Origin of the sequence: Paraburkholderia sp. SIMBA_054 (genome assembly GCF_046534875.1) — a bacterium.
In the GTDB taxonomy this organism is placed as follows: Bacteria; Pseudomonadota; Gammaproteobacteria; order Burkholderiales; family Burkholderiaceae; genus Paraburkholderia; species Paraburkholderia hospita.
The window spans coordinates 169,079-226,749 of sequence record NZ_JAWRXV010000008.1 but is presented as its reverse complement, the minus strand read 5'-3'; the positions used below and the strand labels follow the sequence as shown (position 1 = coordinate 226,749).

Below are 57,671 nucleotides of genomic sequence, written 5' to 3'. Positions count from 1 at the left end.
GGAATCATTATTCATCTGCGTGGAAGGAGAGAATATGAAGCGATTTCCAGACAGGCGCCAATCTAGGTGACGCGATTTTTGAAGTCAACGCGTGAGGATCAATGACGCGTTTCCTAATCTTTCTTTCTTGCTGCGGATAAGCGAATCGATATCGCTGATGCGTGATGTTGACCGCACACGAAACGACGTTTTGGCTGCTGCAGCGTGAGGGACGTTCACGCGATGTCGCCCGTAGCATTCGCGGTTGCGTTGCGATGTCCGACAAGCCAGTCCGACGCATCTCGTTAATTCGCTCGACGCGAGCACACAAGCGCTTTGCAGCCGCCACGACTCGTAAGCCAAACCCGGCCGTTCGTTGTAGGACAACGTATAATGCAGATAAGTCTCGAAAATCCCCAGGAGCGTTACATGGCCGCGTCTGCAGCACCAGGTTCGACCCCACGGCGGGCACGCGGGAGCCTTGCTGATCAGGTCGTCGCCTATGTCAACGAGCAGGTTACTTCGCACGCGCTAAAACCGGGCGATCAACTGCCGACCGAAACAACGCTGATGTCCTTGCTTGGCGTCAGCCGCACCGTCGTACGCGAAGCCATTTCGCGTCTGCAGGCCAATCGCGTGATCGAAACGCGCCACGGGATCGGCAGTTTCGTACTGGAGCCGCGCCGCGAGCCACTCGGTCTGGACATGGTGCCCGCCACCACGTTGAACGATGTGCTGTCGGTGCTGGAATTGCGCATCAGCCTCGAGACGGAATGCGCGGGGCTCGCCGCGCAGCGCGCAAGCGAACGCGATATCGCGAAGATTCGCGCGGCGCTCGACGCCATCGAAGAAACGAGCCGCGTCGGCGGTGACAGCACGGCCGCCGATCTGCGCTTTCATATTTCAATTGCGAGCTCGACGGGCAACCGCTATTTCGTCGACATTCTCACGCAGTTGGGCACGGCGCTGATTCCGCGGCATCGCGTGGATTCGGCTGGGCTCGCGCAAAGCGATCCCAACGCCTATATGGCGCGTGTGAATCTCGAACACGAAAATATTCTCGATGCGATCGCGCGCAAAGACCCTGATGGTGCACGCGCGGCGATGCGCATGCATCTGTCGAGCAGCCGCGAACGCCTGCGCCGCGCAAGCGCCCAAGCGGAAGAAGCGGCGGCGACACGCGCGGTGTAAAGCACTACGTCGATCAAACGAAGAAGCGGCCTGAATACATGGCCGCTTTTTCGTTACAAAGCCAATCGCGTCAGATGATCACGCGTTGACGATCTGCCCATCGCGACGACGCCAGAGTCCGAGCGGATTATCGTCGGCCAGCGCCTGCGGCAATAGTTCAGCCGGAAAATCCTGATAACACACAGGACGCAGAAAGCGCTCGATCGACGTCGAGCCGACGGACGTCACGCGGCTGTCCGCCGTTGCCGGGAACGGCCCGCCGTGCACCATCGCGTGACACACTTCGACGCCCGTCGGGAAACCGTTGACGAGCAGACGCCCCGCCTTGCGCTCCAGAATCGGCACCAGCTTCTTCGCGAGTTGCACGTCGTCGCGATCCATTGCAATCGTCGCTGTCAGTTGTCCCGCGAAGTGCTCCGCCACCGCGAGAAGTTCCTGCTCGTCCTTGCACCGCACAATGGTCGATGCGGGACCGAACACCTCGTCTTCCAGTTCGGGCTTCTTCAGAAAGACGGCTGCATCGGTGACGAACAGTGCCGCGCACGCCTGCGTCGGCCCCGTTGCTTCGAGACCCTGCGCAACGGGCTCGACGCCTTGGATGGCAGCGAGCCTCGCCTCGCCCTCCTGATACGCGGCATGAATGCCCGACGTGAGCATCGTCTGCGCGGGCTTCTGATCGAGCGCCTGCGCCGCGGCTTGCGTGAACGCGCGCAGTTCGGGACCGTCGATACCGATCACCAGCCCCGGATTCGTACAGAACTGCCCCGCGCCGAGCGCGAGCGAATCCACGAAACCACGCGCGATCGCGTCGCCACGCGCAGCCAGTGCAACGGGTAACAGAAACACGGGATTGATGCTGCTCATTTCCGCGTACACAGGAATGGGCTCGGGACGATTCGCCGCGACCTTCATCAGCGACGTGCCGCCCGCGCGCGAGCCCGTGAAGCCGACCGCCCTGATGGCCGGATGCGCGACGAGCGCCTCGCCGACCGTGCTGCCCGCGCCGACGATCATCGAGAACACGCCTTCGGGCAAGTTCATTTCGGCCGCCACGCGCTGAATGACGCGCCCGACCATCTCCGACGTACCGAGGTGAGCACGATGCGCCTTGACGACGACCGGGCATCCGGCGGCCAGCGCCGCCGCCGTGTCGCCGCCCGCCACCGAGAACGCGAGCGGAAAGTTGCTCGCGCCGAACACGGCCACCGGCCCAACGGCAATCTTCTGCATGCGCAGATCCGAGCGCGGCAACGGCTTGCGCTCGGGCAACGGCGAATCGAGCGTCGCTGTGAGCCATTGGCCCGCGCGCACTTCATTGGCGAACAGCTTCAACTGCCCCGTGGTACGTGCGCGCTCGCCTTCCAGCCGCGCCTTCGGCAGCCCGGATTCGACGTGCGCGCGTTCGATCAATGCATCGCCGAGCGCCGTGATGCCATCCGCGATCCGCTCCAGAAACTCGGCCCGCTGTGAAAGCGGAAGATGCCGGTAGGTGTCGAAAGCGTGCGCGGCCAGCTCGCAGGCGCGCGAGACGTCCTCTACCGTGCCGCTGCCGAAAACGGGCGTGTCGATCTCCTCGCCCGTCGATGGATTGAATGCGCGCAGCGCCCTGTCTGCGCCATGAACCGCCTGCCGCCCGATCAGCATGTCACCTGTCAATTGCACGATGTCTCTTCTCCATTTGGCTGATTTAACATCGGTCATCGTACAACATACATCGATCATGACGCAATGCGCGCTTCAAGCGGCGCGGCGTTTGCCATAAGCCTTCAGGGTTTACCATTCTTTCTCGCAGTCAACTGACAACGTATCTTGTGTTCGGACGTCCTATGACATACCATATTTCGCAAGACGCACTTCGCCGGGCAGGCAGCGCCCACCCCAGGAGAAAGAGATGGCTTTGTCGTCACCGCATCAACCGTATCAACCCTATCAACCACTACCGAATAGCTTTCGCGCCGCCGTCAAAAACGGCGAGCGCCTGATCGGCTGCTGGGCATCACTGGCCAGCCCGATCACGACCGAACTGCTCGGCACCGTGGGCTTCGACTGGATCCTGCTCGACGCCGAGCACGCGCCCAATGACGAACTCACGCTGATACCACAGCTAATGGCGCTGAAAGACAGCCGCTCCGCGCCCATCGTGCGCCCGCCGTCCAACGACAACGTCATCATCAAGCGCATGCTCGATGCGGGCTTTTTCAACTTCCTGATCCCGTTCGTCGACAGCGCCGACGACGCGCGCCGCGCCGTTGCCGCGACCCGCTACCCGCCGCACGGCATTCGCGGCGTGTCGGTGGGTCAGCGCGGTAATCGGTACGGCGCGGTGACGGACTACCTGCAAGTGGTCAACGACAACATCTGCGTCATCGTGCAGATCGAGAGCCGCGCGGCCGTCGCTGCAATCGACGAGATTCTCGCGGTCGATGGCGTCGATGGCGTCTTCATCGGCCCTTCGGACCTCGCCGCCGCGCATGGCCAACTGGGCAACGCCGGTCACCCCGACGTTCAGCAGGCCATCGCGCATGTCTTCGAACGCGCGAAGGCAGCGGGCAAGCCGTCCGGCATCCTCGCGCACGTGCAGCAGGACGCCGAGCGCTATCTCGGCATGGGCGCCACACTGGTGTCCGTCTGCGCCGACATGGGCGTGTTGCGCAGCGGCGCGCTCAACGTCCGCCAGCACTTCATGCCGGCTTGATCGGCCTTAGCGGCCTGAACGCACGGACGTCACCTCACATCACACTATCGGGAGTAGCGAATGCAAACAGCAGGCTTCATCGGACTCGGCATCATGGGCAAGCCCATGGCGGCCAATCTTCGCAAGAACGGCATCGAGCTCACCGCCTTCACGCGCAGCGGCGTGCCCGACGAACTGACGCAGGCGGGCGTGACGGCATCCGCGAGCCCTGCGGATGTCGCCGCAAAAGCGGACGTGATCTTCATCATGGTGCCGGACACGCCCGACGTCGAGCGCGTGCTGTTCGGCGAGAACGGCGTCGCGAGCAAGCTGCGCCAGGGGCAGATCGTGGTCGACATGAGTTCGATCTCGCCCATCGCCACGCGCGACTTCGCGGCACGCGTGCGTGAGAAAGGTGCGGACTATCTCGATGCGCCCGTATCGGGTGGCGAAGTCGGCGCGAAGGCCGCGTCGCTGACCATCATGGTAGGCGGCGCGCAAGCCACGTTCGACAAGGTCAAGCCGATGTTCGACATGTTGGGGAAGAATGTGTCGCTGATCGGCGAAGTGGGCGCTGGCCAGATCTGCAAGGTCGCGAACCAGGTGATCGTCGCCGCTACGATCGAGGCCGTGGGCGAAGCGCTGCTGCTCGCGTCGAAGGCCGGCGTCGATGCGGAGAAAGTGCGCAAGGCATTGATGGGCGGCTTCGCCTCGTCGCGCATTCTCGAAGTACACGGCGAGCGCATGACGAAGCGCACGTTCGACCCGGGCTTCCGGATCGAACTGCATCAGAAAGATTTGAACCTCGCGCTATCCACCGCGCAAGCGCTCGGCGTTTCGCTGCCGAACACGTCAACCTGCCAGGCGCTGTTCAACGCCTGCGCGGCGCACGGCGGCAAGGCATGGGACCACTCGGGCATGGTTCGCGCGCTCGAATATCTCGCCGACCACGAAATCGGACAGCAGCCGAAATGACGTTTTTCGCAATCGTCTCGAACGCGGTGGATGGCGATCTCGCCGTCTTCCGCGTCGATGGTTCGACGGGCGGCATCGAACGCATCGCACGCCATCCGGCCGGCGACACCGTGATGCCACTCGCCCTCTCCGCCGATGGCCGCGTGCTGCACGCTGCCACGCGCGGCGCGCAGCGGAGCATCGTCACGTATTCGGTCGATCCGCACACGGGCAGTCTCGCGCATCTGCGAACCGCGTCGATCGAGCCGAGTCTCGCGTATCTGTCGCTGACGCCATCGGACGACTGGCTGCTCGGCGCATCGTACGGCGAGTCTTCCGTGAGCCTGTATCGAGCAAGCCCATTGGACAGTGCTGAAATCAGGCCGCGCCAGGTGGTCGAAGGCTTCGTGCATGCGCACGCGGTGATCGCGTCGGCGGATGGACGCTTCGCGTACGCGACGTCGCTTGGTTCCGACACGGTGTTCTGTTTTTTGATCGTCCGCGACGCGAACGACGCAACGCTCGAACTCGTGCAGAAGGTGCCCGTGGAAGCGGGCTTCGGCCCGCGTCATCTGCGCTTGTCGCCCGATGAAAAAACGCTGTATGTGTCGAGCGAATTTCGTGCGACGGTCGCCGTGTTCTCACGCGATGGCGAAACAGGCGCGCTGTCGGCGCGCAGCGTATCGCCGCGCGCACCGTCGCTCGCGCATCTGAACGATGGCTGCCTGCGCACTTCGCAAATCGATGCGGCGACAGCGGCGACGCTCGTCTGGGCCGCCGATTTGCAGGTAACACCCGATGGCCGCTACGTCTACGTCGCTGAGCGCACGTCGAGCCGTCTGATCGCCTACCGCGCGACCCGCGAAGGCTCGCTCGAATACGCTGGCTTCACCGACACGGAAGCGCAACCGCGCGGCTTCATGATCGACCCGTCGGGCCGCTTTCTCGTCGCTTGCGGCGAGAAGTCCGCGCAGGTCGTCGTATATGCGATCGACGCCGACTCGGGCGCCCTCTCTGCCGTTTCGCGCTGCGAGGGCGGACGCGGCGCGAACTGGGTCGAGATCGTCGCGCAGACGTAGCGTTTCACGCCGGACGCGGCAGCGCGAACCTCTTTCATTGAATTTCACAGGCCCATCACAGGCCACTTTTGGGACCCAACCCAGGACCGACTCTCATGTCTACGATTACCCAAGGCGCCCCAACCGTCACCGAATTGCGCGTCGTCCCCGTCGCCGGCCGCGACAGCATGCTGATGAACCTGAGCGGCGCACATGGCCCGTTCTTCACGCGCAACATCGTGATTCTGCGCGACAGCGCGGGCAACACCGGTGTCGGCGAAGTGCCGGGCGGCGAGAACATCCGCAAGACGATCGACGATGCGCGTCCGTTCGTGGTCGGCCAGTCGATCGGCAATCTGCAGGCTGTGCTCAACAAGGTGCGCAAGCAGTTCGCGGATCGCGACGCGGGCGGCCGCGGCTTGCAGACCTTCGATCTGCGCACGACGATCCATGCCGTGACGGCGCTCGAAGCCGCCTTCCTCGACCTGCTCGGCCAGCACCTGGGCGTGCCTGTCGCAGCGCTGCTCGGCGAAGGCCAGCAACGCGACGAAGTCGAAATGCTCGGCTATCTGTTCTACATCGGCGATCGGAAGAAGACGGACCTGCCGTACGCGAGCGGCGCCGAAGGACGCGACGACTGGGAACGCCTGCGCACGGAAGAAGCGCTGACGCCTGAAACCGTCGTGCGTCTCGCCGAAGCCGCACAGGCGCGTTATGGCTTCAACGACTTCAAGCTCAAGGGCGGCGTGCTCGCGGGCGACGCCGAGATCGAAGCGGTGACGGCACTGGCCGAACGCTTCCCTGAAGCACGCGTGACGCTCGATCCGAACGGTGCGTGGTCGCTGGCCGAAGCGATACGCCTGTGCCGCGACCAGCACGACGTGCTTGCGTATGCGGAAGATCCGTGCGGCGCGGAGAACGGCTACTCGGGCCGCGAAGTGATGGCGGAATTCCGCCGTGCGACGGGCCTGCCGACAGCGACCAACATGATCGCCACCGACTGGCGCCAGATGGGCCACGCCATCCAGCTGCAATCGGTCGATATCCCGCTCGCCGACCCGCACTTCTGGACGATGCAGGGCTCGGTGCGCGTCGCGCAGATGTGCAACGACTGGGGCCTCACGTGGGGCTCGCATTCGAACAATCACTTCGACGTTTCGCTCGCGATGTTCACGCATGTCGCGGCGGCTGCGCCGGGCAAGATCACCGCGATCGACACGCACTGGATCTGGCAGGACGGCCAGTATCTGACGCGCGATCCGCTGCAGATCGTCGGCGGCAAGGTGAAGGTGCCGGCGAAGCCGGGCCTTGGCGTCGAACTCGACATGGACGCGCTCGAAAAAGCGCATGCGCTGTATCAGCAGCACGGACTCGGCGCGCGTGACGATGGTGTAGCGATGCAATACCTGATTCCCAACTGGAAGTTCGACAACAAGCGCCCTTGCCTCGTGCGTTGATTCTTCTGGCGCCGGGAACCATTCCGGGATGACGCGGCCTGCGTGGCCGCCAATACTTCAACACTGACTGACACACCCAAGCGAACTCACTCATGACCACGCCACAAGAACTCAAAGCGATCGTATCCGAAGGCCTTCTGTCGTTCCCCGTCACCGACTTCGACAGCAACGGCGACTTCCGTCCCGACACGTATGCCGCGCGCCTGGAATGGCTTGCACCGTATGGCGCGACTGCGCTATTCGCTGCGGGCGGCACGGGTGAGTTCTTCTCGCTGACGAAGTCAGAATATTCGAATGTGATCCGCACCGCGACGGAAACCTGCAAGGGCAAGGTGCCGATTCTCGCGGGCGCGGGCGGCCCGACGCGTGTCGCGATCGAATACGCGCAGGAAGCCGAGCGCAATGGCGCGCAGGGCGTGCTGCTGATGCCGCACTATCTGACGGAAGCGTCGCAGGACGGCATTGCCGCGCACGTCGAGCAGGTGTGCAAGGCGGTGAAGAACATGGGCGTGATCGTTTATAACCGCGCGAATTCGAAGCTCGGGGCGGATTCGTTGGAGCGTCTTGCCGACAAGTGCCCGAACCTGATCGGGTTCAAGGATGGTGTGGGTGATATCGAGAGCATGGTGACCATTCGCCGACGCATGGGCGATCGGTTCTCTTATCTTGGTGGTCTGCCGACTGCTGAAGTTTACGCCGCGGCGTATAAGGCGCTTGGCGTGCCCGTTTATTCTTCTGCTGTGTTCAATTTCATTCCTAAGACGGCGATGGAGTTCTATCGCGCGATTGCTGCGGATGATCATGTCACTACTGGTAAGTTGCTCGATGAGTTCTTTTTGCCTTATCTGGCGATTCGGAATCGTCGTCAAGGTTATGCTGTGAGTATCGTTAAGGCTGGGGCCAAGCTTGTAGGCCATGACGCTGGGCCTGTGCGGGCGCCCCTCACCGATCTGAGCGAAGACGAGGTCGCGCAGCTTGATGTGCTTATCAAGAAGCTTGGAGCGCAGTAAGGGTTTTTTGTCTGCGACGCTGGTGGGGTTTTTGCCTTTGCGGCGATGGCAGTGCTGGTTGGTTTGCCTGTTCTTTGCGCTGGCATCCGCGTTTTGCCTTCGTGCTTCAAGCGTCGCCTGTGCGGGGCGGCACCTACTTTTCTTTGCCGCCGCAAAGAAAAGTAGGCAAAAGAAAGCGGCTCACACCGCCAGCTCTAGTTTCTGCCTGAGGGCCCCCAAAGGGTCTTACGCTTCACACGGCAATCACGTGACCCACGTTCGTTGCCAGCGCTCTAAATGAGCGCCTCACCCGCTTCACTTATCCGCGTCGCAGCATGCCGTGCCAGATATCCCACCGCCGCCCAGGTGGCAAACTGTGTGTAGGCCGTAGAGCCTCGCGCGCCTCACTCTGGATCGATAGCGCACGCGTCCCACCATGTAAGAGCGCTAACGTGTACGTCGCGACAACCTACACACAGTTTGCCACCTGGGCGGCGCAACCATTCGCTGCCGCTCGCCCGTGTATGGGACTTCGAAGCGGGTGAGGCGTTTATTCGAAGCGTTGGCAACGCGCGTCAATAGAGATGTTGCCGTGTGAAGCATAAGACCGGTTGGGGTCCCTCAGGCAAACACAAGGACTGGCGGTGTGAGCCGCTTTCTTTTGCCTACTTTTCTTTGCGGCGGCAAAGAAAAGTAGGTGCCGCCCCGCACAGGGGCAACGCTTGAAGCACGAAGGCATAACGCGGATGCCAGCGCAAAGGCCAAAACACCAAACGGCGACGCATGAAGCACGAAGGCAATACGCGGACGCCAGCGCAAAGGCAAAAAAACCAAACCGCTTATGCAGCAAACATGCCAGCGAAAAACAAAAAAACCAAACCGCCCACACCGCGAAGGTGCCACGCGACCTCTGACGAACCGCGAGCGCGCGGCTTGCAAAACCCACGACAACTGCTTACATCCAACACAAGCCGCGCATGGGCACCCCATGCTGTTGCATCAACCGCACGCGCCCGGCATCAGCCGCGAATCAGCCAAACAAGGCTGGCAGAAGGAAAGCGTCGCAGACAGCCAGCCCATCCCCCCGAACGTCAAAACCTGACATCTGTTTCCCCCGCGACAAGCGGTAACGCCCAGCAACACCCCAGTAACCCGCCCTCAGGCGGACACCCGTAGCATCGTTGTCACCCCGCCCGCCGCATGCCCTCGCGCACGGGCCGTCTCTGACAACCGCTGATGAACCTTTCGCGTCCCTTTATCGAACGCCCGGTGGCGACGACGCTGCTTTCGCTTGGCATCGCGCTCGCAGGCATATTCGCTTTCGTCCGGCTTCCCGTCGCGCCGCTACCGCAAGTCGACTTCCCGACCATCTCCGTGCAGGCCAGTCTGCCCGGCGCAAGTCCGGACACCGTTGCGAACAGCGTCGCGAGTCCGCTCGAACGTCATCTCGGACAGATCGCCGACGTCACCGAAATGACCTCGCAAAGCTCCGTAGGCATGACGCGCATCACGCTGCAATTCGGCCTCGACCGCAACATCGACGGCGCGGCGCGCGACGTGCAGGCCGCGATCAACGCCGCGCGGGCCGATCTGCCTTCGAGCCTCAAGAGCAATCCGACCTATCGCAAGGTCAATCCCGCCGACGCGCCCGTCCTCATTCTCTCGCTCACGTCGCACACGTTGACGCAGGCGAAGCTCTACGATCTCGCGTCGACGATACTCGTGCAGTCGCTATCGCAATTGCCCGGTGTCGGCGAAGTGGATGTGAACGGCTCGGCCAATCCCGCCGTTCGCGTCGAGTTGAATCCGACCGCGCTCTATCACTACGGCATAGGCCTCGAAGACGTTCGCGCGGCGCTCGCATCGGCGAATGCCAACAGTCCCAAAGGAATCATCGAAAGCGAAGGCAGGCGCTTCCAGCTCTATGCGAACGATCAGGCGCGCACCGCCGCGCAATACAAGAACCTCGTGATCGCATATCGCAACGGCGCAGCCGTGCGCCTGTCGGACGTCGCCGAAGTCGTCGATTCCGTCGAGGATCTGCGCAACCTCGGCCTCGCCGGCGACAATCAGCCGTCGGTGCTGGTGATGCTTTACCGGCAGCCCGGCGCGAACATCATCAGTACCGTCGATGGCATCCGCGCGACCGTCGCGCAACTCAAGTCCGCGCTGCCCGCCGATGTCGACATCCTCGAAGCCTCCGACCGCTCGACGACGATCCGCGCCTCGCTGCGCGACACGGAAGCCACACTGCTGATCGCCGTCGCGCTGGTGATACTCGTCGTGTTCTTCTTTCTCGGCAGCGCGCGGGCCGCGTTGATTCCGAGCGCGGCCGTGCCCGTGTCGATCGTCGGCACGTTCGCGGTCATGTATCTGCTCGGCTATTCGATCGACAATCTGTCGCTGATGGCTTTGACCGTCGCAACGGGCTTCGTCGTCGACGATGCGATCGTCGTGCTCGAAAACACCGCGCGGCATCTCGAAGCGGGCAAGTCGCGCATGCAGGCGGCACTGCTCGGCGCGCGCGAAGTCGGCTTTACCGTGCTGTCGATTTCGATCTCGCTGATTGCCGTGTTCATTCCGATCCTGCTGATGGGCGGCATCATCGGGCGGTTGTTTCGAGAGTTTGCGGTGACGCTGTCGGTTGCGATACTCGTCTCGCTCGCCGTATCGCTCACGACGACACCCATGATGTGTTCACGGCTGCTCGCGAGCACAAAGCGCGATAACGGCGGCAACGCATCGCGTATGCAACGTCTCTCGCATTTGCTTACGCAGCCGCTGCAACGCATGCGTGAAGGTTACGCGCGCACGCTCGACTGGTCGCTGCGCCATCCGTTGCTGATGATGTCGTTGCTGCTCGTCACCATCGCGTTGAACGTGTTTCTCTACATCGAGATTCCCAAGGGCTTTTTCCCGCAGGAAGACACGGGCCGGTTGATCGGCGGCATTCAGGGCGATCAGAGCGTGTCGTTTCAGGCGATGGAAACGAAGCTCAAGCAACTGATGCAAATCGTCCGCTCGGACCCTGCGGTGGCGAGCGTGGTCGGCTTCACAGGCGGACGTCAGACCAATACGGGTTTCGTGTTCGTGTCGCTGAAACCGCTGTCGCAACGTAACCAGACTGCCGATGAAGTGATCGCGCGGCTGCGTCCCGAGTTGAACGAAGTGGCGGGCGCGCGTCTCTATTTGCAACCCGTGCAGGACATTCGCGTCGGCGGCAGGCAGAGTAACGCGCAGTATCAGTTGACCTTGCTAGGCGACACGAGCGGCGACGTGTACAAATGGGCGCCGCGCCTGACTCAGGCGTTGCAGGCGCTGCCGGAACTCGAAGACGTCAGCTCGGACCAGCAACAAAGCGGACTCGAAGCCGATGTCGATATCGACCGTGAGACGGCCGCGCGCCTCGGCATCACGCCCGCGCAGATCGACAACACGCTGTACGACGCGTTCGGTCAACGGCTCGTCTCGACGATCTACAACCCGATGAACCAATACTATGTCGTGATGGAAGTCGCGCCGCGTTACTGGCAGCATCCGGAGACGCTGAACGATCTGTACGTCAGCACATCGGGCGGCACGCCGAGCGGCACGCAGTCGACGAATTTTGTCGCGGGTACAGTCAGCGGTCCAAGCGCCCCGAGCACGTCGCAAAGCAGTTCGAATGCCGCGCAAACATCGGGGGTCGCGCAAGCCGTCACGACACCGGGCGGCACCGCGACTCCCACGCAACCCATAGCCGCGTCCGCGACGAGCGCCGATGCAGCCAGCAGCACGAGCGCGGCATCCGACGTCGTCGTCACGCTTCCCACAGCGGGCGCAACGCCGTTCGCGCTAGCCGTTCCCGCACTAAACAGCACGAGTACGAGCGGTACGACCTCGACTACAACGAGCAGCGCCGCCACCGTCGCCGCCGACTCGGCCCGCAACCTCGCGATCAATTCGCTCGCGGCGAGCGGCCATTCCAGCGCATCGGCGGGCACGTCCGTCAGCACCGCGCAGGAAACGATGATTCCATTCAGCGCCTTCGCGCGCTTCAAACCGGGCCACACAGCGCTCGGCGTGAACCATCAGGGCAGTTTCGTCGCCACCACGATCTCCTTCAACCTGCCGCCGCATGAATCGCTCTCGACAGCGATGACAGCCATCAACCGTACGATGATCGACATCGGCATGCCCGCATCCCTTCACGCTAGCTTTGAAGGCACGGCGCGTACCTTCCAGCAGTCGCTGTCGGACGAACCTTTGCTCGTGGCCGCCGCGCTGCTGTCCGTGTATATCGTGCTCGGCGTGCTGTACGAAAGCTACGCGCATCCGCTGACCATTCTGTCGACGCTGCCTTCGGCGGGAGTCGGCGCGCTGCTCGCGCTGATGCTGTTTCACGTCGAGTTCACGGTGATGTCGCTGATCGGCGTCATTTTGCTGATCGGCATCGTCAAGAAGAACGCGATCATGATGGTCGACTTCGCGATCGACGCGTCGCGCTCGGGCATGTCGCCGCGCGACGCGATCTACCACGCCAGCCTGATGCGCTTCCGCCCCATCATGATGACGACCTGCGCCGCGCTGCTCGGCGCGCTGCCGCTCGCGCTGGGCAATAGCGAAGGCGCCGATCTGCGGCGGCCGCTGGGCATTTCGATTGTCGGCGGATTGATCGTGAGCCAGATACTGACGCTGTATACGACGCCCGTGGTGTATCTGTATGTCGACCGCATCGGCGTCTGGCTGCGCTCGCGTTTTGCACGCCGGGCGCTTCAGTAAATACCCGCATGGCGCGATCCATTCCCGCCGTTTGCTCAAATAGATAGCAGAAATAGTTGGTTTGGCCGCCAGATAGCGTTCACTAGACTGCAACTCATCTTGTCATAACAAGTTGAGCCATGTCGAAACCGGCCAGCCCCCTCGCCCCCGTCGCCTCCGTTCCGCTCTACGCGCAGATCAAAGATGCGCTGCGCGTGCAGATTCTCGACGGCACCTACGCACCGCATTCGCAGATGCCGTCCGAGCACGAACTCTGCGCGATGTACGGCGTGAGCCGCATCACCGTGCGCCAGGCGCTCGGCGACCTGCAAAAAGAAGGCCTGTTGTTCAAGCTGCACGGTAAAGGCACGTTTGTATCGAAACCAAAGGCGTTTCAGAACGTGAGTTCGCTGCAGGGCTTCGCGGAAGCGATGTCGTCGATGGGCTATGAGATCGTCAACCAGCTGCGCAGCTTTCGCGTCGTCGAGGCCGATCGCAACGTAGCCGCGCGCCTTGGGCTCGAAGAAGGCGCACCCGTCACGGAAATTCATCGCGTGCGGCTGCTGAACCGCGAGCCCGTATCGCTCGAACTGACGTGGCTTCCCGAAGCGCTCGGCACGCGTCTGGCGAATGCCGATCTCGTCACGCGCGACATCTTCCTGATCCTCGAAAACGACTGCGGCGTGCCGCTCGGCCATGCGGATGTCGCGATCGACGCGATCCTCGCCGACGACGAAATCGTCGACGCTCTGCGGGTCGAGGAAGGCAGCCCGGTGCTGCGCATCGACCGTCTCACGCACGACGCGGCAGGCACGCCGATCGACTACGAACATCTGTACTTTCGCGGCGATGCGTTTCAGTACCGCTTCCGCATCGACCGGGAAAAAGCGGGCAAAAGCGCGAAGCACAACGCAACGAGGAAAGCACGATGAACACCCATGTACTCGAATACGACATCGTCGTGGTCGGCGGCGGAACAGCGGGACCGATGGCCGCTGTCAAGGCGAAGGAAGCCAATCCGAATCTGAAGGTATTGCTGCTCGAAAAAGCCAACGTCAAGCGTAGCGGCGCGATATCGATGGGCATGGACGGCCTGAACAATGCCGTCATTCCCGGCCACGCGACACCCGAGCAATACACGCGCGAAATCACCATCGCCAACGACGGCATCGTCGATCAGGCCGCCGTCTACGCATACGCGAAGCACAGCTTCAAGACGATCGAAGAACTGGATCGTTGGGGCGTGAAGTTCGAAAGAGACGGCACGGGTGACTACGCGGTCAAGAAAGTGCACCACATGGGCTCGTATGTGCTGCCGATGCCCGAAGGACACGACATCAAGAAAGTGCTGTATCGGCAACTGAAACGCGCGCGCATCGCGATCACGAATCGCATCGTCGCGACGCGCCTGTTGACCGACGCGCAGGGCAATGTGAACGGCGTGATGGGCTTCGATTGTCGCACGGCCGAGTTCTACGTGGTTCGTGCGAAAGCGGTGATTCTGTCGTGCGGCGCGGCGGGCCGGCTCGGCTTGCCCGCCTCCGGCTACCTGATGGGCACGTACGAGAACCCGACCAACGCGGGCGACGGCTACGCGATGGCCTATCACGCGGGCGCGGCGCTGGCGAATCTCGAATGCTTCCAGATCAATCCGTTGATCAAGGACTATAACGGTCCCGCCTGCGCGTATGTGACGGGTCCGCTGGGCGGCTTCACGGCGAACGGCAAGGGTGAACGCTTCATCGAATGCGATTACTGGAGCGGCCAGATGATGTGGGAGTTCTATCAGGAACTCCAGAGCGGCAACGGCCCTGTGTTTCTCAAGCTCGATCACCTCGCCGAAGAAACCATCCAGACCATCGAGCAGATCCTGCACACGAACGAACGTCCGAGCCGTGGGCGCTTTCATGCGGGACGCGGCACCGATTACCGGCAGCAGATGGTCGAGATGCATATCTCCGAGATCGGCTTTTGCAGCGGGCACAGCGCGTCGGGCGTGTACGTCAACGAGCGCGCAGAGACGACAGTAGGTGGCCTTTACGCTGCCGGCGACATGGCCGCCGTGCCGCACAACTACATGCTCGGCGCGTTCACGTATGGCTGGTTTGCAGGTCAGAGCGCAGCCGCCTTCGTTGCGGGCCGCGAACATGCGCCGCTCGATCACGAACAGATCGATGCCGAACGCGCGCGCGTCTATGCGCCGCTCGAACTCGAGCATGGGCTTGCACCTGCGCAAGTCGAGTACAAGCTGCGCCGCATGGTCAACGACTATCTTCAGCCGCCCAAGGTGACGCGCAAGATGGAAATCGGCCTGCAACGCTTCGAGGAAATCGCCGACGACATCGCGTCGATCAAGGCCACGCATCCGCATGAACTGATGCGCGCCGCCGAAGTGCGTGCGATCCGCGATTGCGCCGAAATGGCCGCGCGCGCGTCGCTGTATCGCACCGAAAGCCGCTGGGGTCTGTATCACCACCGCGTCGATTATCCGCAGCGCAACGACGCCGACTGGTTCTGCCATACGCATCTGCGCAAGGATGCATCGGACCGCATGACCAGCGAGAAGCGCGCTATCGAACCGTACATCGTGCCGCTCGATGAACGCGAACGCGGCTCGTACAGCAACCTGCGCATTCACGACGACAAACCCGATCCGCGCGCGAACGCCCAGGCGCTCGCCGATGTGACCGCCTGACAGGAGCACCGCGATGTCCTTCACCCCACACGACATTCTTCATCGAAGCGCGGCACCCGTCACGATCGACGAAAGCAAATGCATCGCCGACAAAGGCTGCACGGTATGCGTCGACGTTTGCCCGCTCGATCTGCTCGCGATCGACGTCAGCAAAGGCAAGGCCTATATGCAGTTCGACGAATGCTGGTACTGCATGCCATGCGAACAGGATTGCCCGACGGGCGCCGTGAAAGTCGATATTCCCTATCTGCTGCGCTAGCGAGACGACGCGAGCACACAGCACTCACTGTCCTTGCATTGACACCAACGAAAGAGCCGACATCATGACCATCCGCTACGCTCTACCGCACTTCATCTCTGTTGCTTCCCTCGCCCTCGCATTCACTGCGGGCTCGGCGCATGCCGAAACGATCCGCGTCGCCATCGGCACGCAGGACACGACGATCAACTGCGCGACAGGCGGCTTGCTGATCCGCGAACTGAATCTGCTCGACAAGTATCTGCCGCATACGGGCAAATACAAGGACGTGACCTACGACGTGCAATGGAAAGACTTCACGTCCGGCGCGCCGATCACGAACGAGATGGTCGCGGGCAAGCTCGACTTCGGCGTGATGGCGGATTTTCCGGGCTCGCTGAATGGCGCGGCGTTCCAGAAGGCGGGCCGCAAGAGCGAGTTCATTACGGTGTTGTCGGGCAGCGTAGAGGGCAGCGGCAACGGCATCGTCGTGCCTGAGAATTCGCCGATCCGTTCGATTGCCGACCTCAAGGGAAAAACGATTTCCGTCCCCTTCGCATCGACGTCGCACGGCATGCTGCTGCGCGCGATCAAGGCGCAAGGCTGGAACCCCGAAACCGACGTGAACATCATCACGCAGGCGCCGGAAGTGGCGGGCAGCGCGCTGAAGGCGAACAAGATCGACGCGCATGCGGACTTCGTGCCGTTCGCGGATCTGTTTCCTTATCGCGGCATCGCGCGCAAGATTTACGACGGCGCGCAAAGCCATGTGCCCACCTATCACGGTGCGCTCGTCGATGCGGCCTATGCGCAGAAGTACCCCGAAGTGGTCGTCGCGTACCTGCGCGCCGCCATCGAGGCGAACCGTCTGATCGCGCAAGACCCCGAGAGATACAGCCTGCTGATCCAGAAGACGACGGGCATCGAAGCACCCGTCGACTATCTGTATCACGGTCCGCTCGGCCTGCAGACACGCGACCTTACATGGAAGCCGGAGTACCGGCAGGCCACGGCGACCGCAATCGAAACGCTGAAGCTGCTGAAGAAAACGGACGTCGATCTGGACGTGAACACGTTCATCGACGACCGGTATATCCGCCAGGCGTTCAAGGAATCCGGACTCGACTACGACGCCGCGCTGAAGAACTACGCGAAGCAACCGCTCGTCGCCAACGACGCCGTGACAGGCAAGCCAATTCGCGACTTCAACGACGTCGCCCAGGTGTGGCTCGACAACGAAGCGAAGGTCCGCAATTACGCATCGGCGGATGAAGCGTTCGCGGCACTCGGCAAGATCGAGCAGTCGGGCGTCAAGGCGCGTGCCGTGTTCGTTCACGATCACGCAAGCGGCCTCAAGCTGTTCGCGAATCAGGCGTGGTATGTGAAGGACGCACACGGCGCGATCACCGCGTTCCTGCTGAAAGCCGGCGCTGACCAGTACGCGCAACAGGTTTCGGGCTCCGTCGTTGATTATGCCGCCGCGAAAACGGGCGCGGCGCAAGCCGTCGCGTCGCGCTGAACGCGTTTCATCGTCACGCCACATCGGGAAAACGTCTATGGCCGCCACCTTTGAACTCCGCGACAGACGCGAATCGACACGCCGACGCGCGCCCTTCTTCACGCCAACGACCAAACGTCGTGCGTGGCGCGCGGCATCGCTCGCGGTATGCGTCGCGCTCTGGCAACTGGCCGTGCACTTCAGGCTGTCGGCGGGCTTCATCACGTTCGCGAACGTGCCCGCGCCTTCCGATGCCCTGCCCGCCCTGTGGTCGCTGCTGCATTCGCCGAAGCTGCCGATGCATCTGGCCGCGAGCATCTGGCGCGTGCTGGCGGGCTTCTGTGCCGCGACGGTGGTCGGCGTCGGCCTGGGTCTCGCGATTGGCCGCTACCGCGCCATAGAAGATACCGCGCTGCCCGCGCTCGAAGTGCTGCGCCCCATTCCCGCCGTCGCATGGATACCGCTCGCGATCCTGATGTTTCCGTCATCGGAACTCAGCATGATGTTCATCACGTTCATCGGCGCGCTGTTCCCGATCCTGCTCAATACCGTGCATGGCGTGGAAGGCATCGATCCACGGCTCGTTGCGACGGCCCGCAGTCTCGGCACGAAGCCGCTTGCGCTCTATACGGAAGTGATACTGCCTGGCGCCGCGCCCGCGATATTCACGGGCCTCGCGATCGGCATGGGGACCGCGTGGTTCTGTCTCGTCACCGCAGAGATGATCGCGGGTCAATACGGAATCGGCTACTTCACGTGGGAGTCTTACACGTTGCAGAACTACCCGGATATCGTCGTCGGCATGGCGCTGATCGGCGCGCTCGGGATGGGCAGCAGCGTGCTCGTCAAACGTCTCGGCGTCGCGCTAACGCCGTGGTACAGACTGCAGGAGACCCGCCGATGAGCAGCGTCGCCATTGAAGCCGCCACCACGGCGGCAAGCATCAGCGTGCGCGGCCTTGCGGTAGAAGTCGGTCCGCCGCATGCACGCATCGCCACGCTCGACGGTCTCGACGTCGATATCGCGCCCGGTCAGTTCGTCTGCGTGCTCGGCCCTTCGGGCTGCGGCAAGTCGACCTTGCTCGGCGCGATAGCGGGCCACATCGCCGCGACGCAAGGCATGATCGCCGTCGACGATGAAGCCGTCGACCGTCCGCATCCCGAACGCGGCCTCGTGTTTCAGCAGCACACGCTGTTTCCGTGGAAGCGCGTGATCGACAACGTCGCGTTCGGCCTCAAGATGAAGGGACTCGGCGCGAGCGAGCGCCGCAGGCAGGCGGCCGAACTGCTGGAACTCGTCGGGCTCGGCGGCTTCGACTCGCATTATCCGGCGCAGCTATCGGGCGGCATGCAGCAGCGCGTCGAGATCGCGCGCGTGCTGATCAACCGGCCGCGCGTGCTGCTGATGGACGAGCCGTTCGGCGCGCTCGACGCGCAAACGCGCCGCATGATGCAGACCTTGCTGCTCGATATCTGGGCGAAGGTGCGCACCACCATCGTGTTCGTCACACACGACATCGAAGAAGCGCTGTTTCTCGCCGACCGCATCCTGATGCTGTCGCAGCGCCCGGCGCGGGTGGTCGCGGATATTCCCGTGCCGCTGCCGCGCCCGCGCCGCGACGATACGACGCTCGACCTCGCCTTCATCGATATCAAGCGCCAATGCCTTGCACTGCTGCGCGAGATGGCATGACGCCGCGCAACTTCACACTTTGATCGTCCATGACCGACCCGACCATTCTGACCTACGATCCGCAAACACTCGCGCCGGAAGCGGCGGCGTTACTGCCGCGTCTCGCGGATGCCGATGCCGTCGTGCGACGCATCGCGCTGCTCGAACTCGCCGACCTCGAAGACCCCGATGCGCTGCAACCCATCGTCGCCGCGCTGAAGCACGATGAGTCCGCCGACGTGCGCAGCGAAGCGGCGCGCGTGCTCGGCGCATGGGAGCAACGGGAGATCGTCGCGGCGTTGTGCGAGGCGTTGACCGATGCGGAACGGGATGTGCGCGAAGCGGCTGCGTCGAGTCTGTCGGCGTTGAAGGACGCGTCTTCCGGCGAAGTGTTGTGCGCGTGGGTCGATCATCCCGAGCCGTTCGTGAAAGCGGCCATACTGCGCGCATTGCGCGAACTGCGTTATGCCGACGCGTTTTCAGCCGCAGTACGCGCGCTCGATCACGACGATCCAGGCGTACGCATCGAAGCTGTCGGCGTGCTCGGTTGGCTCAAGGATGCGCGCGCGCTCGTGCCGCTCGCGCGTGTCGCGACGCGTGACACCAGTGCGGAGATTCGCCGCGTGGCCGTCGGCGCATTGGGTTTCGCGCCAGCGGACGATGCCGCGATAGCCGACGCGCTGCTACACACACTCGCCGATTCGGCGTGGCAAGTCCGCGAAGAAGCCGCAACGACGCTCGGCAAGCTGCGTGCACAATCCGCTCGCGACGCACTGATTGCCGCGCTCGATGACGCCTACTGGCAAGTGCGCCTGCGCGCGGCGCGGGCTTTGGGTCAACTGGGCGACCGCGCCGCCGCGCAGCCGCTAGTCGCGCTGCTGTCGCATCCAATCAGCAACTTGCGCAAGGAAGCGGCGCTCGCGCTCGGCGAACTGCGCGATCCATCTACACTAGCCGCGCTGGAACACGCACTCAACGACGCCGATCCCGAAGTCCGCAAGGCTGTGCGGATCGCGTTGCAGCAGATCGGGCAAAGCGCTCGATGAAAACCCCTCGGCACATCGAGATCGACCACACAGCGCACACGCTGACGCTGCATTGGCCCGACGGCGCGACGCAGTGTGTCGCGCATCGCGTGTTGCGGCAGCTTTGCCCTTGCGCCGAATGCAAGCGTCTACGCCTGCGTGGCGGTGAGCCCGTCGTCCCGGACGACATCGCCGTGCTGGACGTTCGCCCCGCCGGATACGGCGTCCAACTGCTGTTCAGCGATAGCCACGAACGTGGCATTTTCCCGTGGGAGTTTCTGGAACGCCTGCCAGCCACGCTCTGATTCACGCATGTCGAGCCATGTCTAACATGCGCACTCGATATCTTTATCTGAATTTACTATTTAAATTCTGCATAACGCAGTGATAGCCTGATTTCGACCTGCAGACGCTTAACGCGTCTGCTTTCACATCCAATCGTCCGTCGAAGCGGAACATACGGCAAGGAGCCAACGTGAGCGTCGAATTCATCGGCATGATCCAGCAGCGCAAGGTATCGGAAACGCATCTGCCCCAAGGCCCCGCGATCGATACCGACTATGTGCGCGCCTTTGCGCAGGCCCACGAGGACGCGGGCTTCGATCGCATACTCGTGCCGCACAGTTCGACGAGCCCCGATGCGACGATCACGATTGCGTATGCCGCGAGCGTCACGTCGCGCGTGCACTTCATGCTCGCGCACCGTCCCGGCTTCGTCGCGCCGACGCTGGCCGCGCGGCAACTGGCTACGCTCGATCATTTCTCTGGCGGACGTCTCGCCGTGCACTTCATCTCTGGTGGCAGCGACGAGGATCAACGCCGCGACGGCGACTATCTCGCGCACGACGAACGCTATGCGCGCACCGACGAATATCTGCAGATCCTGCGACGTGTCTGGACTGAGAACGAACCGTTCGATCATGAAGGCCGCTTCTATCGCTTTGAAAAGGCTTTCTCCGATGTGAAGCCGAAGCAGACGCCGCATGTGCCGATCTATTTCGGTGGCGCTTCGGAGGCTGCGCTCGCCGTCGCGGGCAAGCACGCCGATGTCTACGCGCTGTGGGGCGAATCGAAACAACAGGTCGCGGAACTGATCGCGCGCGTGCGCGCCGAAGCGGCAAAGCATGGCCGCAACGTGCGCTTCTCGGTGTCGTTCCGTCCGATTCTCGCGTCGACGGAAAAGGCGGCGTGGGAACGCGCCGAGCACATCCTCGAAGAAACACGGCGTCTGCGCGTCGAACAGGGCTTTTCGCGCGGCGGCCCGCAACAGAGCGAAGGCGCGAAGCGCCTGCTGGCCGCGTCGGGCGACGGCGTCCGCGCCGACGACCGGCTGTGGACGGCCGTCGCCAAGGAAATCGGCGGACGCTCGAATTCGACGGCGCTCGTCGGGACGCCGGCGCAGGTCGCGCAAACGCTCTCCGAGTATTACGAACTCGGCGTGACGACCTTCCTGGTTCGCGGCTTCGATCCGCTCGAAGATGCAATCGACTACGGGCGCGAACTGATCCCCACGACGCGCGAGTTGACGGCCCGCGTCCGCCGTGCCGCGTGACGACGGGAGCATATAAAAACATGAGCACTGCACTCCACGATACGCCCTCGCTCGCGCTTCGCCAGACGCCCGTGCGCAAGTTCTGGTTCGACGACGACGCCGCGCCGCAGCGCACGCTTGCGCAGGAACGCCGCCATCGGCAAGAGCGCCTTGCGGGCGCATTCCGTCTGTTCGCGCGCTATGGTTTCGCGCAAGGTCTCGCGGGTCACATCACCGCGCGCGATCCCGAATGGACCGATCACTTCTGGGTCAATCCGCTCGGCAAGCATTTCGGCCGCATTCGCGTGTCGGACCTGTTGCTCGTCAACCGTCATGGCGAGATCGTCGTCGGCGAGGGTCCCGTGAATCAGGCGGCATTCGCGATTCACGCGGCTATTCATGAAGCGCGGGCCGACGTCGTCGCCGCTGCGCACACGCATTCGCTGTATGGCAAAGCGTGGTCCACATTGGGACGCAAGCTCGATCCGTTGACACAGGACTCATGCTCGTTCTACGAAGACCACGCGCTGTTCGACGACTTCAGGGGCGTGGTACTCGATACGGACGAAGGCGCGCGCATCGCCGACGCACTTGGCCAGCACAAGGCGGTAATCCTGAAGAATCACGGCATTCTGACGGCCGGGCCGAGCGTCGAATCGGCTGCATGGTGGTACATCGCGCTCGACAACGCCTGCCACGCGCAACTGCTCGCCGAAGCAGCGGGCACGCCGCAACCGATTCCGCACGACATGGCCGCGTTGACGCATCAGCAGGTCGGCCGTCCGGGCGGCGCGCTGCACTCGTTCGAGAGCCTGTATGAAGGGCTCGTCGAAGAGGAACGGGAGCTGCTCGACTGATGGCGATTCACAAACTGCGTCATTTTGTTGGCGAGATCGCGGCGCTCGTCGATGCTGATACCGCTGAACCCGAATTGCTCGAACGTGGCGGGCATGCGTTGCGCGAACTGATCCACGCCGACGACTGGCTGCCCGATGCTTTTGCGCAACCGTCCACCGAGCGTTATCAGCAATACCTGCTGTATGCCGACGTGCAGCAACGCTTCTCCGTGGTCAGCTTCGTCTGGGGCCCTGGACAACAGACGCCGATCCACGACCATACGGTGTGGGGTTTGATCGGCGTGCTGCGCGGCGCGGAACTCGCCGCCCCTTTTACGCGCGACAGCGACGGCACACTGCGCCATGCCGGCGACGAAATACGCCTCGAAAAAGGCGCTGTCGAGGCGGTCTCGCCACAAATCGGCGATATTCACCGCGTGCGCAATGCGTATGATGATCGCGTGTCCGTCAGCATTCACGTCTATGGCGCGAACATCGGCGCAGTGCTACGTTCGACGTACGCGCCCGACGGCCTCAACAAGCCTTTCATCTCCGGCTACTCGAACGAAACCATCCCGAACCTGTGGGACCTCAGCAAGGAACGTCGTCATTCATGAAGTCATATCCTCAGCGCACTTATGAAGACGTACGCGAAGCGCTGCTCGCCAGGCGTGAAATCGCCCTGCTCGATGTGCGCGAAGAAGATCCGCATGCGCAGTGTCACCCGCTCTTCGCAGCGAATCTATCGCTGTCGCGCATCGAACTCGACGCATGGACGCGACTGCCGCGCCGCGACGTGTCCATCGTGCTGTTCGATGCAGGCGAAGGCTTCGCGGAGCGCGCCGCCGACAAGTTGACCTCGCTTGGATACACGAACGTCGCGTTGCTCGCGGGCGGGCTGGACGGATGGATAAGCGCAGGCGGTGAAGTGTTTCGCGACGTGAACGTACCGAGCAAGGCGTTCGGCGAGTTCGTCGAAGCGCACCGGCACACGCCTTCGCTTTCGGCGGAAGCCGTCGATGCGTTGCTGAAGAACGGCGACGATATCGTCGTACTCGACGCGCGCCGCTTCGACGAATATCAGACGATGAACATTCCGGGCAGTATCAGCGTGCCCGGCGCAGAACTCGTGCTGCGCGCGCGTGCGCTCGCGCCGAAGCCGACCACACGTGTGATCGTCAATTGCGCGGGGCGTACGCGCAGCATCATCGGTACGCAATCGCTCGTCAACGCGGGGCTGCCGAATCCCGTTGCTGCGCTGCGCAACGGCACGATTGGCTGGACGCTCGCGGGCCAGCAACTCGAACATGGCAGCGACCGGCGCTTTGATTCGCAAGCGGGACTCGACGCGGCGGACATCGACGCATCGCAGCGTGCAGCACTCGCGCTCGCGCAACGCGCCGGCGTGAGCCGCACCACGCTCGACGAAGCCACGCGCTGGGCCGCCGACTCGTCGCGCACCACCTATCGATTCGACGTGCGCACGCCCGCCGAATACGAACGCGCGCACGCACCCGGCTTTCAGGGCGCGCCGGGCGGACAGCTCGTGCAGGAGACGGACATGTTCGCGCCTGTGCGCGGCGCGCGTGTCGTGCTGTTCGACGACGACGGCGTGCGCGCGAACATGACGGCTTCGTGGCTCGCGCAGATGAACATCGACACCTACGTGGTGGACGCCGCATCGCCGGACGACCTGACGGCAAGCGGCCCGTGGCAAGCTGCGAAGCCGCAGCCTGCTTCGACGCAAACGCTCTCGCCCCAACAACTCGCAGCGCTGCTCGCGGATGAAGCGAGCGGCACAGTCGTACTCGATGTGACGTCGAGCGCCAATCATGTGAAGGCGCATATACCGGGCGCTCACTGGATCGTGCGCTCGCATCTGTCGAATGCCTTCGACGATCTGCGCGCGTTGCCCGATGCGAAACGCTATGTGGTGACGTGTGGAACGAACGCGCTCGCGCCATACATCGCGCCGGAAGTCGCGGCGTTGACGGGCAAGCCGGTGCATGTACTCGATGGCGGAACGTCGGCCTGGGTACGCGCGGGGTTGCCTGTCGAGAGCGGCGATGCGAGCCTGGTTTCGCCGCGCATCGACCGTTACCGGCGCCCCTATGAAGGCACCGACAATGCGCGCGAAGCAATGAACGCGTATCTGGAATGGGAGTACGGTTTAGTCGCGCAACTGGATCGCGACGGCACGCATGGGTTCTTCGTGATCTGATCTGCGCTCGTCGGGCGTTGCCAAAAAGCTCAAGCCGCGCGCGACAAACGCGCGGCCTTGAAGCTCTTTTCGATGCTTTCCGACAGCACCGTCAACGCCGACTGCATCTTGCCGAGCGCGCGCGAGCGCACCATCCACACGGCGATTTCAGGCTTGAAATCACTAAGCTGAATCACGTCGAGTTGCGCCGCGTGCACGCTTGCATCCAGCAGCGGCAACGGCACGAGACCCAGCCCGACGCCATCCGCGACGAGACCGAGTTGAAGCTCGGTGCCGAGCGTTTCCAGATTCAGCTTCAATGCGTATCCCTGCGCGGCAAGCGCATGCTGTAGCCCCGCGCGAAAGCCGCAGCCATCGGGATTCAGCACCCAGCCATACGCCTGGCATTCGGCCAGCGTATGCACGCGCTTTTTCATGCTGCCCTTGCGCGCGACGACCGCCAGCTTCAACGGACCGAGCACCTCGCCTACCAGCGCTTCCGGCAGTGCACGATTGGTGGGCAGCAGCACGACAGCCGCATCCAGTTCACCGTCTTCGACCTTTTGCAGCAGCGGATTGCCCCAACCCGTCGACACACGCGCCTGCAATTCCGGGTGCGCTTCACGTAACGCATGCAAGGCCTTGAGCATCGCGACGTCGGCGACCGTCTGCGCGACGCCGAGACGCAGCACGCCTGCAAGCGGCGCATCATCGGTGACGAGATGCCTGAGGGCTTCGACTTCGCGCACGATCGCGCGGCATTGCTCGTAGACGGCGCGCCCCATCGGCGTCGTCTTCAACGGCTTTGTGTTGCGGTCGAGCAAGGCCACGCCGAGCGCTTCCTCGAAGTTCTGGATGCGGCGCGTCACGGCGGGTTGCGTGAGCGCCAGCGCATTGGCCGCCTGATTCAGCGATTGGCTGCGCACGACAGCGACAAAGGCCTCGATCTCATCGAGTTTCATTGAGTACTTTCCGCTTGATGAAGTATTGACGAATGATGTGTCGAGCTTAGCGTGATTGACGTATCGCATTCAAGGCCGAACACGCATTTCGATCTCGCATATTAGCAAAGCAGAACAATGCGTTTGCCTTATAAAAACCGCCTGCGTATCGTAGGCTTTTCATACTCTCTCGCATCCATCACGATCCATCATGCACCGTCTGCTCGCCCGTCTTCTTCTCATTGCGTTATACGCCGCGCCGTTCGCCACTCATGCCGACACGACCCTCAAGGTTGGCGATCAGCAATTGCAGACGCGCGGCATTCTCGAAGCATCCGGGCAGTTGAAAGACGTGCCGTACAAGATCGAATGGTTCAACTTCCCCGCTGCGCAGCCGCTTGGCGAAGCGTTGAATGCGGGCGCGATCGATGTCGGCGGACTCGGCGACGCGCCGTTGATCTTCGCCTACGCCGCTGGCGCGAAAGTGCGTGCCGTCGCAGTAACGCGCTCGCAGCCCGTCGACCTCGCGATCATCGTCCCGGATCAATCGCCCATCAAAAGCGCCGCCGATCTGAAGGGCAAGCGCATCGCGACGACGCGCGGCTCGATTGGCCATTACCTCGCTATCGCGACGCTGGAGCGTGCGGGCATCAAGCTCTCCGATGTGTCGCTGCGCTTCATGCAGCCCGCCGATGCAAAGGCCGCGCTCGCGTCGGGCAACGTCGATGCGTGGTCCACATGGGACCCGTACGTCGCGCTCGCCGAACAGCGTGATCACGACCGCAGCATCGCAAATGGCGTGAATCTCTCGTCGGGACTGAGCTTCCAGGCCGCAACCGAAGACTCGATCAAGGCCAAGCGCGCGGAAATCGCCGACTTTCTGAAGCGCGTCGCGGCCGGGCAGCGCTGGGCGCTGTCGCATCCCGATGAAGTCGCCGCGATGCAATCGCGCGTCACCGGCTTGCCGCCCGAAGTGTTGAAGACCGTCTATCAGCGCGCGCAACTGCATCCCATCGCCATCGACGACCATGTGGTCGCCGAACAGCAAAAGACCGCCGATCTCTATCACCGCGCCGACGTCATCAAAACGCGGCTCGACGTCGCGCCGAGTTTCGACCGCCAGTTTCCGCTCGATGCGCAGTGATCTCGCGCCGCGCATTGTCTAGCTCCATCGACACACAGAGTCCGATATGACACGCCGCCATCCCGACAGTGCACTCATCGATACCGAGCGCGACGCCGATGCCCTCGAGGCGCTCGCGGATCTCGATAGTCCGCACGCCGATGCCTGGCTCGCTGCATTGACCGATGATTTCGCCGCAAGCGCCGCCGCGCTCGACGCAGGGCCGCATTTTCCACACGACAACCTCGCGAAGCTGCGCCGCGCCGGACTGCTTTCGTTGACGGTGCCGCGCGCGCTCGGCGGCCGCGAAGCGACGCTCGCGCAGACGTTGAAGGTGATACGTGCAATCGCGCGCGGCGAGCCTTCGACGGCGCTGATCGTCGTGATGCAATGTCTCTACCATCTGCGTTTGCAGGCGAATCCCAACTGGCCGATCGCGCTCAAGGAACGCATTGCGCGCGACGCCGTCGAGCGCGGCGCGCTCATCAACTCGCTGCGCGTCGAGCCGGAACTCGGTTCGCCGTCGCGCGGCGGGCTGCCGGGCACCGTCGGCAAACAGGAAAATGACCACTGGATATTGAACGGCCGCAAGCTCTACTCGACGGGCAGCCCGGGGCTGACATGGTTTGCTGTATGGGGCCGCACGGATGAAGCGTCGCCGCGCGTCGGCACATGGCTCGTTCATCGCGACACGCCCGGCATCCGTTTCGGCGAACCGTGGAATCATCTCGGCATGCGCGCGACGGGCAGTCACGAAGTCATCTTCGACAATGTGCGCGTGCCGCTCGATCAAGCGGTCGATCTGCAAATACCCGTTCCAGCCAACGGCATGGACCCTGTCACCAGCCTCTGGATGAACGTGCTGTTACCTTCGATCTACGACGGCGTCGCGCGCGCGGCCCGCGACTGGTTCGTGCATTGGACAGCGCAACGCGTGCCGTCGAGCCTGAATGCGCCGCTGTCGAGCCTCGACAGTTTTCAGCAGACGGTAGGACGTATCGACGCATTGCTCTTCAACAACCGCGTGTTGCTCGACGCGGGCGCGGCCGGCCACGTGAGCGCAACGGAAGCGCCGACGATCAAATACCTCGTGAGCCAGCACGCAATCGAAGCCGTCGAGTTCGCGCTCGAAGCGAGCAGCAACCCGGGTTTGAGCCGCAACAACGCGCTCGAACGCCATTATCGCGATGTACTGTGCGCGCGCATTCACACGCCACAGAACGACACGGTGCTCGGCAATCTCGGCCGCGCGGCATTCGCGTCGCTCCAATAGCGCGACCGTGCAAACCGCTTGAACGTCGTGCCAATTCGACATTTGCGAGCTTCCATTCACCTGACAATGCATTCACACACCGCCGTGCGAGATCGATGCGGCGCCATGCGAATCAGACGATCAGGAGACGGTCGTGAACGATCGAAGCAAACGGTTGACCCTCGTGTCGACGCGGCGCCCAACGGGCACACGCTTGAATGCATTGGAAGAATCGCCTGTTCCTGAACAGTCTGCATGCCCGTTCGATTTGCGAGCCGTATACGATTCCGCACGAACACGCGTCAAGTACTGGAGCGCAACGGGCGCGTTCTGGGGCGGCGCATGGGGCCTGCTATGCGGCCCTACACTCTTTTATTCCGCAACGGGCACGGGACTCGGAGCCGATATCAAACAGGCACTCGCTTCGCTGATTTGCGGCGCCGCAGGTACGATGGTCGGCGCGGCATTCGCTGGCGTCGCAGCGATGCTGACGCGGCGGCGTGCGCACTCCATGCAAGCACGTGCGTTCACTTCGAGTGGATTGCGTATCGTCGACATCAACGAAGCTCGCGCCTACGGCTTGTATAGCGATCATCGCCCGACGCATACAACCAGCGAAGAGCAGGAGCAATAACGCCGTTACCCGTGGCGCAATGGTTTGCGTCACGGGTAACGGCCAGATCCTGTCGGTGCCCGGATAACCGACAGGACTTGCAGGCGTCTGCTGTTATTCCTGAATGAACTGCAGCAGGTCGGCGTTGACGAGATACGCATGCGTCGTGCACATGCCATGCGGCGCGCCTTCGTAGATCTTCAGCTTGCCGTTCGGAACGAGCTTCGACGAAAGCTTGCCGGAATCGTCCAGCGGCACGATCTGATCCGCGTCGCCTTGCAGCACCAGCGTCGGCACGGTCATGTTCTTCAGGTCTTCCGTGAAGTCCGTTTCCGAGAATGCCTTGATACAGTCGTACGCGCTCTTGATCGAGCATTGCATGCCGGCATACCAGAACGCATCGATCGTGCCCTGCGACGGCTTCGCGCCTTCGCGATTGAAGCCATAGAACGGCAAAGCCAGATCCTTGAAGAACTGCGAGCGGTTTTCGATCACGCCCTTGCGGATGTCGTCGAACACCGAGATCGGCAGGCCGCCCGGATTGGCGGGCGTTTTCAGCATCAGCGGCGGCACCGCGGAAATCAGCACGGCCTTGCGCACGCGTTGCGTGCCGTGGCGGCCAATGTAGCGCGCGACTTCGCCGCCGCCCGTCGAGTGGCCGACCAGCACCGCATCCTTCAGGTCGAGATGCTCGATCAGTTCCGCGAGATCGTCCGCGTAGCGGCTCATGTCGTTGCCGTCCCACGGCTGGCTCGAACGGCCATGCCCGCGCCGGTCATGGGCGATCACGCGATAACCCTTTTCCGCGAGATACATCATCTGCGCGTCCCACGCGTCGGCATTCAGCGGCCAGCCATGCGAGAACACGACGGGTTGACCCGAACCCCAATCCTTATAGAAAAGCTGGGTGCCATCTTTCAATACAAACGTAGCCATTACCTGAACTCCTGGATTGATGCCAATTCAGCCGTCGCTCTTCTCGTCGATCCGACGAACGCGACACGGCGAAATACGCACTTCGCGCTGTGCGATCTTTATCGCGGCCAGTGCATCGCGTACCAATCCAGTATCCAGGCTATCGGGAGACGGGCGTTGTGTATCGCCCCGACACTTTGGTATCTGCACGACCATTCGCGTTCGATGCATTTGCGCGCGGCTCGCGCACAGGCCGTGCGGACGTGAACTGCGGCGTGCATTTGCATAACCCGGCGCGGCAACGAAGCTCTACAGTCTGCATACATTCGATGCGCGAAACGATGTGCATCCGTTATTCAATTCCAGCATTCATTCCCACTATCATCATGGAAAGCAACATCAAGGGTCTTGCGTCGCAGGGCGACAAGGCCGCGAATCATATTGAGCACGATGACCAGCCACGCGATCATCTGCGTTTTCACTTTCCTTATGCGCATCTTTCAACCGTCTTCGGCAACGACTGGTTTGCGCTGAAGGCGGAATCGTTCGCACGCTTCTTCGGCACGCCAACGTTTCTGTTGTCGCAAACCTTGATCGTCGCTATATGGATTGGATTGAACGTGTGCGGCGTGACACGTTTCGACGTGTATCCGTTCGTCCTGTTGAATCTGGCGTTCAGCCTTCAATCGGCTTATGCAGCGCCGTTGATCCTGCTCGCTCAGACGCGTCAGGCCGATCGCGACAAGGCGCATGCGGACGCCGACGCGCGTCATCGCGAAGCATTGGCGCTTGCTGCGGAACGGCGCGACAAGGCGCTTGCGCATCAAACCGAGCAAATGCAGGCGCTTCTGCGACAGAACACCGAGCTAACGGAGTTGACGCGCGATCTCACCGAACAGATCGCGCGACTCACGCAGGACGTTCACGAGAAACTCACTCGCGACAAGCACGTGAAAGCAACGTAACCTTGCGCGGCTCACGCCTCGGCAAGAACAGGCACAGGAAGCGCGATTTGCATGCTTGCGCCGTGTGTCGAGGGTGTCACGCACGAGATGGAGCCGCCATGTCCTTCGACAATCGACCGGCAGATCGACAACCCCAAACCCATTCCCTCTGTTTTCGTCGTAAAGAAAGCGCTAAAGAGTTTCGCTGCAACCTCGGGTGAAATGCCCACGCCGGAGTCTTCGACCGTAATAGAGACGCGCTTCCCTTCCTCCATGCGTGTGTGCAACCTGAGTTCGCGCGGCCGGTTTTGAATCGACGACATCGCCTGCAATCCATTGACGGCCAGATTGATCAGAACCTGCTGCAATTGCACGCGGTCGCCGTTCACCGTCAACTCGCCCGGTGACAGGTCCATCTTCACGACAGCGCCGTACCGCTTGACCTCGCGGTCCAGCAAGTCGATCGTTTCGACGACGAGGCTATTGATGCCAAGCGGCGCAAACGTCGGCTCGCTCTTGCTGGCCAGCGCACGTATGCGACGGATGATCTCGCTTGAACGACGCGCATTGCTCACCATGGCTTCGAACGCGTGGCACGCTTCATCGAGATTGGGTGTTTCGCGCCGCAACCAGCGCAGCCCCGCTTCGCCATGCGTCGTGATCGCGGCGAGCGGCTGGCTCACTTCGTGTGCGATCGACGCCGCCAGCTCGCCGAGCATCGTGACGCGCGTGGCATGTGCAAGCTCGGTTGTCGAACGGTTCAGCGCGTCGTGCGTCTGGTTCAGCTCGCGCACCTGCTCCGCAAGACGCGCGGCATCGGCCTGGATGCGCAACGTCAGGGCCGTCGTCGCGATGATCGACAGACAGGCCACCGTGGCGCGTGCGAGTGCGGAGAATGACTCTTCGTCGAGATGCCCGATCAGAAAGCCGATCACCGTTGCCCAGATGCAGGCAATCGCGACGATCAGCGTGCCGCGGCGCGACAGGACGGTGGCCACCAGCATCACGACGATCGAATACAACACCATGATCGCCGCGGCAAAGTGACCGAACGAATCGACCAGAAAGACGATCAACGCCAGTCCGCCCGCGAGCGCCAGCGTCAGAGAGGGGTTCTGCTTGCCGAGAAAAGACACGCGTTCCATGTTCATGTCGAGAGCGGGGAATCGGATTGGTCAAATCGCGCTCTATGCGGGGACGGCAACGCGGCACAAGCCCACGGCGTCCTGCTTTGCAGCGCAGCTCACCCCGAATAGCGGACCGTGCTTCGAACCGCCTCTCGTTGCAGGCGTTTCGAGCATGGCTGTCCGGGCGGGGCGCGATTCTCGCGTTGTGCGTCCCGAACTCTCGTTAACACGTCTCACCGATATTTATTCCAGTGCCAACAGTGAGACGTGCGACTTGACAGGCATTGAAAGCAGAATTGAAGCTGACGCCTGTCGATGGTCGCCAATATGACGCGCGCGCGTAGCGCAAGCTTTCGTCGAGCGGGAATTTTTATCGGATTTGCACGGTGGCGTGGAGGTCGAAGTGAACCGAATTCGACATTGCACCGTCATGAGAGACGTAGTCGTGCTTCGCGGGCTCTGCCGCGAAGCGCAAGCAGCATTGAAACAAACGGCACGTTGCGTGCCGCCAACCAGGCCCCAATCGTTCAGGCGAGCACGTCCGAGAACACGCGGGTCGCGAAACGGTTCGAGTCCGTTCCCGCATTGATCACGCCGACCGACTTCAGATCGTCGGCATACAACGCGATCTCTTTCTTGAACGCGTCGCCGATGGGATGATGATGGTCCGTGTGGCTCTTCAGCATCGCCGTCAATTGCGCGACGTCGGCGCCCGGCGCATTCGACGAGAAGATCGTCGCCGCCTCGGCGGGATGATTCGCCGTCCACTCGGTCGCTTCGAGAAGCGCCTGCGTCAACGCCTGCGCGGTCGCGCGGTCCTTGCGAATCAGCGAGCCGCGCACGCCCAGCACGCAGCACACGCGGGTCGCATACTCGCCGCACAGGTTGTTCGACACTTCCTGCAAATGATCGGTCTCGCGCAGCGTCCAGATGGTCGGATCGCCGTCTGCAATTGCGTGCACTTCGCCCTTTTTCAGCGCCTCGCCGAGCAGCGGCGCGGGGTATTGCCGCCAGTGCACGTCATTGTCGGGATCGACGCCGATCTTCTTGAGCGAGATCGCAAAGAAGTTCTTCGCGGGGCTCGCCATATCGCTCACGCCGACCGTGCGCCCTTTCAGGCCTTGCAGATCGACGATGCCCGACGCTTTCGTCGCGAGCAGCCGCATGCAGCCGCCGTGGATACCCGCCGTCAGCTTCACGTCGAAGCCCTGCTCCAGTGGCTTGATCCAGCGCAGCGCCATGCCGACGCCCGCATCCGATTTGCCCGTGGCGATCGCTTCGAGCAACTGGTCGGTCGAACCGGCGAAGTTGATCAGTTCGACGTCGAGGCCATGCTTGCGGAAGAATCCCTGCTTGACGGCGACGGGCACGGGCGCCGTGCAGATCGCGCCGGCATTCCACGAGAGCTTGAGCGGCTTGAGGTTCTCGTCGGCGACGGCGCGCATGCCCGGCAGGAACGATGCGCCGCCCAGCGCCGCCACACCCGCCGTCCACGCGGTCTTGCGCAGCCATGAGCGGCGTGATGCGTTGGCGGGCGTTGGATGGTCAATCTTGTCGTCGGTTTTCATGTCGTTGTTTTCCCAATGCATAGTGTGGTTGTGTGCAGCGTCATGCGACGAGGCCGAGTTGCGCCAATACCTCGCGACGCAGCGCGACGAGTTTCGGGTCGTCGCGATGACGCGGATACGGCGCGTCGTTGTGCACTTCCGCGACGATGCGCGCCGGCCGTTCGCTCAGCACGATCACGCGGTTCGCTACATACAAGGCCTCTTCGACGTCGTGCGTGACGAGCAGCACCGAGAAGCGCGCGGCCTGCCGTAGACGCACGAGTTCGCCCTGCATGCGGATGCGCGTCAGCGAATCGAGCTTGCCGAACGGCTCGTCGAGCACGAGCAGTTGCGGATCGTTGACGAGCGCGCGCGCCAGCGCGGCGCGCTGCGCCATGCCGCCTGATAGCTGATGCGGAAACGCATCGGCGAATGTTTCCAGGCCGACCAGTTCGAGCGCGGCGTCGATGCGTTTCGCCGCACTGACGCGCGATGCGCGATCTCTTCCCGTTCGCTGCGCTTCGGGGCCGAGGCCGACGTTGTCGCGCACGGTGCGCCACGGAAACAGCGTCGGGTCCTGAAACACCACGACGCGCGATGGGTCCGGCCCGACGATCGGCTCGCCGTTCGCATGCAGCGCGCCGTGTGCGGGCGCATCGAGCCCCGCGACCAGACGCAGTAATGTGGACTTGCCGCAGCCGCTCGGCCCGAGCAGCGCGACGAATTCGCCGGGCTCGACAGTGAGGCTGATGTCGTCGAGCACGGCGAGCGCTTCGCCGCGCAATGCAAAGCGATGACTGACGTTGCGCACGTCGATGCGCGCGCCCTGCCGTCCATCGACGTGTGCGTGCGACGCTTGAGTAGCGGCTACCATTTGAGCAATCCTTTTTGCCAGGCCAACAGACGGTCGCGCACCTTGAACAGCAGTGTGATCAGACCGGAGCACATCAGCGCCATCACGAGCAGCGCGGCATACATGTTCGAGTACGCGGCCCAGCCTTGCGCCCATTGCAGATACCAGCCAAGCCCCGCCTTCACGCCCATCATCTCGGCGACGATCAGCACGGAGAACGATGCGCCCAGTCCCATGAACAATCCGACGAACACCGACGGCAGTGCGGCAGGAATCGCCACGCGCAGGATCAGGAACGAAGCGCGTGCGCCGAGCGTGCGCGCGACGTCGTAGTAAGCGGAGTTCACGCCCGCGACGCCGGACCATGTGAGCACCGCCACGGGAAACGCGGTGGCGAGCGCGATCAGAAAGACGCTTGCGCTGAAGCTCGATGGAAAGAAGAAGAACGCGAGGGGCAACCACGCGGTCGCGGGCAACGGGCCGATCAGACGCAGCACGGGGTGCAGCCAGTAACCCACGGCACGCGACCAGCCGATGCTCACGCCTATCGTGAAGCCCGTCAACGCGCCGAGTGCATAGCCATAAGCCAACAACACGAACGAATGCCCGACGCTCGCCGCGAGTCTCGGCAAATCGTCGAAATACACGGCGATCAACGCCTGAGGCGGCGCGAAGAACGGGCGCGGCAACCATTCGAGCTGCGCCGTGACCAGTTCCCACGCGGTAATGCCGATGGCGAGCGCGAGCAGCCAGGGCCCCGCCGCGATCCATGTGTCGATGCGTGCGCGTTTCGTGTCCGCCTGCGGCCTGACAGCGCCATTCGTCAGCCACGCACGCGCGCCGATTGCCGCCGATAACGCCGCCAGCGCGAGCTTCAGAATCAGCAGTTCGCGCGTGTACGGCCAGTCGTCGGCCGCGGGCCACCATTGCGTCACGGCCGCGCCGCCGAGCCACGCAAGGGCCGCCAGCGCGGCAACGATCTGCCCGCGGACGTCGCGCGGCGCAGCGGCTTCGTCTGCCTGCAGACCCGCAAGATCGATTGCCTGAGTGTGTGAGGACATGTCGATACGCTCCTTGAAAATGCGGCTTAAGTGTTGCCGATGCTCGTATCGGAAATCGCGCGCACGTCGATGCGGCGCGGCAGGATCGCATCGCGATACGCGGCGTCCGCCACCTTTTGCAGCGCCGCGATGTCGGCGTCGGAGACGAAGTGCTGTTTGAGTGACGCGCGCTTTGTGATCTGCTTCGCGGCGTCGAGCGGCGAGCGCGTGAGGGTTGCGTAGATTTGCGCGTAGGCGTCGGCATTCGCGACTGCCCAGTCGCCAGCGCGCTGATAACGCAGCAGAACATCTGCGATGGCCGCGCGCTTGCGCGTGTCGGCAAGCGCTGCGCCCGAGGCCGTGATGAAGCCAAGGCCGCTGTTGATGCCCGTGCCGTCGCGCAGAACCCGCCCGCCGCGTTGCACCGCGATGCCGTAGTACGGATCGAAAGTCGCCCACACTTCGATCGAACCGGACGCGAATGCCGCGAAGGCATCGACGGGCAAAATGAAGCGCACGGAGATATCGTCCTTCGACAACCCCGCTTCGGCGAGCGCGCCGTATAGCTGGAACTGCGAAATGCTGCCGCGCGCCGACGAGATGAACACCGTGCGTCCCTTCAGGTCCGCGACCGTGCGGATCTTCGAATCCTGCGCAACGAGAATGCCGAGTTGCGCGCCGGAGCCGACACGCGTCGCGACGATCTTCAAGGTCGGATCGCCGACGGCAGCGGCGAGCACGGGCAGATCGCCAGCGGGCGCGAGATCGACAGCGCCCGCGCGTTGCGCTTCGAAAAGCGGCGCTGCGCCCTGGAAGTTGGCCCAGCGAAACGCGTACGGCGTGCCGTCGAGTACCTTTGCGGCTTCGGCGAGCGCACGCGTGCCGCCTGCCTGATCGCCGAGCACGATCGTGGTCGATGCTGCGTCGGCTGCTTGCGCGTCACGCGCGATCGATGCGGAAAACGCAGCGACGGCAGGCGCCGCCGCGAGCGCGCGAAGCACGCGCCGCCGCGCAGAAAAAGACGTTGGAACAGAAGCGCTCATAGGCCCTCACAGTCGATATGCAGGCAAGCGTAGCGACGAAGGACCACGGTGAGAATTATTCTATTTATATATGTTTATCTCACAGCAATATTTATGTTTTGCATCTTTTGAATGACGTGTCGAGCGTGATGAATACCACGTCTACGCTTATCGATAACCGTGCAATCAATAGCTGAAACATTCGCTTAGGAAGCGTCGGTTCCGTTGCTACGATGGCGAATCGATCCACTGCTTCGCCCAATTCAACACAGAAAACGGAATACACGTATGGCGTCTATCACACGACGGGCCTTCGCCCGCATCGCACTGGTTTCCCTGTTTGCGCTGACCTCGGCGCAGAGCTTCGCGCAAGCGTCCAACGCTAATGGCGCGCCTGTGTCGTTGCGCATCGGTTATCAGAAATCGTCGACGCTCATTACGCTGCTCAAGGCACGCGGCTCGCTCGAAAAAGCACTCGCGCCGCTCAACGTGCGCATCTCGTGGAACGAGTTCACGAGCGGCCTGCCGTTGACGGAGGCGCTCAATGTCGATGCCGTCGATTTCAGCGCCGACGTCGCCGACACTGTGCCGATCTTCGCGCAGGCCGCGCATGCGCGCTTCGTGTATGTCGCGCAGGAAGCGCCTTCGCCCGGCGCGCAGGCGATCATCGTCAAGAAGGACAGCCCGTTGCACGCGCTCGCCGATCTGAAGGGCAAGCGCATCGCGGTGACGAAAGCGGCGGGCAGCCACTATCTGTTGCTGGCGGCATTGAACAAAGCAGGCCTCACAGCGACCGACGTCAAGATCAGCTATCTCACGCCCGCCGATGGCCGCGCGGCATTCGAGCGCGGCAGCGTCGATGCTTGGATTACGTGGGACCCGTATGTCGCATCCGTCGACAAAAACGCCGATGTGCGCATTCTTGCGAATGGCGACGGGCTTGCTTCGTATCAGCGCTACTATCTCGCGTCGAGCACGTTCGCCGATGCGCATCCCGAAGTGGTTCAGGTCGTGTTCGATCAACTGAAGGAAGTGGGCGAATGGCTGCGCGCGCACCCCGATGACGCAGCAAAAACACTTGCGCCGATATGGGGCCTCGACGCGACCACGATCGAACGCGCGAACGCGCGGCGCAGTTATCTGGTGCGGGCCGTTGCCGTGCAGAATTACAGCGAGCAGCAGATCATTGCCGATGCGTTCTACAAGAATGGTCTGTTGCCCGCGCGCGTCGAAACGAATCAGGCGCAGTTGTGGGACTTCGCGGCGAAACGGGCGAAAGCCATCGGCAGCTAGCGCATGAACGGTTAGCGCACGAACGGCGTCAACGCGCGCAGCCAGCACACCACGGCCACCGCGCCGCCGTCGGGTTCGCCCACAGCACGCTCGCCGAGATAGCTCGCGCGTCCGACGCGCGGCATCATCGAAGCCGTCGATGCCGCGCCCTTCTCCGCAGCATCGACGGTTGCAGCCCATGCAGCAGCAAGCGGCTCGCCGCGACCGGTTGCTTCGGCGAACGCATCCGCCGCAGGCCGCAGCGCATCGAGCATCGTGCGCTCGCCGGGTTGCGCGCCGCCTAACTCGGAGATCGCTTTGACAGCCAGATCGAACGCAGCGGCCCAATCGGACGCGGCGGGCGCGTTGCTCTCGCCGAGGCGGCGCGATGCCCGCAGCAACGCCGTCGCGTAGAACGGCCCGGAACTGCCCGCAATCGCGCGACGCAGCGTGACGGCGAGATCCGCGAGCGCATCGGCCGCCGATGGCCATGCCGTGGCGGGAATCGCCAGCACGGCTTCGCCCGCGCGCTTCATGCTGGAGCCGAGGTCGCCGTCGCCCGCTTTCGAATCCAGTTCGGTCAGACGCGCTTCGTCGTCGATCAAGGCGCGCGCTGCGGCGTCGAACGCAAGCTGCAACGGCGTGCGTTCGACGGCAGCTTCACTTGACGATGCAACAGCATCGTCCACCGCGCCCGATGCGATGCCCGTCGCGCCATCGACATTCACGCGTCCCGCACCCGGCCATGTCGCGACCTTCGTCGGAGCGTCGAGTAGCGCAAGGCGCTCGTCGTCCACACGCATCACCGAGATCGAGCAACCCGGCATATTCAGCGCGGACAGCAGCGTGCCGCACCATGCGCGCTCGATACGCAGTCCGCGCTGCTTGAGTCCATTGATCGCCGCGCGCGCGACGACGGCCAGTTCCATCGGCGTGGTCGCGCCCAGACCATTGACGAGCAGCGCAACGCGCTCGCCGCTCGCCAGTTGCAGATCGTCGGTGATCGCGGTGAGCAACGTGTCCGTCAGTTGATCCGCAGGCATCGGCTTCGTGCGTTGCACGCCTTTCTCGCCGTGGATGCCAAGGCCCAGTTCGATCTCGTCGTCCGCGAGACTGAAGCTCGACTGTTGCGTCGCGGGCAGCGTGCAGCCGTCGAGCGCGACACCCATTGTGCCGATCGCATCGGCCGCACTGCGCGCAATCGCCGCCACTTCCGCGAGCGTCTTGCCCGCCGCAGCCGCCGCGCCCGCGATCTTGTGCACGAACACAGTCCCCGCAATGCCGCGCCGCCGCCCGCGCTCGACGGTGTTGCGCAGCGACACGTCGTCGGCCACCACGACGACTTCGACGGGAATCCCTTCGGCGCGCGCCAGCTCGGCGGCGAGGCCGAAGTTCAGGCGGTCGCCCGTGTAGTTCTTGACGACCAGCAGCGCTCCGTTCGGTCCCGCCGACGCGCGAATCGCGGCGAGCACGGCGTCCGTCGACGGCGACGTGAACACCTCGCCGCACACGGCGGCTGCCAGCATGCCTTCGCCGACATAGCCCGCGTGCGCCGGCTCGTGGCCGCTGCCGCCGCCCGAAATGATCGCGACGCGCCGCGCATGCGGCTCAGGCAGATCGCGCCGCACGACGACGTTCGCGTCGCGCAGCAACGCGGTGTCGGGCGCGAGCATCGCGAGACCTTCGAGCATCTCGCGCACGACACGCGACGGATCGTTCAGCAGCTTTTTCATGGCCTTGAACCTCGGTGAATTCGAATTCGGGTGACAGATAAGCGGTTGGGCCGCGAGCGGCCCGAAGGGGACACTTTAGCCTCAGCGCGCAGTCGACGCATCGGCCGAACCCTGCGCCTTGAGGAAATCGACGAATGCGCGCAAAGGCGCGGGCAAATGACGCCGCCCCGGATAGTAGAGAAACGGCCCGGAGAACGGCTGCCACCACGGTTCGAGAATCGGCTCCAGCGCGCCGCTGTCCAGATGCTGCCGCAGCATCCCTTCGAACAGGTGGATCACGCCGACGCCCGCCAGCGCGGCGCTGACGGCAAGCTCGATGGCCGCGCCCGGCCTGACCACGAGCGGCCCCGACGGATCGAGCCGCACCACTTCGCCGTCGCGCTCGAAATCCCAAGTCGGCATCGCGCCGCCGGCAAACTGGCCGCGCAGGCACGCATGATCGAGCAGGTCGCGCGGATGCTCGGGCCTGCCATGTGCATCGAGGTAATCGGGCGTCGCCGCCGTCGCGAAACGCTGCACGCGCGGGCCGATGGGAATCGCGATCATGTCCTGCTCGAGCCGCTCTTCGTAGCGAATGCCCGCATCGCAACCAATCGACAGCACATCGGCAAAGCCATCTTCGACCACGACCTCGACGCGAATGTCGGGATACGTTTTCAGGAATGGCGCGATGACGGACGGCAGCACGATGCGCGCGGCGCTAGACGGCACGTTGAGCTTGAGCGTGCCGCTCGGCTTGTCGCGGAACACGTTGAGGACGTCGAGCGCCGCTTCCATTTCCCTGAACAGCGGCGTGAGCTTTTCGATCAGCCGCTGGCCCGCTTCCGTGGGCGCGACGCTGCGCGTGGTGCGGTTGAGCAGCCGCAGGCCGAGCTTCGCTTCAAGTCGGCGCACGGCGATGCTCAGACTCGATGCGGAGACGCCGCTCATGCGCGCCGCGTCGCGGAAGCCGCCCGCGCGCGCCACCGACACGAAGGCGGCAAGGTCGTTCAGTTCCATAAAGGGCCATTGTTCAAGATTTTCAACAGCCCGTACACTTTAGATGGGTTTATTCAACAGCGCAATCCGAGCACACTGTGGCTCATCGACAACCAGGGAGCGCGCAATGCCGAACTTCAATTCCACCGACACCTTCCCGCTAGCCGGCCGTCCCGTTCGCCGCATGGGCTACGGCGCTATGCAGCTGGCCGGCCCCGGCGTATTCGGGCCGCCGAAAGACCACGACGCGTGTCTCGCTGTCTTGCGCGAGGTCGTCGCTTCCGGCGTCAATCACATCGACACCAGCGACTTCTACGGGCCGCACATCACCAACCAGATCATTCGCGAGGCGCTGCATCCTTATCCTGATGACCTGACTATCGTCACCAAGCTGGGCGCCGTTCGCGGCGACGACGGTTCATGGCTTTCCGCGTGCGAGCCGGAAGACCTGCGGCGCGGCGTGCACGACAATCTTCGCAACCTCGGCCTCGACGTGCTCGATATCGTGAACATTCGCGTGATGGGAAACATCCACAGCCCGGCGGAAGGATCGATCGAGGAGCAGGTCGTCGCACTGGCGGAATTGCAGCGTGAAGGGCTCGTGAAGCACATCGGCCTGAGCAACGTGACGGCCACGCAGATTGCTGAAGCGCAGCGCATCGTGCCGATCGTCTGCGTGCAGAATCACTACAACCTCGTGCAGCGCGAAGACGATGCGCTCGTCGATCAACTGGCCGCGCAAGGTATTGCGTATGTGCCGTTCTTTCCGCTCGGCGGCTTTACGCCGATTCAATCGTCGGCGTTGTCGGACCTCGCGCGTACGTTGAACGCGACGTCGATGCAGGTCGCGCTCGCGTGGCTTTTGCATCGGTCGCCGAATATTCTGCTGATCCCCGGCACTTCATCGGTCGCACATCTGCGCGAAAACATGCAGGCCGCGCAGCTGCGCCTCAGCGATGCCGCGCTCGCCGAACTCGATTCGATTGGACGCGCGAGCGGCGGCCACTAAGCTCAGCGGGACTGTGAACGCATTGCGGGTTTCGTGGATTCGCGCGCGGCCTGCAACGCTGTCTTTTTTACGAGTAACTTTTATCGACCTGAATCAAGGCGTGGCGGCCTTCAGCGCGTCACGGGCCGGCTCGTCCAGTTCAGCCGAGACTCCGTACTATTTTTAGGCGTCTTCTTTAGGGTGGCAACACATGCCGGCCAAAGAACCCTGAGACACGCACTTTTATTCAGTGCGGAGTTCTTTATCATGCCTCTCACCAGCTTCTCACGATGAAGCCGCGAACGCGAACGTGCCTATGTCGATGTTCGTCAGTGAGCTAACCTCGGACATTCTTCTTACCTCGTTATGTGCGGTAACGCACAGTGCCGCCTATATGCAAGACGAGACGCTTGACGCATTTCTAAAAGCGCCAAACGTCAGGCACACGAAATCATTCATTTAAAAAACATAAGTACATCAAGCAGTTGAATTGAGTTCAACGTAGTCATGATGCCTGGTTTCCGTTTGCGAAAGATCGGCAAAAGAACCTTGCCTCAACTATGTTATGAGAGCACGTGAGCGCTGTATGTCAGCACGATCATTCGAATACGACCCTTCCTGATCGTCTACGGTACATCTGGCATGCCGAAAGTGCCCCCCGGCCGCGCCGTGCGAAATCTGCTTTCCCCGCAACCCGGGATCTGATCATGGAGAAGACTGCCGTGCAGCCGATCCACCACGTCGACAGGCTCTACGTCATTTCAGATCTCCACCTTGGGGGGCCGCCAGGATTCCAGATTTTCGGCTCGAGCAATGAGCTGGCGGGACTCATCCGGCTGCTTGCCGATCAGGATCCCGGCGATGAAGTGGCGCTCGTCATCAATGGAGATTTCGTCGATTTTCTCGCCGAAGAAAACGCGACTTATTTCGACCCACACGGCGCCATCCAGAAGCTCGAACGTATCGCCCTCAAGGACGACACGTTTCGTGCCGTCTTCGAGGCCTTTCCCTATTTTCTCGGCAAGGAACGGCGGCGGCTGATCGTCAATCTCGGCAATCACGATCTCGAACTGGCGTTGCCCTGGGTGCGCGAGCGCCTCGTGCAAATTCTGACGGGAGGACAGTCGGCGGCGCCCGGCGCGCACTCGCGCCTGTATCTGGTTTTCGACGGCGCCGGTGTGCTGTGCAGCGTCGGTGGGCGCTCGGTTCTCTGTTTGCATGGCAACGAGGTCGATCGCTGGAATCCGGCGAACTTCGAAAAGATTCGCGAAATAGCACGCGATGTGCAGATCGGCCGGGCAGTCGAGCCGTGGATTCCGAATGCTGGCAGCAAGATGGTGATCGACGTGATGAACCCGGTGAAGCGCGAGTACCCCTTCGTCGATCTGCTGAAACCGGAACAGGCGGCTGTGGCGCCGACGCTCGCGGCATGCGCGCCACAACTGGTCGGGGAGCTCGACCGGGCGAAGAAACTGGCGGCCGTCGCACTGACACGCTTATGGGCTGGCGTGCGCAAACCCGACGGAATGCTGGGCGCAACCGAGGCGGAAGACGGAGCCGCGCCATCAACGACCGACACCGCACGCGCGCCCGTCGCCGCGGCCGTGAGGTCGCAGCAGGCCGCGCTTCAGGCACACGAGCTGTTGCTTATGGCCGATGATCGCGCGCGCCGTGGCGTCACCGCCGCCGACCTCGTTGCCGGCGTCGAGGGCATCCAGCTCGACGCCTTCGGCGCGCTGGTCAAATGGTCTCGAAAGGAATCGACCAGCGAGGTCTTGCGCGAGGCGCTAGAAACCCTCGACCGCGATCGCAGCTTCGACATTGGCGAGCGCGACGACACCGCGGTGCAGCTCGATGCCGAGGTGTCTCCGGACATCGATGTCGTCATAGCCGGTCATACCCATCTGGAACGCGCGATTCGCCGCAGAAATGGACGCGGCTGTTATTTCAACAGCGGCACATGGGCGCGGTTGATCCGCATCAAGGCCGAGGTCCGTGCCGATCCTCAACAGTTCGCGCAAGTCTTCGCGGCGCTCAAGCGCGGCACCATGGCTGATCTCGACGACGCACACGATCTGGTCATCAAGTCCTGCACGGTCGTGGTTGTATGGCGAGATGCAGCGGACAGTGTCAAAGCGGAGCTTCGCCACGTAAAAACCATCGACGATAAAACAGAACTCGACGCGGACCTGCCGGCAAGCTGCATGGAGATTCGATGATGCGCAAAATTACACTCGAATTGCTGCGTCACGGGCCGCCTCATAACCAGTTGCTGTCGCCCCTTACCGAATACATCGCGCTGTGCGAAAACCATAGCGCCGTCACGTTGCACGTCCCGTTCGAACACAACCAGATGCTCTATCGACTGCGCGCGTTGAGCTATCAGCTCGGGCCCGAAGCGCGTGAATTCCAGATGGGGGATACCGCACGGGTGCTGGGCCAGCTGCTTGGAGAGATTCCCGGCCTGACCGCCGATCTCAACCGGCAAAGAACGGGCACAAGCGACGGCGACACTGCCGAGCAGGTCACGCACCTGCGGCTGATCATTTCCGCGTCGGAACTCGCCCTGCTTCCCTTCGAACTCGCGACCGCTCCCAATGGCTTCCCCGGCGAGGGGCAAGCGCTTTCGCTGCAGACCCAGCAGCCCATCTGCATTACGCGCGAAACACGGCGGGTTGCTCAGGAATACGTTCGCTGGCCGCGCAAGCCACGCATTCTGTTCGCCTTCGCATCGCCGCCCGACATGGAAGCGGTACCTGCCGAAGCGCATCTGCTGGCGTTGCGCGAGGCGCTGACGCCATGGCTCGCGCTCTCCGATGACTACGACGACGAAAAACGCCTGAAAATCATCGGTGGCCGGCTTTCTGTGTTGCCGAATGCATCTGCCGAGAGCCTCGAAGATGCTTGCGCGAAAAACGACTATACGCATGTGCACATTCTCGCGCACGGCGTTCAAACGAACACGCCCTATGACAGCCGCTTCGGTCTCGCATTTCATTCCGACCGGCATCCTGACGGCGTGGAAGCGATTTCCGGCGACCGTCTGGCGACCATCTTGCGCACACCGCGTCATAGCCAGCCGGGCCGGTTCACACGCCCTGCCGTCGTGACGCTCGCAAGTTGCAACGCCGGCAACGTCGGCTCGGTAACGGGTGTTGGCGCAAGCATTGCCCACGCGCTGCACGAGGCAGGCGTCCCGCTCGTGATCGCGAGCCAGTATCCGCTGTCGTTCGGCGGCTCGGTGGTGTTCGTGAAGGACATGTACGAGGGCCTGCTGTGGGGAGAGGACCCGCGCAAGCTGGTTGTCGGCATGCGCAGACGGCTGCATTCGTACTTCAAGGACAAGCACGACTGGGCGAGTATCGTCGCGTACGCATCCTTGCCACCCAATTTCGACGAACAGCTGGTGGACGCACGCATCCAGCAGTCGATGGACTGCATCTCGATTGCGCTGAACATGGCCGACCGCGCGATGAGCGCTTTTCTGACCTCGGAATCGCAACTTCCGCCAACTGCCTCCAGCGTCGAAAACCACGCACCGCGCGACACGCTGGCCAGAGCACAACAGCAGGTGAGCGAGGCAAAGGCCCGCCTGAAACTGGCGATCGACGAGCATCCCGAACAGGAGGCACGCATTCTCGAACTACTGGCAAGCACCGAAAAGCGCGAAGCGCAGATGATTTACCACTCGACGCAACAAGGCAAACTCGATTCCAGTTCGAAAGAGGGCATGCAACTGATCAGCAAGCTCGAAACATCGAGAAACCACTATTGGTCAAGCTACCTGAAGCAGCGTAAAAGCCCTTCGCAACTGGTTCAATTTCTTTCGCTGACGCTTCTTCTGCAATATCTTGACCGCCTGCCAATGCCACTCGATCAGCCCGAGCAGGATATGACATCGATCTGGTTGAGCGCTCACGTGCAATCGCTCAACGATGCGGATCATGGCGAGCGAAGCGATCGTGCGTGGGCCTACGGGAATCTGACGGAACTGTATCTGATCGCGAAGTACATCGATGGCCTGCCACCCGCATATTGCGGAGACCCACTCACCAACAAGGCGCTTGAAGCGGCGCGCAAACTGGTCTCGCTAGCCGGCTCGACGTCGTTCGAAGTCTTCTCGACGAGGCGCCAGATTGAGCGCTATGTCTACTGGTTCGTGCCGATGGTCGCGGGCGCATACAACATAGAAGCGCTGGCAAGGCAATTACTCAAGGTGCTGCCCGCCTGTGACGAACCGGATTGGGACTATTGACTTCGCGTAGTGGGGCAACGCATCGCTCAACCGGATTGCCTCCGATATGGGAGGATCTTCTGACACATCCTTAGTCGTTTAATGAATGTTCCTTACCGCACATAACTTCGCAGTTGACGGTCCCTCGTCACTCGGAAAATCCTCATATACGTTCTAATCTGAAGTTTCCTACGCTTTAATGAAGGCAAAGGAAATTGCAGGTCATCCATCCATCGATAAGCGATGAGAGTTCATTATGCACTCCATCTCTCATGAACAGGCCTATCCGCACACGAACCGCCTTCGCCTGCACTCTCCTGGCTTGAAAACGCAGGCCATTGAACAGGACTTCGAGGCGGTCCACTGGAAGTACGTTTCGCGAGAGCGCCCTTTCCAATGAATGGCCAGCATGTTGTCCTCTCGCGTGGAGATGCGCCGAACACGAAGCCGCCTTCAATGTGAACACGCGGTCTACTTACCTGTTTGTCGAGGGGGCAACCGATGTCCTTCTTATTCCGTCGGGCTCAGCTATGGCGCTGGACGACTTTGATCGCGCTTGCCGCGATCCTGGCCGTCACGGCTTGCACGATCCAGTTGGCACCGGCCTATGACCCGGCACTGGTCAACGGGATCCGCACCGTCAACAATGACATCATGCAACTCTACGCGACGACCGGGATGGGGGTCGACAAATCAACCTTCCCGCAGCGCGTCGATGAATACAACAGGATCATCGGAGCCGTCGATGCACTTGCATTGGAGTCGCAAAGCCGACCGGTCCCCGATAGCGCGATCCGGGACAAAGTCGAGCAGGCGTTCGGGCAATGGCTCGCATCGAACCCTACGCCACCCACAGGGCGCGACGAAGCATTGAGTCTCGCAGCCGCCGAATGTGCCGACGCACGCAAGGTCAAGCGCGCGCCCACCCTCACGATGCCCGCCCTCATGGCCCAGGCAGACACCCGGCAGTACGTCCCCGCCAGCGCAACGGCGCTCAAGCAGGTATCGCGTGCCATGACCTTGCTGAGGGATACCGACTGCGCACACGGATTGAACAATGGACAAGTCGCTGCGAACAAAGGCTATACACAGTACTTCGTTTCAGAAGCTCTCTTTTACGAGAACTTCTTGCAACGTTGAAATCATCACGTTCAAGGAGTGGCCATGGCACTGGATCTCACGCAAGCAGCCGACACGTTCGTGCAGAACATTTCCTCGACCGTCAAAACGGTCACGGGTAATGACGTCACGATGATCGCCGGGTTTTCAAAGGCGCAGTTGCAAGCCCTCGCGCAGCAATCCGCACTGGTTGCGGGCATGATCGAGGCCAATGCCTTCACGGCCGCCGAGAAGATGTTCTATCTGGATGGCCTCGATCAGATGGCAAGGGGTTTCGTGACTACTTTTGTCCAGATCGTCGAAGTTGAAATCGAAAAGATCTACAACGCGGTAGTGAAAGCGATCTACGACTCCATCGGGACGTTGGCAGGCGTGAAGATGCCCGTACCAGGCGCGGGCGGATGAGCGTTTCGTATCCCGTCTTCCGTGCAAGAGTGAACGATCCCAGCTGGAGGCGTCATGCCGAACAGACCGCAGATTGTCCCTGCATCGCAGGTTGACAGCGAAATGGCGCCGGACTTCTCGTCCGTCCGATACCGGATGCTGGCGCAAGGTGACTCGTGGTTCTCGATCAATGGCTTGAACCTGTTTCGGGCGTCATCGTTGCTGCCACATCTGGATTTCGGACACTCTGCGATCATCGTGAACTGCGCCGACCCGGGCGATACGCTTGCCCATATGGTCGAATGGCGTCGGGACCCGTGGTTCGCGAGCTATCTGTGTGGGCCGCGCGAGCGTCCGTGGGACGCCATGCTGCTATCGGCTGGCGGCAATGACCTGATCGACGCGCTCGGTGTCCTCCCGACGGATGCTCACGGAACGCCACACAGCCCCGGCGATAGACTCATGCTGACGAAGTCCGAGCGCGCGCAGCCAGGCAAAACATACGTTTCCGAGGACGGGTGGACACTTTTTGCCCAGCATCTTCGTGCCCAGTATGCCGCGCTGGATGCCATGCGCGCCTCCAGCAAGACAAACCGCAACATGCCCATCATCACGCACACCTATGACTATCCGATGCCGCGCAATGTGGGTGCGGGCCTGCATTTCGGGCCGTGGCTGTATCCGGCGTTGCGGGCATACGAAGTGCCGCCAGATGACTGGAAAACGCTGGCGAAGGAATTCATCGACCGGCTCTTTGATCTCGTGAGCGGACTGGCCCTGCAGAATTTCCATGTCATCCGAACGCTCGGAATACTTACGCCGGCCGACGCCGATTCGCGAATCAGCAGTCCGGACTGGCTAAACGAAATTCACCCAACCTCCTCGGGATACGGGCAGATTGCCGGGCGCTTTTGCGCGGACGTGGCCGCGAGGAACATCCTGCCTTGAGAATCACGTCCGGGCGCGTACGACCTCGGGCGCCAGTCGAGCGTGAAGCATGGTTACGCGGATGCCGCCGGCAAACCATGTGATCGATGTGTAGCCCTTCGCACGTCGCGCTTTTCGGAGAATGCACCCAATGAACCGCCCACTCGACCGCCCGCTCTGTTTCGTCCTCATGCCGTTCGGGCGCAAGCCTACGCTTGGCGGCGCTGTCATCGACTTCGACGCGGTGTACTCCGAGCTGATCGCACCCGCCGTGATTCAATCCGGCCTCGAGCCGATACGTGCCGACGAGGAACTGGCGGGCGGCATCATCCACAAGCCGATGTTCGAACGGCTGATCCTGTGCGATTTCGCGGTCGCCGATCTCACGACCGCGAATGCGAACGTGTTTTACGAGCTCGGCGTGCGTCATGCGGTGAAGTCAGCCAGTACGGAACTGATCGTCGCCGAGGGCGCAGGCCCGCTTCCATTCGATGTGGGACCGCTGCGCGGCACGCCGTACAAGCTGGGAGCGGACGGCAAGCCTTCCAACGCCGCTGAAGCGAGCGCGGCGCTCGCCCGCCGCTTGCAAGCAGCGCGACAACAGACGCCCGACAGCCCGGTGTTTCAGCTGGTCGACGGGTTTCCGGATATCCAGCACTTGAAGACGGATGTATTCCGCGAGCGCGTCGACTATTCGAAGCGGCTCAAAGATCGCCTCGCAATCGCCCGTCAGAAAGGCTGTAACGAGTTGCGAGCCATCGAGGCGGAACTGAGTGCAGGAACCGGCAGCCTCGCCGATGTCGAAGCAGGCGTAGTGATCGATCTGTTCCTGTCTTATCGGGCAGTCAAGGCGTGGGATGAAATGATCGCGATGGTGGGAAAAATGTCGGCGCCACTTGGCGCGACCGTGCTGGTGCAAGAACAGCTTGGACTCGCGTTGAACCGCGCAGGCAGCGACACGGAGGCGGAGGCGGTGCTGAAGGCGTTGATCGCGCAACGGGGGCCTTCGAGCGAAACGTGCGGAATCCTGGGGCGCGTGTACAAGGATCGCTGGGAACGAGCCGTCAAGGACGGCGAGCCGATGCTCGCTACCGGTTTGCTGGTCAAAGCGATCAACGCCTATTTGAAGGGCTTCGAGTCGGATTGGCGAGACGCCTATCCGGGCATCAACGCCGTCACCCTGATGGAACTGAAGGACCCTCCCGATCCACGCCGCAAAGCCCTGCTTCCCGTTGTCGCGTACGCCGTGCAGCGGCGCATCGCGACGGGCAAGCCAGACTACTGGGACTACGCGACGCTGCTCGAAATTGCACTGCTGCAGCAAGACGAGAGCGGTGCGGACGAAGCGCTCCAGTCGGCGCTCGCCGAAGTGCGTGAGAGCTGGGAACCGGAGACGACGTTACGCAATGTACGGCTGATTCTCGATGCGCAGCGGCGCCGGAGCGAGGCACCGGCGTGGTCGAGCGCTATCGAAGGCGAACTGGCCAGGATAGCGGGTGCCGGCCATGCCTGAATGCACTCCGCGGTTTCACGGGCGCCTGCACCATGCGTGCGACAGCGAACACCTGGCCAGGTGCGTGTCTTGATCTTCTGACGATGTGGGCCAAACTCGTTTGTACTCGTCGACTTTCAGCCTGCTGTCAGACACGCTTTTACTTCTGATGTTATCGAGGCAGACATCATGGACCTAAGCCCACATTTCACATTGGAAGAGTTCGTGGCGAGTCAGACCGCGTCGCGAGAGAACATCTCAAACGTCCCCGGTCCCGACATCATCGTCAATCTTAAGAACACTGCACAGGTATTGGAAAAGGTGCGTGCACTTCTCGGAAAACCGATTATCGTTTCGTCGGGCTATCGTTCGCCCCAGTTGAACAAGGCCGTCAAAGGCGCCGTCGACAGCGCGCACATCTATGGTCTCGCCGTGGATTTCATCGCACCGCAATACGGCACCCCGATCGACATTTGCCGGCTATTGCAGACCTCCACGCTCGTGTTCGATCAACTGATCTTCGAACATACCTGGGTTCACCTCGGTTTGCCGAAGAGCGGTGCACCCAATCGCCGGCAATTGCTGACGGCGCATTTCGGCGGCGGGCCGACGACCTATACGGTAGGGTTCGCGTAGACCGTCAGTCATGATGCGGGTGAGCCGTTAGCGGCGCGTGATGAGGAACCGGCGTTTCGAGCACGGCGAACATCCGAAGAGCGTGACGTGCAAGGCGTGCCGTCGAGCAACGACGGCGATATCGTGCCCGGCTGGGCACTCGACGTCCGCATATCGTGCTGCCGGAGTACGTGTAGCCCTGCGCGCCAGGATCGGCGTCGCGCTTTTAAAGGTCCCAAAGATCTCTCTCGCGTCCAGGAAACCGGTAACCAGGTAACGTGTAGGTCAGCAAAATCAGAATAATCATCGCAGCACCGACGAGCTTGAAAACCTCGTTCGATCGCGGAGCGGCTGCATGCCAGATACTCGCTCCGGCGAAGATAGAGAAAGGCCATATGTCGATCAGCAAGCCAATATAGCCGAGTAACAAAAACGGTAGTGCGACGACAAAAGGCGCGATACCGCGAAGCGCTGCGACAGCACGGTGCATACCGCATGAGGCAGCCGCGAGCAGCAGCGGCACAGGAAGCAGCCAACGCAGGACGTTCCAGTCAAACCATCGATCCACAAGCGTTGGAGCATTCATCTCCGTTTTCATACTGAGGCCGACGATCATCAGCAGTTGGAGTGCAGCCAACGGCAGAACAACTTGATAGAGCTTGCGCTGCAACTCCCCTTTGCTCCTTGAGATCAACCAGCAGCAACCCAGAAGACCATACATCACCAGTGACACAAGGCCAGTGAGCAGCCCGATAATCGTAAGAAGCTGAAGCGCCGTCAATGGTAAAAAAGTTCTGTAGAGCTCGCGCTGCAGTTCTCCTTCGGTCTTCGCAATCAGCCAGCAGCAGCCAAACAGCGCATACGTTATCAATAGTGCAAGGCCCGTGAACAGGCAAAAAGGTGTGAGCCAATCGAATCCATTTCCGATGAAATGTCCGTTTGCTACACGCATCCCCGATAGCCATTCGCCTAGCATGACGCCCTGAAAAAAGGTCGCGCCTGCCGATCCGCAAATAAAGACCCCATTCCAAAACTGACGAGACCTTCCGACTTTTCCCCGGATCTGAAAAGCCACGCCCCGGAAGATCAGGCAAAGCGCCATCGCGACTAACGGCATGTAGAGCGCGGAAACCAAAACTGAACAGACCGTCGGAAACGCAGCGTACAGCGACGCGCCGCCGAAAGCCATCCATGTCTCGTTACCGCGCCACACTGGCGAACGACTGCTGAATAGACGCTCACGTTCGCTTTCGGACGAAAAGAATGGAAGAAGGATCCCGATGCCGAGATCAAATCCGTCGAGTACGATATACATTCCGACGCCGAAGGCAATGATTGCTGCCCAGCAAGTCGCGATATCCATCATGGAGTCCGGTCGTAGTGTCCGAAGCTCCATTGTCGCGACCGTGCGGACCGGGTATTGATCCGGTTTCCACCAAGTTGACTGGTCCGGTTTAGAAATAGCCGGGCGTGATCTCTGGACTGAGCACATCAGTCCGCGCGGACATTAAATGAGGTTGAGCGTCGATCGTGTGCGGATGATAGCGATCGCGCCTGGAAAGAATGCACGTGACGTTTCGCCCCGCTCAAGCCCCATCGACAAGCCGCAATATGTCGGAAAGCGTAACCGGTTTGACGAGATGATGGTCGAAGCCGGCCGCCCGCCAGTCACGCCCGTCGGGGGCTTGCCCGGATTCTGAAACGGCAATGAGTACGGCACTTCCGCTGATGGGGTGTGCCCGAATAGTCCGGGCAATCTGATAACCGTCTGGAGGGGGAATGCCGATGTCAATGATCGCGACATCGAGCGTAATCTGCCCATTGACGATCAGCGCGGCGTTACCGGAGGCCGCGATATGCACCCGGTGCCCGTGCGATTCGAGCAACGCGGCAAGCGACGTGGCGTTATCGATCTTGTCGTCCACTATCAGGATGCTTCGAGAGCGGCTGTTGTTCACCGACGCGCCCTCTGCCTGTGACGAAGCGAGCGATGTCGATCCTATGAACTCGGGCAGACGCAGCACAAAATCTGCACCCGTCCCCGCTCCCTTCGATCGGACCGTCACCGTTCCGCCATGTAGCACGGCAAGCGCACGGACCAGAGACAGGCCTATGCCGAGACCACCCTGCGACGCAGCAACGCTTCGTTGCGACTGGATGAATGGCTCGAAAATCGCTTCCTGTTCTTCCGGCAGGACGCCGACGCCCTGGTTACCCACCCTGATCGACACCATGCCTTGCGACTGCCCGACGTCAATCTCAATCTCGCTTTCGTCTGGCGCGTACTTCGTCGCATTGGACACAAGGTTGTCGAGCATCTGGACGACCCGAGCGTCATCACCAAAAACGGCGCATGCCTCGTTCTCCAGATGTATCGAAACCTGTTGCCGCCTCGCATCGATATCGGGCCGGTTGGCTTCAACTGCCGCAGCGATGGCCGAACCCACATTGACGAATGTGCGATCGAGCGTGAGCCTTCCATGCGCCAGACGCGAAACATCGAGCAGGTCGTCGACGAGGCGCGACAGATGTTCCACCTGTCGCCCTACCGTTTGCCATGCTGCGCGCGCCGCGGCAGGGCTCGTCTGGAACCTCGGGTCCATCAGCTCCAGGGCGTTGCGGATCGGGGCGAGCGGGTTGCGCAATTCGTGCGCGAGCGTCGCGAGGAACTGGGACTTGCGCCGGTCCGCGTCGTGAAGTGCGCGCTCGGCCCGCCAGAGGCGTAGCAGCGCACGTACATTGGCGACAAGCTCAGGTGCTTCAACCGGCTCTGTCAGATAGCTGTCGGCGCCGCTGTCCAAGGCGCGAATCCGGTCCGAGGCGCTCAACAGGACCGCGGAGGTCTGAAGGACCAGTACCGACCGCGTCAAGGGATTCTGTTTGATCCGCTTGCACACGTGCACGCCATCGCTGTCCGGCAGCCGCACGTCGAGCAGGACGACGGCAGGTTTGTGCGATGTAACAAACGCTAGCGCCTGCTCACCCGTCGACGCCTCGAGCACGTCGAAGCCCGCACGACGCAGCACGCGCGTTTTGGCAAGCCGCGCGGCATCATTGTCGTCGACGTTGAGGATCAGTTCCGACCAGCCGGCGAGCGGCGGGTCTGTTTCCGGTAAATTGTGCATGCACCATTGCCAGTCGTTGCCGGGGCGGCCCAGTGTCACGAGAACGGGTCAGGCTCCGGCCAAGGGTAGCACGCCAGCGAGCTGGATCAGTGCGTTATCGTCAGCGTCCCGGGCTTCCGCGCTGATTTACCTGGGCGCAGCGTCATTTCACGATCTTCTCCGCACTAGTGCGAATGTCGATGGTGAACATCCGGAAAATGCGCGTGTGAATGGGTAATGGGCAGATGCACATGAGGATGCGTGTGTGGCTCATCACCGACATAGGCAAAGTCGTGCTCGTGCTGGTGATGTTCATCATGACGATGCCGATGCGTATGCTCAAGCCACTCGTGCGTGTGTTGATGTTCGTGTCGCTCGCGGACGTGCAGCCAGATACCCAGCGCCATCAAGGCCGCGGCTATCCGGAAGGACAGGTGCGGCAGTTCGAGCAGGGCTTTGGCGAGCGGAGTCGCGGCGCCAAAGATCGCTGCCGCGGCAAGCGCGGTGAAGATCGCGCTATATCGGGAATTCATGGAATGGGAACTGTACAAGTGCGCAACAAGCGTCTGAATAACCAGTGTAGCGCACCGTCGGTTGTGCAATCGGCCCAATGCCTTTTGCACCTTCACGCAGGATCATCCTAAACCTGCTTTAACTCATGCACCGCCCTGTTGCTTCTCCAGCTCCGAACGGCGCCACTCGGCTGGCGTCATGCCCACGTGTTGCGTGAAGGCGCGCCTGAACGCAGCCACGGATTGGTAGCCGACGCCCTCGGCGACGACTTCGGTGGAAACGCCTGGCTTTTTCAACGCGTTGGCGGCCAGCGCCATCCGGACATCCGCCAACAGCTCATTGGGCGAGCGTCCCACCTTCTCATGGAAGTGGCGAAGCAAGGTCGCGCGCGACATGCTACAGAGCCCGGACAACTCAGCCAGGGTCCACGGATAGGCCGGCTCGTTGAATATGACCGCAAGCGCAGGCGCCAGACGCGGATGCCCAGCGAGCGCCAGTAGCCCCGTCGGCGCTTCGTCAGACTCGCTGGACATGCGTAGCGCCAGCGCGAAGAGAGCCGTCGATAGCGCATTGAGCATCGCGTAGCCGCCCAGGTTGTCCGCACCCGATTCCGCTCGCATGAGCGCCATTAGAGCTTGCAACTGGGTCAGCGTCTCGCCGTGAGAGGAACCCTCCGCGGCCGATGTCCGGATTACGAGTCGTGGCGGAAGGTACGCACGAATAAAGCGGTCATGTGGCGGCGCCAGCACGATTCGTCCGCAGAGCATATCCAGGCGCTGACCCGTGCCTTTATTTTCGCTGATGATCAGGTTCAACGCCTCGCGTTCACGTGCAGGCTTCGGCTTCGCGCCCCCACCATCGTGAAGGATATGAGCCGAGCCGTGCGTCAACATCACGATATCGCCAGCGCCCAGATTCTGCGGTTTGCCCGTGCCCGGCGTCTCCAGGATTGCCGATCCGCCGAGCACGATGTGGTACGGCATTTCCCCAGCATCCGAATCGCCGTAGACGACCTGCCACGGTGCGCCATAGGCGCATCGAAGTTCAAGCTGGCCGCGCACCGTCATCATGCCGAGCAGACGGCTGAGCCAATCAAGTGGGGGTGACATACTTACCTCGGTTGATACTTTTGAGCATGATATTGCGAATTTAAAGACTCAACAAGATCACACGACAACCATAAAGTGGAGGCTCCTAACCACCACTGAATGAGGTCAATCATGAGTCGCATCGCTATCCCCGCTGTTACGAACGCCACGGGCGCCACCGCCGAAGTCTACGCACGGGTCCGGAAAATCGCTGGCGGCAGCGTGCCGAACCTGTTCGCGGCGCTGGGTCATCTTGCGCCCGCGACATTGAACGGCGCGTTGAACGCCGAAGATGCGCTGGCATCGAGCAGTCTCAGCAAGCAGGATCTGGAAACCATCAAGCTGCTTGTCAGCGAGCAGACAGGTTGTGACTACTGTGTGGCCGCGCACGTGATGTTGGGGAAGATGACGGGCCTCTCGCCCGAAGCACTCCGTCAGATTCGCGCGGGCAAGGCGACGGGCGACGCCAGGCGCGATGCGCTCATCCACTTCGTGCTGAACCTGCAGACCACGCGCGGCACGATCAGCGACAGCGAACTGGCAGCCATTCGCGCCGCCGGTTACACCGACACGCAGTTAGCCGAAATCTCGCTGGCAATCGCGATGACCATTTTCACCAATACCTTCAATCGGATCAACGACACGGACGTCGATTTTCCGCCGGTCAAGTGACAGGTGCGTAGTCGGGCGGACGCGTCACGCGAGACGTGCCGCTCGCTACGTCTTTGCTCTCATGCATCTCAGGCAGAAAGCCGGATCACTGCCACATCGGCCACATTAACTCGCAGGTGAATTGGAGGATGTCATGTCTCAAGTTGAACATTTCGATACGTTGATTCTCGGCAGCGGCCAGGGCGGCAAGCTTCTGGCGTGGCATCTGGGACGAGCGGGACAACGCGTCGCCGTGGTCGAGCGGCAGTGGGTAGGCGGTTCATGCCCCGCCGTCGCTTGCCTGCCCAGCAAGAATGAAATATGGAGCGCGCGCGTTGCGCACCTGGCGCGGCATGCCGCCGACTTTGGCACGACGACTGGTCCAGTCACTGTCGACATGGCGAAGGTGCGCGAACGCAAGCGCGGCATGATCGAACGCGAAGCAGCGTTTCATGTGCAAGCGTATGCGTCGAGCGGCGCCGAACTCATCATGGGTGTTGGCCGGTTCGTCGGGCCGAAGACGATCGAGGTGCAACTCAACGACGGCGGCACGCGCACGCTCAGCGGCGAGCAGGTGGTCGTCAATGTCGGCACGCACGCTGCCATTCCCGATCTGCCGGGCTTGCGAGCCGCCGAGCCGCTGACTCATATTGGCGCGCTGGACCTTGACTACGCGCCAGCACATCTGATCGTGCTCGGCGGCGGTTACATCGGTATCGAGATGGCGCAGGCTTATCGCCGCTTCGGCAGCCGCGTGACGATCATTGAGCGCGGTGCCCGGTTGATGGCTCGCGAAGACGCGGACGTTAGCGAAGAGATGCTTGGCATTCTGCGCGCGGAAGGAATCGATGTCGTGCTGAATGCGGAAACCACGAGTGTAGAAGGCCGCTCTGGCACGCATGTTCGCGTCGTATTGCGCACCGCTTCCGGGGAACAGGCGATCGACGGCAGCGACATTCTCATTGCGGCAGGACGGGTTCCGAACACGGCGGACATTGGTCTGGAGCAGGCAGGCATCGAGCTTGACGGCCGCGGATACATTCGTGTGAATGAGCGGTTGCAGGCTTCGGCGCCCGGCGTGTGGGCTATCGGCGAAGTCGCGGGCAGCCCGCAGTTCACGCACGTTTCGGTGGACGACTTCAGGATCGTGCGCGACAACATGGCTGGCGGCGATCGCAAGACAAGCGACCGGTTGGTTCCGTACACGCTGTTCACTGATCCGCCGCTTGCACGCGTGGGGCTGAATGAAAGCGATGCGCTCCGTCACGGTATCGCGATTCGGGTTGCAACACTGCCGATGAGCCATGTTCTTCGAACCGAAGCGACGGATGAAACACAAGGTTTTATGAAGGTTCTCGTCGGTGCCAAGGATGACCGTATCGTGGGATTCACGATGATCGGCCCGGAAGCGGGCGAAGTGATGGCCTCGATGCAGACCGCGATGCTCGCTGAGCTTCCGTATCAGAAGCTCCGCGACGCCGTCATCTCGCACCTGACGTTCGCTGAAGGTTTGGGGCCGCTGCTGTCGAACGTGCCCGCGAGAGCAGCAGAGTAGATCTTCTGAGGCAGGTGTGGCGCGCGATTGCTGGCGCGCGCCACATTCTCAAGACACCGCTTAGTGCGAAGCACCGGCCCGCTTGAACGAAACGGCTGAAGGCCGTTGATCGCCGTTGCCCGCACCATCCGGAAGCAGGTCGCCATCATCCAGTCCCGCGTCTTCGCGCGCCGTATCCGGGTAGCGTTCGGGATAAAGATGACGGTGCGCGCGCTGGGTGTCGAACGTGCCGGACCACCGCGCAACAACCACTGTCGCAAGGCTGTTGCCGATCGTATTGCACGTGGCAATCGCCATCGACATGAACCGGTACACGCCAAAGATCACGGCAAGACCCTCGACGGGCAAGATGCCCGTCGACGTCACCGTCGCCGCGAACACCACGAACGATCCGCCCGACACCGTCGCGGCACCTTTCGACGTCAGCAGCATCAGCAACAGGATGCCGACCTGATGTTCGAACGTGATGGGGACGTTGTACGCATGCGCGATAAACATCACGCCCATCGACATGAAGATCGACGTGCCATCCAGATTGAACGCGTACCCTGTCGGCAGAACGAGTCCGACCGTCTGCTTCGCGCAGCCGAGGCGTTCGAGCTTGATCAGCAGCCGCGGCAATGCGCTTTCCGATGACGCCGTGCCGAGCACGATCAATATCTCGTCCTTGATGTAGCGCAGGAAGCGCCACATGCTGAAACCGGCCAGCCTCGCAATGAGGCCCATCACCACGACGATGAACAGCGCGATCACAGCATAGAAGCTCAGCACGAGTTGCGCGAGCGCGACCAGCACCGCCGTGCCGTTGCTGCCGACCGCGAACGCCACCGCGCCGAACGTGCCCAGCGGTGCGAGCTTCATCACGAGATTGATGAACGAGAAGAGCACTTGCGAAATCAGGTCGA

General features: G+C 62.2%; 48 protein-coding genes and 1 pseudogene (1 of these 49 cut by a window edge). 34 read left to right on the top strand and 15 right to left on the bottom strand.

All coding sequences use genetic code 11. The annotated features are described in order from the left end of the window. The first annotated feature begins 408 nt into the window (after nucleotides 1-408). Entirely contained in the window at nucleotides 409-1,170 is a 762-nt protein-coding gene (locus SB822_RS12600) for a FadR/GntR family transcriptional regulator (protein WP_410854819.1), read from the top strand. A 78-nt stretch (nucleotides 1,171-1,248) separates the two neighbouring features. Here the strand turns inward: SB822_RS12600 and SB822_RS12595 are convergent, their stop codons facing one another. After that, a complete protein-coding gene (locus SB822_RS12595) occupies nucleotides 1,249-2,832 on the bottom strand; it encodes an aldehyde dehydrogenase (NADP(+)) (RefSeq protein WP_410854818.1) in 1,584 nt (527 codons plus the stop codon). Nucleotides 2,833-3,061: 229 nt separating this feature from the next. Here SB822_RS12595 and garL point away from each other — a divergent pair, with 229 nt between their 5' ends. The 18 genes from garL (at nucleotide 3,062) to SB822_RS12505 (ending at nucleotide 24,757) form a co-directional block, all read left to right on the top strand. Beyond that, nucleotides 3,062-3,865 (top strand): 2-dehydro-3-deoxyglucarate aldolase, encoded by an 804-nt coding sequence (gene garL / locus SB822_RS12590; RefSeq protein WP_410854817.1) that lies wholly within the window; start codon nucleotides 3,062-3,064, stop codon nucleotides 3,863-3,865. A gap of 60 nt (nucleotides 3,866-3,925) precedes the next feature. Then, nucleotides 3,926-4,819, top strand: a complete 894-nt coding sequence (locus SB822_RS12585; RefSeq protein WP_410854816.1) for a 2-hydroxy-3-oxopropionate reductase — start codon at nucleotides 3,926-3,928, stop codon at nucleotides 4,817-4,819. Beyond that, entirely contained in the window at nucleotides 4,816-5,877 is a 1,062-nt protein-coding gene (locus SB822_RS12580) for a lactonase family protein (protein WP_410854815.1), read from the top strand. The genes SB822_RS12585 and SB822_RS12580 overlap by 4 nt, the downstream gene beginning before the upstream one ends. A 95-nt stretch (nucleotides 5,878-5,972) precedes the next feature. Then, entirely contained in the window at nucleotides 5,973-7,313 is a 1,341-nt protein-coding gene (gene gudD / locus SB822_RS12575; protein WP_007746472.1) for a glucarate dehydratase, read from the top strand. A gap of 92 nt (nucleotides 7,314-7,405) precedes the next feature. Then, nucleotides 7,406-8,323 (top strand): 5-dehydro-4-deoxyglucarate dehydratase, encoded by a 918-nt coding sequence (gene kdgD, locus SB822_RS12570; RefSeq protein ID WP_086918159.1) that lies wholly within the window; start codon nucleotides 7,406-7,408, stop codon nucleotides 8,321-8,323. Nucleotides 8,324-9,538: 1,215 nt separating this feature from the next. Next, nucleotides 9,539-13,063, top strand: a complete 3,525-nt coding sequence (locus tag SB822_RS12565) for an efflux RND transporter permease subunit (protein WP_410854814.1) — start codon at nucleotides 9,539-9,541, stop codon at nucleotides 13,061-13,063. A 119-nt stretch (nucleotides 13,064-13,182) separates the two neighbouring features. Beyond that, a complete protein-coding gene (locus SB822_RS12560) occupies nucleotides 13,183-13,974 on the top strand; it encodes a GntR family transcriptional regulator (protein ID WP_114223197.1) in 792 nt (263 codons plus the stop codon). Beyond that, a complete protein-coding gene (locus tag SB822_RS12555) occupies nucleotides 13,971-15,737 on the top strand; it encodes a fumarate reductase/succinate dehydrogenase flavoprotein subunit (protein ID WP_410854813.1) in 1,767 nt (588 codons plus the stop codon). Before SB822_RS12560 ends, SB822_RS12555 begins: the two co-directional genes overlap by 4 nt. Before the next feature lie 13 nt (nucleotides 15,738-15,750). Beyond that, nucleotides 15,751-15,996 carry a ferredoxin family protein gene (locus SB822_RS12550; protein ID WP_035995390.1) on the top strand — a complete coding sequence of 82 codons (246 nt, stop codon included), beginning with the start codon at nucleotides 15,751-15,753 and terminating at the stop codon, nucleotides 15,994-15,996. 64 nt (nucleotides 15,997-16,060) lie between these two features. Further along, nucleotides 16,061-17,494: an ABC transporter substrate-binding protein gene (locus tag SB822_RS12545; RefSeq protein ID WP_410854812.1), complete on the top strand. Its 1,434-nt coding sequence runs from the start codon at nucleotides 16,061-16,063 to the stop codon at nucleotides 17,492-17,494. A gap of 37 nt (nucleotides 17,495-17,531) precedes the next feature. Next, entirely contained in the window at nucleotides 17,532-18,377 is an 846-nt protein-coding gene (locus SB822_RS12540; protein ID WP_086915207.1) for an ABC transporter permease, read from the top strand. Continuing rightward, nucleotides 18,374-19,165: an ABC transporter ATP-binding protein gene (locus SB822_RS12535; protein WP_410854811.1), complete on the top strand. Its 792-nt coding sequence runs from the start codon at nucleotides 18,374-18,376 to the stop codon at nucleotides 19,163-19,165. Before SB822_RS12540 ends, SB822_RS12535 begins: the two co-directional genes overlap by 4 nt. A gap of 29 nt (nucleotides 19,166-19,194) precedes the next feature. Beyond that, on the top strand, nucleotides 19,195-20,190 hold the full coding sequence (locus tag SB822_RS12530) for a HEAT repeat domain-containing protein (RefSeq protein ID WP_410854810.1): 996 nt from the start codon (nucleotides 19,195-19,197) through the stop codon (nucleotides 20,188-20,190). Next, complete coding sequence (locus SB822_RS12525; protein WP_007747622.1) at nucleotides 20,187-20,474, top strand: gamma-butyrobetaine hydroxylase-like domain-containing protein; 288 nt, start codon at nucleotides 20,187-20,189, stop codon at nucleotides 20,472-20,474. The genes SB822_RS12530 and SB822_RS12525 overlap by 4 nt, the downstream gene beginning before the upstream one ends. A gap of 170 nt (nucleotides 20,475-20,644) precedes the next feature. Continuing rightward, entirely contained in the window at nucleotides 20,645-21,721 is a 1,077-nt protein-coding gene (locus SB822_RS12520) for an LLM class flavin-dependent oxidoreductase (protein WP_410854809.1), read from the top strand. A 20-nt stretch (nucleotides 21,722-21,741) separates the two neighbouring features. Next, nucleotides 21,742-22,557 (top strand): class II aldolase/adducin family protein, encoded by an 816-nt coding sequence (locus tag SB822_RS12515; protein ID WP_410854808.1) that lies wholly within the window; start codon nucleotides 21,742-21,744, stop codon nucleotides 22,555-22,557. Beyond that, on the top strand, nucleotides 22,557-23,153 hold the full coding sequence (locus SB822_RS12510; RefSeq protein WP_410854807.1) for a cysteine dioxygenase: 597 nt from the start codon (nucleotides 22,557-22,559) through the stop codon (nucleotides 23,151-23,153). The genes SB822_RS12515 and SB822_RS12510 overlap by 1 nt, the downstream gene beginning before the upstream one ends. Then, a complete protein-coding gene (locus SB822_RS12505; protein WP_007747615.1) occupies nucleotides 23,150-24,757 on the top strand; it encodes a rhodanese-related sulfurtransferase in 1,608 nt (535 codons plus the stop codon). The genes SB822_RS12510 and SB822_RS12505 overlap by 4 nt, the downstream gene beginning before the upstream one ends. A gap of 29 nt (nucleotides 24,758-24,786) precedes the next feature. Here SB822_RS12505 and SB822_RS12500 read toward each other — a convergent pair whose 3' ends face one another. Further along, nucleotides 24,787-25,698, bottom strand: coding sequence for a LysR family transcriptional regulator (locus SB822_RS12500; protein ID WP_086915215.1), 912 nt, complete (start codon nucleotides 25,696-25,698; stop codon nucleotides 24,787-24,789). Nucleotides 25,699-25,888: 190 nt separating this feature from the next. Between SB822_RS12500 and SB822_RS12495 the strand changes: the two genes are divergently transcribed. From SB822_RS12495 to SB822_RS12485, 3 genes are all read left to right on the top strand, one after another. Next, nucleotides 25,889-26,821 (top strand): ABC transporter substrate-binding protein, encoded by a 933-nt coding sequence (locus tag SB822_RS12495; RefSeq protein WP_410854806.1) that lies wholly within the window; start codon nucleotides 25,889-25,891, stop codon nucleotides 26,819-26,821. Between the two features lie 46 nt (nucleotides 26,822-26,867). Next, entirely contained in the window at nucleotides 26,868-28,073 is a 1,206-nt protein-coding gene (locus SB822_RS12490) for an acyl-CoA dehydrogenase family protein (protein WP_086915217.1), read from the top strand. 133 nt (nucleotides 28,074-28,206) lie between these two features. Next, the gene (locus tag SB822_RS12485; RefSeq protein WP_410854805.1) at nucleotides 28,207-28,686 is read left to right on the top strand and encodes a hypothetical protein; all 480 of its coding nucleotides are present in this window, start codon (nucleotides 28,207-28,209) and stop codon (nucleotides 28,684-28,686) included. A 93-nt stretch (nucleotides 28,687-28,779) separates the two neighbouring features. On the opposite strand, the gene SB822_RS12480 is transcribed toward SB822_RS12485, so the two are convergent. Beyond that, nucleotides 28,780-29,601 carry an alpha/beta fold hydrolase gene (locus tag SB822_RS12480; RefSeq protein WP_086915219.1) on the bottom strand — a complete coding sequence of 274 codons (822 nt, stop codon included), beginning with the start codon at nucleotides 29,599-29,601 and terminating at the stop codon, nucleotides 28,780-28,782. A gap of 308 nt (nucleotides 29,602-29,909) precedes the next feature. Here SB822_RS12480 and SB822_RS12475 point away from each other — a divergent pair, with 308 nt between their 5' ends. Continuing rightward, entirely contained in the window at nucleotides 29,910-30,545 is a 636-nt protein-coding gene (locus SB822_RS12475) for a DUF1003 domain-containing protein (RefSeq protein WP_410854804.1), read from the top strand. 11 nt (nucleotides 30,546-30,556) lie between these two features. On the opposite strand, the gene SB822_RS12470 is transcribed toward SB822_RS12475, so the two are convergent. The 5 genes from SB822_RS12470 to SB822_RS12450 all read right to left on the bottom strand — a co-directional run bounded on the left by SB822_RS12470 (nucleotide 30,557) and on the right by SB822_RS12450 (nucleotide 36,134). Next, nucleotides 30,557-31,669 (bottom strand): sensor histidine kinase, encoded by a 1,113-nt coding sequence (locus tag SB822_RS12470; RefSeq protein ID WP_410854803.1) that lies wholly within the window; start codon nucleotides 31,667-31,669, stop codon nucleotides 30,557-30,559. A gap of 509 nt (nucleotides 31,670-32,178) precedes the next feature. Next, the gene (locus SB822_RS12465; protein ID WP_410854802.1) at nucleotides 32,179-33,219 is read right to left on the bottom strand and encodes an ABC transporter substrate-binding protein; all 1,041 of its coding nucleotides are present in this window, start codon (nucleotides 33,217-33,219) and stop codon (nucleotides 32,179-32,181) included. Nucleotides 33,220-33,259: 40 nt separating this feature from the next. After that, a complete protein-coding gene (locus SB822_RS12460; RefSeq protein ID WP_410854801.1) occupies nucleotides 33,260-34,072 on the bottom strand; it encodes an ABC transporter ATP-binding protein in 813 nt (270 codons plus the stop codon). Continuing rightward, on the bottom strand, nucleotides 34,066-35,112 hold the full coding sequence (locus tag SB822_RS12455; RefSeq protein WP_410854800.1) for an ABC transporter permease: 1,047 nt from the start codon (nucleotides 35,110-35,112) through the stop codon (nucleotides 34,066-34,068). Before SB822_RS12455 ends, SB822_RS12460 begins: the two co-directional genes overlap by 7 nt. A 26-nt stretch (nucleotides 35,113-35,138) precedes the next feature. Further along, nucleotides 35,139-36,134, bottom strand: a complete 996-nt coding sequence (locus SB822_RS12450; RefSeq protein ID WP_410854799.1) for an ABC transporter substrate-binding protein — start codon at nucleotides 36,132-36,134, stop codon at nucleotides 35,139-35,141. Nucleotides 36,135-36,401: 267 nt separating this feature from the next. On the opposite strand from SB822_RS12450, the gene SB822_RS12445 reads away from it, so the two are divergent. Then, nucleotides 36,402-37,406, top strand: coding sequence for an aliphatic sulfonate ABC transporter substrate-binding protein (locus SB822_RS12445; RefSeq protein WP_410854798.1), 1,005 nt, complete (start codon nucleotides 36,402-36,404; stop codon nucleotides 37,404-37,406). Between the two features lie 11 nt (nucleotides 37,407-37,417). Here the strand turns inward: SB822_RS12445 and SB822_RS12440 are convergent, their stop codons facing one another. Together SB822_RS12440 and SB822_RS12435 are read right to left on the bottom strand one after the other, a co-directional pair. Then, entirely contained in the window at nucleotides 37,418-39,118 is a 1,701-nt protein-coding gene (locus SB822_RS12440) for a dihydroxyacetone kinase family protein (RefSeq protein WP_410854797.1), read from the bottom strand. A gap of 81 nt (nucleotides 39,119-39,199) precedes the next feature. Continuing rightward, nucleotides 39,200-40,117: a LysR family transcriptional regulator gene (locus SB822_RS12435; protein WP_410854796.1), complete on the bottom strand. Its 918-nt coding sequence runs from the start codon at nucleotides 40,115-40,117 to the stop codon at nucleotides 39,200-39,202. A 106-nt stretch (nucleotides 40,118-40,223) separates the two neighbouring features. Here SB822_RS12435 and SB822_RS12430 point away from each other — a divergent pair, with 106 nt between their 5' ends. From SB822_RS12430 to SB822_RS12395, 8 genes are all read left to right on the top strand, one after another. Then, nucleotides 40,224-41,105, top strand: a complete 882-nt coding sequence (locus tag SB822_RS12430; protein ID WP_410854795.1) for an aldo/keto reductase family oxidoreductase — start codon at nucleotides 40,224-40,226, stop codon at nucleotides 41,103-41,105. 701 nt (nucleotides 41,106-41,806) lie between these two features. Beyond that, nucleotides 41,807-43,303 carry a metallophosphoesterase gene (locus SB822_RS12425; RefSeq protein ID WP_238554519.1) on the top strand — a complete coding sequence of 499 codons (1,497 nt, stop codon included), beginning with the start codon at nucleotides 41,807-41,809 and terminating at the stop codon, nucleotides 43,301-43,303. Next, complete coding sequence (locus SB822_RS12420) at nucleotides 43,300-45,339, top strand: CHAT domain-containing protein (RefSeq protein ID WP_410854794.1); 2,040 nt, start codon at nucleotides 43,300-43,302, stop codon at nucleotides 45,337-45,339. The genes SB822_RS12425 and SB822_RS12420 overlap by 4 nt, the downstream gene beginning before the upstream one ends. Before the next feature lie 525 nt (nucleotides 45,340-45,864). Beyond that, a complete protein-coding gene (locus SB822_RS12415) occupies nucleotides 45,865-46,458 on the top strand; it encodes a hypothetical protein (protein ID WP_410854793.1) in 594 nt (197 codons plus the stop codon). A gap of 24 nt (nucleotides 46,459-46,482) precedes the next feature. After that, complete coding sequence (locus tag SB822_RS12410) at nucleotides 46,483-46,842, top strand: hypothetical protein (RefSeq protein WP_007576727.1); 360 nt, start codon at nucleotides 46,483-46,485, stop codon at nucleotides 46,840-46,842. Nucleotides 46,843-46,896: 54 nt separating this feature from the next. After that, nucleotides 46,897-47,769 (top strand): hypothetical protein, encoded by an 873-nt coding sequence (locus SB822_RS12405; protein ID WP_007740804.1) that lies wholly within the window; start codon nucleotides 46,897-46,899, stop codon nucleotides 47,767-47,769. Between the two features lie 130 nt (nucleotides 47,770-47,899). Beyond that, complete coding sequence (locus SB822_RS12400; RefSeq protein ID WP_410854792.1) at nucleotides 47,900-49,261, top strand: TRAFs-binding domain-containing protein; 1,362 nt, start codon at nucleotides 47,900-47,902, stop codon at nucleotides 49,259-49,261. Nucleotides 49,262-49,429: 168 nt separating this feature from the next. Next, entirely contained in the window at nucleotides 49,430-49,876 is a 447-nt protein-coding gene (locus tag SB822_RS12395; RefSeq protein ID WP_007740806.1) for a D-Ala-D-Ala carboxypeptidase family metallohydrolase, read from the top strand. 205 nt (nucleotides 49,877-50,081) lie between these two features. Here SB822_RS12395 and SB822_RS12390 read toward each other — a convergent pair whose 3' ends face one another. The 4 genes and pseudogenes from SB822_RS12390 to SB822_RS12375 form a co-directional block, all read right to left on the bottom strand. Next, on the bottom strand, nucleotides 50,082-51,221 hold the full coding sequence (locus SB822_RS12390; RefSeq protein WP_410854791.1) for a cytochrome d ubiquinol oxidase subunit II: 1,140 nt from the start codon (nucleotides 51,219-51,221) through the stop codon (nucleotides 50,082-50,084). A 220-nt stretch (nucleotides 51,222-51,441) separates the two neighbouring features. Next, on the bottom strand, nucleotides 51,442-52,980 hold the full coding sequence (locus SB822_RS12385; RefSeq protein WP_410854790.1) for a response regulator: 1,539 nt from the start codon (nucleotides 52,978-52,980) through the stop codon (nucleotides 51,442-51,444). A gap of 164 nt (nucleotides 52,981-53,144) precedes the next feature. Next, nucleotides 53,145-53,498: pseudogene (locus tag SB822_RS12380) on the bottom strand (EamA family transporter); the annotation flags it as partial. A gap of 117 nt (nucleotides 53,499-53,615) precedes the next feature. Next, on the bottom strand, nucleotides 53,616-54,581 hold the full coding sequence (locus tag SB822_RS12375; RefSeq protein ID WP_007740809.1) for a cupin domain-containing protein: 966 nt from the start codon (nucleotides 54,579-54,581) through the stop codon (nucleotides 53,616-53,618). A 111-nt stretch (nucleotides 54,582-54,692) separates the two neighbouring features. Between SB822_RS12375 and SB822_RS12370 the strand changes: the two genes are divergently transcribed. Further along, nucleotides 54,693-55,232, top strand: a complete 540-nt coding sequence (locus tag SB822_RS12370) for a carboxymuconolactone decarboxylase family protein (protein ID WP_114223171.1) — start codon at nucleotides 54,693-54,695, stop codon at nucleotides 55,230-55,232. Between the two features lie 133 nt (nucleotides 55,233-55,365). Beyond that, a complete protein-coding gene (locus SB822_RS12365; RefSeq protein ID WP_410854789.1) occupies nucleotides 55,366-56,766 on the top strand; it encodes a mercuric reductase in 1,401 nt (466 codons plus the stop codon). 60 nt (nucleotides 56,767-56,826) lie between these two features. Here SB822_RS12365 and SB822_RS12360 read toward each other — a convergent pair whose 3' ends face one another. Beyond that, nucleotides 56,827-57,671 carry the 3' portion of a cation:dicarboxylate symporter family transporter gene (locus tag SB822_RS12360; RefSeq protein WP_410854788.1) on the bottom strand. It continues 568 nt past the right edge of the window, so only the last 845 of its 1,413 coding nucleotides appear in the window; its start codon lies beyond the right edge, outside the window; it ends in the stop codon at nucleotides 56,827-56,829.

What these genes read in the sequence shown, in the direction of transcription:
- SB822_RS12410 (WP_007576727.1), top strand. Translation starts at nt 46,483, where the DNA reads ATGGCACTGGATCTCACGCAAGCAGCCGACACGTTCGTGCAGAACATT.
- SB822_RS12395 (WP_007740806.1), top strand. Translation starts at nt 49,430, where the DNA reads ATGGACCTAAGCCCACATTTCACATTGGAAGAGTTCGTGGCGAGTCAG.
- SB822_RS12405 (WP_007740804.1), top strand. Translation starts at nt 46,897, where the DNA reads ATGCCGAACAGACCGCAGATTGTCCCTGCATCGCAGGTTGACAGCGAA.
- SB822_RS12375 (WP_007740809.1), bottom strand. Translation starts at nt 54,581, where the DNA reads ATGTCACCCCCACTTGATTGGCTCAGCCGTCTGCTCGGCATGATGACG.
- SB822_RS12555 (WP_410854813.1), top strand. Translation starts at nt 13,971, where the DNA reads ATGAACACCCATGTACTCGAATACGACATCGTCGTGGTCGGCGGCGGA.
- garL (WP_410854817.1), top strand. Translation starts at nt 3,062, where the DNA reads ATGGCTTTGTCGTCACCGCATCAACCGTATCAACCCTATCAACCACTA.
- SB822_RS12470 (WP_410854803.1), bottom strand. Translation starts at nt 31,669, where the DNA reads ATGGAACGCGTGTCTTTTCTCGGCAAGCAGAACCCCTCTCTGACGCTG.
- SB822_RS12420 (WP_410854794.1), top strand. Translation starts at nt 43,300, where the DNA reads ATGATGCGCAAAATTACACTCGAATTGCTGCGTCACGGGCCGCCTCAT.
- SB822_RS12370 (WP_114223171.1), top strand. Translation starts at nt 54,693, where the DNA reads ATGAGTCGCATCGCTATCCCCGCTGTTACGAACGCCACGGGCGCCACC.
- SB822_RS12535 (WP_410854811.1), top strand. Translation starts at nt 18,374, where the DNA reads ATGAGCAGCGTCGCCATTGAAGCCGCCACCACGGCGGCAAGCATCAGC.
- kdgD (WP_086918159.1), top strand. Translation starts at nt 7,406, where the DNA reads ATGACCACGCCACAAGAACTCAAAGCGATCGTATCCGAAGGCCTTCTG.
- SB822_RS12400 (WP_410854792.1), top strand. Translation starts at nt 47,900, where the DNA reads ATGAACCGCCCACTCGACCGCCCGCTCTGTTTCGTCCTCATGCCGTTC.
- SB822_RS12550 (WP_035995390.1), top strand. Translation starts at nt 15,751, where the DNA reads ATGTCCTTCACCCCACACGACATTCTTCATCGAAGCGCGGCACCCGTC.
- SB822_RS12475 (WP_410854804.1), top strand. Translation starts at nt 29,910, where the DNA reads ATGCGCGAAACGATGTGCATCCGTTATTCAATTCCAGCATTCATTCCC.
- SB822_RS12445 (WP_410854798.1), top strand. Translation starts at nt 36,402, where the DNA reads ATGGCGTCTATCACACGACGGGCCTTCGCCCGCATCGCACTGGTTTCC.
- SB822_RS12525 (WP_007747622.1), top strand. Translation starts at nt 20,187, where the DNA reads ATGAAAACCCCTCGGCACATCGAGATCGACCACACAGCGCACACGCTG.
- SB822_RS12505 (WP_007747615.1), top strand. Translation starts at nt 23,150, where the DNA reads ATGAAGTCATATCCTCAGCGCACTTATGAAGACGTACGCGAAGCGCTG.
- SB822_RS12540 (WP_086915207.1), top strand. Translation starts at nt 17,532, where the DNA reads ATGGCCGCCACCTTTGAACTCCGCGACAGACGCGAATCGACACGCCGA.
- SB822_RS12460 (WP_410854801.1), bottom strand. Translation starts at nt 34,072, where the DNA reads ATGGTAGCCGCTACTCAAGCGTCGCACGCACACGTCGATGGACGGCAG.
- SB822_RS12490 (WP_086915217.1), top strand. Translation starts at nt 26,868, where the DNA reads ATGACACGCCGCCATCCCGACAGTGCACTCATCGATACCGAGCGCGAC.
- SB822_RS12435 (WP_410854796.1), bottom strand. Translation starts at nt 40,117, where the DNA reads ATGGAACTGAACGACCTTGCCGCCTTCGTGTCGGTGGCGCGCGCGGGC.
- SB822_RS12515 (WP_410854808.1), top strand. Translation starts at nt 21,742, where the DNA reads ATGAGCACTGCACTCCACGATACGCCCTCGCTCGCGCTTCGCCAGACG.
- SB822_RS12455 (WP_410854800.1), bottom strand. Translation starts at nt 35,112, where the DNA reads ATGTCCTCACACACTCAGGCAATCGATCTTGCGGGTCTGCAGGCAGAC.
- SB822_RS12365 (WP_410854789.1), top strand. Translation starts at nt 55,366, where the DNA reads ATGTCTCAAGTTGAACATTTCGATACGTTGATTCTCGGCAGCGGCCAG.
- SB822_RS12530 (WP_410854810.1), top strand. Translation starts at nt 19,195, where the DNA reads ATGACCGACCCGACCATTCTGACCTACGATCCGCAAACACTCGCGCCG.
- SB822_RS12495 (WP_410854806.1), top strand. Translation starts at nt 25,889, where the DNA reads ATGCACCGTCTGCTCGCCCGTCTTCTTCTCATTGCGTTATACGCCGCG.
- SB822_RS12440 (WP_410854797.1), bottom strand. Translation starts at nt 39,118, where the DNA reads ATGAAAAAGCTGCTGAACGATCCGTCGCGTGTCGTGCGCGAGATGCTC.
- SB822_RS12385 (WP_410854790.1), bottom strand. Translation starts at nt 52,980, where the DNA reads ATGCACAATTTACCGGAAACAGACCCGCCGCTCGCCGGCTGGTCGGAA.
- SB822_RS12480 (WP_086915219.1), bottom strand. Translation starts at nt 29,601, where the DNA reads ATGGCTACGTTTGTATTGAAAGATGGCACCCAGCTTTTCTATAAGGAT.
- SB822_RS12565 (WP_410854814.1), top strand. Translation starts at nt 9,539, where the DNA reads ATGAACCTTTCGCGTCCCTTTATCGAACGCCCGGTGGCGACGACGCTG.
- SB822_RS12450 (WP_410854799.1), bottom strand. Translation starts at nt 36,134, where the DNA reads ATGAGCGCTTCTGTTCCAACGTCTTTTTCTGCGCGGCGGCGCGTGCTT.
- SB822_RS12585 (WP_410854816.1), top strand. Translation starts at nt 3,926, where the DNA reads ATGCAAACAGCAGGCTTCATCGGACTCGGCATCATGGGCAAGCCCATG.
- SB822_RS12510 (WP_410854807.1), top strand. Translation starts at nt 22,557, where the DNA reads ATGGCGATTCACAAACTGCGTCATTTTGTTGGCGAGATCGCGGCGCTC.
- SB822_RS12500 (WP_086915215.1), bottom strand. Translation starts at nt 25,698, where the DNA reads ATGAAACTCGATGAGATCGAGGCCTTTGTCGCTGTCGTGCGCAGCCAA.
- SB822_RS12560 (WP_114223197.1), top strand. Translation starts at nt 13,183, where the DNA reads ATGTCGAAACCGGCCAGCCCCCTCGCCCCCGTCGCCTCCGTTCCGCTC.
- SB822_RS12580 (WP_410854815.1), top strand. Translation starts at nt 4,816, where the DNA reads ATGACGTTTTTCGCAATCGTCTCGAACGCGGTGGATGGCGATCTCGCC.
- SB822_RS12600 (WP_410854819.1), top strand. Translation starts at nt 409, where the DNA reads ATGGCCGCGTCTGCAGCACCAGGTTCGACCCCACGGCGGGCACGCGGG.
- SB822_RS12390 (WP_410854791.1), bottom strand. Translation starts at nt 51,221, where the DNA reads ATGATGGATATCGCGACTTGCTGGGCAGCAATCATTGCCTTCGGCGTC.
- SB822_RS12430 (WP_410854795.1), top strand. Translation starts at nt 40,224, where the DNA reads ATGCCGAACTTCAATTCCACCGACACCTTCCCGCTAGCCGGCCGTCCC.
- SB822_RS12545 (WP_410854812.1), top strand. Translation starts at nt 16,061, where the DNA reads ATGACCATCCGCTACGCTCTACCGCACTTCATCTCTGTTGCTTCCCTC.
- gudD (WP_007746472.1), top strand. Translation starts at nt 5,973, where the DNA reads ATGTCTACGATTACCCAAGGCGCCCCAACCGTCACCGAATTGCGCGTC.
- SB822_RS12465 (WP_410854802.1), bottom strand. Translation starts at nt 33,219, where the DNA reads ATGAAAACCGACGACAAGATTGACCATCCAACGCCCGCCAACGCATCA.